Source organism: Paenibacillus sp. USHLN196, from assembly GCF_037144955.1.
Taxonomy (GTDB): Bacteria; Bacillota; Bacilli; order Paenibacillales; family Paenibacillaceae; genus Paenibacillus; species Paenibacillus xylanexedens_C.
The window spans coordinates 1-51,626 of the sequence record NZ_JBBCYH010000028.1 but is presented as its reverse complement, the minus strand read 5'-3'; the positions used below and the strand labels follow the sequence as shown (position 1 = coordinate 51,626).

49 protein-coding genes, 1 tRNA gene, 1 other RNA gene and 1 riboswitch are annotated in these 51,626 nt (G+C 46.6%); of the genes, 38 read left to right on the top strand and 13 right to left on the bottom strand.

Annotated features, from left to right (window positions below; genetic code table 11):
• Positions 1-439 precede the first annotated feature (439 nt).
• The 11 genes from guaB (at position 440) to WFI24_RS33420 (ending at position 10,884) form a co-directional block, all read left to right on the top strand.
• The gene (guaB, locus tag WFI24_RS33470) at positions 440-1,897 is read left to right on the top strand and encodes an IMP dehydrogenase (RefSeq protein WP_062838151.1); all 1,458 of its coding nucleotides are present in this window, start codon (positions 440-442) and stop codon (positions 1,895-1,897) included.
• Positions 1,898-2,312: 415 nt separating this feature from the next.
• Positions 2,313-3,701, top strand: coding sequence for a D-alanyl-D-alanine carboxypeptidase family protein (locus WFI24_RS33465; RefSeq protein ID WP_336766085.1), 1,389 nt, complete (start codon positions 2,313-2,315; stop codon positions 3,699-3,701).
• Between the two features lie 343 nt (positions 3,702-4,044).
• On the top strand, positions 4,045-4,635 hold the full coding sequence (pdxT, locus tag WFI24_RS33460) for a pyridoxal 5'-phosphate synthase glutaminase subunit PdxT (RefSeq protein ID WP_145326587.1): 591 nt from the start codon (positions 4,045-4,047) through the stop codon (positions 4,633-4,635).
• Positions 4,636-4,906: 271 nt separating this feature from the next.
• Entirely contained in the window at positions 4,907-6,190 is a 1,284-nt protein-coding gene (serS, locus tag WFI24_RS33455) for a serine--tRNA ligase (RefSeq protein ID WP_336766083.1), read from the top strand.
• A 195-nt stretch (positions 6,191-6,385) separates the two neighbouring features.
• Positions 6,386-6,474: transfer RNA gene (locus WFI24_RS33450), tRNA-Ser, on the top strand.
• Between the two features lie 191 nt (positions 6,475-6,665).
• A complete protein-coding gene (locus tag WFI24_RS33445; RefSeq protein WP_036607297.1) occupies positions 6,666-7,004 on the top strand; it encodes a hypothetical protein in 339 nt (112 codons plus the stop codon).
• Between the two features lie 29 nt (positions 7,005-7,033).
• Entirely contained in the window at positions 7,034-7,210 is a 177-nt protein-coding gene (locus tag WFI24_RS33440) for a hypothetical protein (protein ID WP_336766082.1), read from the top strand.
• Between the two features lie 22 nt (positions 7,211-7,232).
• Complete coding sequence (locus WFI24_RS33435; RefSeq protein WP_145326589.1) at positions 7,233-7,385, top strand: small acid-soluble spore protein P; 153 nt, start codon at positions 7,233-7,235, stop codon at positions 7,383-7,385.
• Positions 7,386-7,620: 235 nt separating this feature from the next.
• Complete coding sequence (locus tag WFI24_RS33430) at positions 7,621-8,715, top strand: hypothetical protein (protein ID WP_336766081.1); 1,095 nt, start codon at positions 7,621-7,623, stop codon at positions 8,713-8,715.
• Between the two features lie 160 nt (positions 8,716-8,875).
• Positions 8,876-9,748, top strand: coding sequence for an AraC family transcriptional regulator (locus WFI24_RS33425; RefSeq protein ID WP_336766080.1), 873 nt, complete (start codon positions 8,876-8,878; stop codon positions 9,746-9,748).
• Between the two features lie 98 nt (positions 9,749-9,846).
• Complete coding sequence (locus WFI24_RS33420) at positions 9,847-10,884, top strand: ABC transporter substrate-binding protein (protein ID WP_336766078.1); 1,038 nt, start codon at positions 9,847-9,849, stop codon at positions 10,882-10,884.
• Between the two features lie 124 nt (positions 10,885-11,008).
• Here the strand turns inward: WFI24_RS33420 and WFI24_RS33415 are convergent, their stop codons facing one another.
• Both WFI24_RS33415 and tadA read right to left on the bottom strand, forming a co-directional pair.
• Entirely contained in the window at positions 11,009-11,578 is a 570-nt protein-coding gene (locus WFI24_RS33415; RefSeq protein WP_336766077.1) for a GNAT family N-acetyltransferase, read from the bottom strand.
• 49 nt (positions 11,579-11,627) lie between these two features.
• Complete coding sequence (gene tadA, locus WFI24_RS33410; RefSeq protein ID WP_145326593.1) at positions 11,628-12,128, bottom strand: tRNA adenosine(34) deaminase TadA; 501 nt, start codon at positions 12,126-12,128, stop codon at positions 11,628-11,630.
• 331 nt (positions 12,129-12,459) lie between these two features.
• On the opposite strand from tadA, the gene WFI24_RS33405 reads away from it, so the two are divergent.
• Complete coding sequence (locus WFI24_RS33405) at positions 12,460-14,799, top strand: PAS domain S-box protein (RefSeq protein WP_336766076.1); 2,340 nt, start codon at positions 12,460-12,462, stop codon at positions 14,797-14,799.
• 18 nt (positions 14,800-14,817) lie between these two features.
• Entirely contained in the window at positions 14,818-15,519 is a 702-nt protein-coding gene (gene rluF, locus WFI24_RS33400) for a 23S rRNA pseudouridine(2604) synthase RluF (RefSeq protein ID WP_278297436.1), read from the top strand.
• Between the two features lie 214 nt (positions 15,520-15,733).
• On the opposite strand, the gene motB is transcribed toward rluF, so the two are convergent.
• Complete coding sequence (gene motB / locus WFI24_RS33395) at positions 15,734-16,552, bottom strand: flagellar motor protein MotB (RefSeq protein ID WP_336766075.1); 819 nt, start codon at positions 16,550-16,552, stop codon at positions 15,734-15,736.
• Positions 16,539-17,339, bottom strand: coding sequence for a flagellar motor stator protein MotA (gene motA, locus WFI24_RS33390; protein ID WP_336766086.1), 801 nt, complete (start codon positions 17,337-17,339; stop codon positions 16,539-16,541). Before motA ends, motB begins: the two co-directional genes overlap by 14 nt.
• Before the next feature lie 234 nt (positions 17,340-17,573).
• Here motA and WFI24_RS33385 point away from each other — a divergent pair, with 234 nt between their 5' ends.
• From WFI24_RS33385 to rbsK, 3 genes are all read left to right on the top strand, one after another.
• Entirely contained in the window at positions 17,574-17,867 is a 294-nt protein-coding gene (locus WFI24_RS33385; RefSeq protein ID WP_145326597.1) for a hypothetical protein, read from the top strand.
• A 218-nt stretch (positions 17,868-18,085) separates the two neighbouring features.
• Positions 18,086-18,382, top strand: a complete 297-nt coding sequence (locus WFI24_RS33380) for a 4a-hydroxytetrahydrobiopterin dehydratase (RefSeq protein WP_062838136.1) — start codon at positions 18,086-18,088, stop codon at positions 18,380-18,382.
• Positions 18,383-18,425: 43 nt separating this feature from the next.
• Positions 18,426-19,409: a ribokinase gene (rbsK, locus tag WFI24_RS33375; RefSeq protein ID WP_310343171.1), complete on the top strand. Its 984-nt coding sequence runs from the start codon at positions 18,426-18,428 to the stop codon at positions 19,407-19,409.
• A gap of 73 nt (positions 19,410-19,482) precedes the next feature.
• On the opposite strand, the gene WFI24_RS33370 is transcribed toward rbsK, so the two are convergent.
• The 5 genes from WFI24_RS33370 to WFI24_RS33350 all read right to left on the bottom strand — a co-directional run bounded on the left by WFI24_RS33370 (position 19,483) and on the right by WFI24_RS33350 (position 24,550).
• Positions 19,483-19,839, bottom strand: coding sequence for a c-type cytochrome (locus WFI24_RS33370; protein ID WP_336766074.1), 357 nt, complete (start codon positions 19,837-19,839; stop codon positions 19,483-19,485).
• A gap of 150 nt (positions 19,840-19,989) precedes the next feature.
• Positions 19,990-20,484 (bottom strand): GNAT family N-acetyltransferase, encoded by a 495-nt coding sequence (locus tag WFI24_RS33365; RefSeq protein ID WP_336766073.1) that lies wholly within the window; start codon positions 20,482-20,484, stop codon positions 19,990-19,992.
• 355 nt (positions 20,485-20,839) lie between these two features.
• Complete coding sequence (locus WFI24_RS33360; RefSeq protein WP_145326601.1) at positions 20,840-21,310, bottom strand: C40 family peptidase; 471 nt, start codon at positions 21,308-21,310, stop codon at positions 20,840-20,842.
• Positions 21,311-21,313: 3 nt separating this feature from the next.
• Positions 21,314-21,451, bottom strand: a riboswitch (cyclic di-AMP (ydaO/yuaA leader).
• A 254-nt stretch (positions 21,452-21,705) separates the two neighbouring features.
• Positions 21,706-22,548, bottom strand: a complete 843-nt coding sequence (locus WFI24_RS33355; RefSeq protein WP_336766072.1) for a hypothetical protein — start codon at positions 22,546-22,548, stop codon at positions 21,706-21,708.
• Positions 22,549-22,558: 10 nt separating this feature from the next.
• Positions 22,559-24,550: a M1 family metallopeptidase gene (locus WFI24_RS33350; RefSeq protein ID WP_336766071.1), complete on the bottom strand. Its 1,992-nt coding sequence runs from the start codon at positions 24,548-24,550 to the stop codon at positions 22,559-22,561.
• 101 nt (positions 24,551-24,651) lie between these two features.
• Here WFI24_RS33350 and WFI24_RS33345 point away from each other — a divergent pair, with 101 nt between their 5' ends.
• Complete coding sequence (locus tag WFI24_RS33345) at positions 24,652-25,155, top strand: YwhD family protein (protein WP_336766070.1); 504 nt, start codon at positions 24,652-24,654, stop codon at positions 25,153-25,155.
• A gap of 199 nt (positions 25,156-25,354) precedes the next feature.
• On the opposite strand, the gene WFI24_RS33340 is transcribed toward WFI24_RS33345, so the two are convergent.
• Positions 25,355-27,433: a transglycosylase domain-containing protein gene (locus WFI24_RS33340; RefSeq protein ID WP_336766069.1), complete on the bottom strand. Its 2,079-nt coding sequence runs from the start codon at positions 27,431-27,433 to the stop codon at positions 25,355-25,357.
• 414 nt (positions 27,434-27,847) lie between these two features.
• Between WFI24_RS33340 and speE the strand changes: the two genes are divergently transcribed.
• Complete coding sequence (gene speE / locus WFI24_RS33335) at positions 27,848-28,675, top strand: polyamine aminopropyltransferase (RefSeq protein WP_336766068.1); 828 nt, start codon at positions 27,848-27,850, stop codon at positions 28,673-28,675.
• A 14-nt stretch (positions 28,676-28,689) separates the two neighbouring features.
• A complete protein-coding gene (gene speB, locus WFI24_RS33330) occupies positions 28,690-29,559 on the top strand; it encodes an agmatinase (RefSeq protein WP_336766067.1) in 870 nt (289 codons plus the stop codon).
• Positions 29,560-29,988: 429 nt separating this feature from the next.
• Here speB and WFI24_RS33325 read toward each other — a convergent pair whose 3' ends face one another.
• Positions 29,989-30,120, bottom strand: a complete 132-nt coding sequence (locus WFI24_RS33325) for a hypothetical protein (protein ID WP_307221547.1) — start codon at positions 30,118-30,120, stop codon at positions 29,989-29,991.
• Positions 30,121-30,512: 392 nt separating this feature from the next.
• Here WFI24_RS33325 and WFI24_RS33320 point away from each other — a divergent pair, with 392 nt between their 5' ends.
• The 5 genes from WFI24_RS33320 to argS all read left to right on the top strand — a co-directional run bounded on the left by WFI24_RS33320 (position 30,513) and on the right by argS (position 36,037).
• Positions 30,513-31,694, top strand: coding sequence for a WD40/YVTN/BNR-like repeat-containing protein (locus tag WFI24_RS33320; RefSeq protein ID WP_336766066.1), 1,182 nt, complete (start codon positions 30,513-30,515; stop codon positions 31,692-31,694).
• Positions 31,695-31,918: 224 nt separating this feature from the next.
• Positions 31,919-33,400: an alpha-N-arabinofuranosidase gene (locus WFI24_RS33315; RefSeq protein WP_336766065.1), complete on the top strand. Its 1,482-nt coding sequence runs from the start codon at positions 31,919-31,921 to the stop codon at positions 33,398-33,400.
• Between the two features lie 3 nt (positions 33,401-33,403).
• Positions 33,404-33,670: a DUF6171 family protein gene (locus WFI24_RS33310; protein WP_336766064.1), complete on the top strand. Its 267-nt coding sequence runs from the start codon at positions 33,404-33,406 to the stop codon at positions 33,668-33,670.
• Between the two features lie 265 nt (positions 33,671-33,935).
• Entirely contained in the window at positions 33,936-34,361 is a 426-nt protein-coding gene (locus WFI24_RS33305; protein ID WP_017691299.1) for a DUF1934 domain-containing protein, read from the top strand.
• Positions 34,358-36,037 carry an arginine--tRNA ligase gene (argS, locus tag WFI24_RS33300; RefSeq protein ID WP_336766063.1) on the top strand — a complete coding sequence of 560 codons (1,680 nt, stop codon included), beginning with the start codon at positions 34,358-34,360 and terminating at the stop codon, positions 36,035-36,037. Before WFI24_RS33305 ends, argS begins: the two co-directional genes overlap by 4 nt.
• Before the next feature lie 98 nt (positions 36,038-36,135).
• Here the strand turns inward: argS and WFI24_RS33295 are convergent, their stop codons facing one another.
• Both WFI24_RS33295 and WFI24_RS33290 read right to left on the bottom strand, forming a co-directional pair.
• Positions 36,136-36,324, bottom strand: a complete 189-nt coding sequence (locus WFI24_RS33295) for a hypothetical protein (protein WP_336766062.1) — start codon at positions 36,322-36,324, stop codon at positions 36,136-36,138.
• On the bottom strand, positions 36,321-37,475 hold the full coding sequence (locus tag WFI24_RS33290) for a S8 family peptidase (RefSeq protein WP_145326610.1): 1,155 nt from the start codon (positions 37,473-37,475) through the stop codon (positions 36,321-36,323). Before WFI24_RS33290 ends, WFI24_RS33295 begins: the two co-directional genes overlap by 4 nt.
• Positions 37,476-37,937: 462 nt before the next feature.
• Between WFI24_RS33290 and rpoE the strand changes: the two genes are divergently transcribed.
• The 14 genes from rpoE to WFI24_RS33220 all read left to right on the top strand — a co-directional run bounded on the left by rpoE (position 37,938) and on the right by WFI24_RS33220 (position 51,246).
• Positions 37,938-38,507, top strand: coding sequence for a DNA-directed RNA polymerase subunit delta (rpoE, locus tag WFI24_RS33285; protein WP_124118867.1), 570 nt, complete (start codon positions 37,938-37,940; stop codon positions 38,505-38,507).
• Between the two features lie 454 nt (positions 38,508-38,961).
• A complete protein-coding gene (locus WFI24_RS33280; protein ID WP_145326611.1) occupies positions 38,962-40,566 on the top strand; it encodes a CTP synthase in 1,605 nt (534 codons plus the stop codon).
• Positions 40,567-40,793: 227 nt separating this feature from the next.
• Positions 40,794-41,180, top strand: coding sequence for a response regulator (locus tag WFI24_RS33275; RefSeq protein WP_145326612.1), 387 nt, complete (start codon positions 40,794-40,796; stop codon positions 41,178-41,180).
• A 259-nt stretch (positions 41,181-41,439) separates the two neighbouring features.
• Positions 41,440-42,294, top strand: coding sequence for a class II fructose-1,6-bisphosphate aldolase (gene fba, locus WFI24_RS33270; protein ID WP_076334179.1), 855 nt, complete (start codon positions 41,440-41,442; stop codon positions 42,292-42,294).
• Between the two features lie 147 nt (positions 42,295-42,441).
• Entirely contained in the window at positions 42,442-43,695 is a 1,254-nt protein-coding gene (locus WFI24_RS33265; protein ID WP_036607261.1) for a UDP-N-acetylglucosamine 1-carboxyvinyltransferase, read from the top strand.
• A gap of 469 nt (positions 43,696-44,164) precedes the next feature.
• Positions 44,165-45,490 (top strand): transcription termination factor Rho, encoded by a 1,326-nt coding sequence (rho, locus tag WFI24_RS33260; RefSeq protein ID WP_036607258.1) that lies wholly within the window; start codon positions 44,165-44,167, stop codon positions 45,488-45,490.
• Between the two features lie 97 nt (positions 45,491-45,587).
• Entirely contained in the window at positions 45,588-46,862 is a 1,275-nt protein-coding gene (locus WFI24_RS33255) for a radical SAM protein (protein ID WP_145326614.1), read from the top strand.
• Positions 46,863-46,964: 102 nt separating this feature from the next.
• Complete coding sequence (gene rpmE, locus WFI24_RS33250; protein ID WP_036607255.1) at positions 46,965-47,162, top strand: 50S ribosomal protein L31; 198 nt, start codon at positions 46,965-46,967, stop codon at positions 47,160-47,162.
• A 147-nt stretch (positions 47,163-47,309) separates the two neighbouring features.
• Positions 47,310-47,577, top strand: an RNA gene (gene ffs, locus WFI24_RS33245) — signal recognition particle sRNA large type.
• 174 nt (positions 47,578-47,751) lie between these two features.
• Positions 47,752-49,497, top strand: coding sequence for a DNA polymerase III subunit gamma/tau (gene dnaX / locus WFI24_RS33240; RefSeq protein WP_336766061.1), 1,746 nt, complete (start codon positions 47,752-47,754; stop codon positions 49,495-49,497).
• 41 nt (positions 49,498-49,538) lie between these two features.
• Positions 49,539-49,850, top strand: a complete 312-nt coding sequence (locus WFI24_RS33235; RefSeq protein ID WP_036607248.1) for a YbaB/EbfC family nucleoid-associated protein — start codon at positions 49,539-49,541, stop codon at positions 49,848-49,850.
• A gap of 34 nt (positions 49,851-49,884) precedes the next feature.
• On the top strand, positions 49,885-50,484 hold the full coding sequence (gene recR, locus WFI24_RS33230) for a recombination mediator RecR (RefSeq protein ID WP_036607246.1): 600 nt from the start codon (positions 49,885-49,887) through the stop codon (positions 50,482-50,484).
• Positions 50,485-50,666: 182 nt separating this feature from the next.
• Positions 50,667-50,942 (top strand): YaaL family protein, encoded by a 276-nt coding sequence (locus WFI24_RS33225; RefSeq protein ID WP_260871236.1) that lies wholly within the window; start codon positions 50,667-50,669, stop codon positions 50,940-50,942.
• 34 nt (positions 50,943-50,976) lie between these two features.
• Positions 50,977-51,246, top strand: coding sequence for a pro-sigmaK processing inhibitor BofA family protein (locus tag WFI24_RS33220; RefSeq protein WP_315939840.1), 270 nt, complete (start codon positions 50,977-50,979; stop codon positions 51,244-51,246).
• Positions 51,247-51,626: the final 380 nt, after the last annotated feature.

Here is a 51,626-nt window from a genome sequence, read left to right as displayed (position 1 = left end):
CGACCGTTAAGCCCTCTAGCGCCGATGGTACTTGGACCGCAGGGTCCTGGGAGAGTAGGACGCCGCCAAGCAAAGAACCACTGCCGATGTTATTCGGTGGTGGTTTTTATTATATAGTTGTAATATGCAGTATGGGATTAAAATACAGATTGAATTTGGTGATTTATCAGCACAATAGTATGTATAAAGGTAACGTTATTCGATACGAATTGACGTTTTTTTGTCGTAATAACTAGACTTGTCCGCTCTGGAAAAACAGTTGTGTTCATCAGGCAATACACCTGATATAACCAAGTACTTTTCCTTGACAGTCTAAATATCGCTTTGCTAAGATGGCAATAATAAATTTTTCAGAAAACGTATTTTCGGCGTGAAATACAGCCTGGAATCTTCGGGTTTTGGACCGTAAAGCTGAGCAAACATAAGGAGGAACACTTGCGTGTGGGAAGATAAATTTGGTAAGGAAGGCCTCACCTTTGATGATGTATTGCTAGTGCCACGGAAATCCGAGACACTGCCTAAAGAAGTAGATGTATCTATTCGTTTGAGCGATAGTGTAAAGTTAAACATTCCTTTGATCAGTGCAGGTATGGATACGGTAACTGAAGCGACACTGGCTATTGCCATTGCGCGTGAAGGCGGTATCGGTATTATCCATAAAAATATGTCGGTTGAACAACAGGCAGAAGAAGTGGATCGAGTTAAACGTTCGGAGAGTGGTGTAATTACAAACCCGTTCTCACTGACAGCAGATCACCTGGTATCTGATGCAGAAGCAGTAATGGCGAAATATCGGATCTCCGGTGTTCCTATTATTGAAGGAGATCAGAAGCTGGTTGGTATTTTGACCAACCGTGATTTGCGTTTTATCCATGATTATGGCATCAAAATTAGCGAAGTCATGACTCGTGAGAATCTGGTTACAGCTCCTGTAGGTACTACACTGCAAGAAGCTGAAGGTATCCTTCAGAAGCACAAGATTGAAAAACTTCCATTAGTTGATGAGACGAACACATTGAAAGGTCTTATCACCATTAAAGATATTGAAAAAGCCATTCAATTCCCTCATGCAGCCAAAGATGCTCAAGGCCGTTTGTTGGTTGGTGCAGCGATTGGTATCTCCAAAGATACATTCGAACGTGCAGATGCTTTGGTACAAGCTGGTGTCGACTTGATTACGGTAGACTCGGCTCACGGACACCACATCAACATCATTGAAGCTGTACGTCAGCTTCGTGAACGTTTCCCTAGCCTGACCATCGTTGCAGGTAACGTCGCTACTGGCGCCGCAACTCGTGACCTGATCGAAGCAGGTGCTTCAGTGGTCAAAGTGGGTATTGGCCCAGGGTCGATATGTACAACACGTGTTATCGCTGGTATCGGTGTACCTCAAGTAACTGCAGTATACGATTGCGCAACAGTGGCACGTGAATATGGAGTTCCGATTATCGCGGATGGCGGAATTAAATATTCTGGTGAAATCACGAAGGCGCTGGCTGCAGGAGCACACGCAGTTATGCTGGGAAGTTTGTTTGCCGGCACAGCGGAAAGCCCGGGGGAAACTGAGATCTTCCAAGGACGTAGCTACAAAGTATATCGCGGCATGGGTTCAATGGCTGCAATGAAACAAGGTAGTAAAGATCGTTACTTCCAAGATGATGACAAGAAACTGGTTCCGGAAGGAATCGAAGGTCGTGTCGCTTACAAAGGACCATTGTCCGATACGATCCACCAACTGATTGGTGGTCTGCGTTCGGGTATGGGATACTGTGGTACAAGCAACTTGGAGCAGCTTCGTAACGATACGGGCTTTATCCGAATTACAGGTGCGGGACTGCGCGAAAGTCATCCCCATGATGTGCAGATTACCAAAGAAGCACCTAACTACTCGTTGTAATCGGAAGAGAGTTAATCATTTCCAGGACAGGCTCGGTGATTTTCACCGGGTCTGTCTTTTTTTGCAGATACCCCTGTGATAGAATAGAACAAGCGGTGACGATCCAGGGATGGATTAAGGCGTTGCGGCGGCTATTTGACGTGAATCTATGAATATGGTTTTGAAAAGCAAACGGAATGCCAGAAAAGACTGGCAGCTAAACAGAAGCGCGGACGTCCTTTTACATAAGCATTCGCAAAATGCGGACTAAGTGACATTTAATAACGAACTTTAGGAGCAATAATATTGCTTGTTCGATATAGCGGATATACCACACATCTCATACATCTTTGCACAGGCTAGGGAATAAGAAAATTGCAGCTTAAGCTGCACTGAAGCATTTAACCATGCTTTGGATCGAAGGGAGTATTCATCATTGAAAGCCAAACACTTGAATAAAAAGAAACGCCAAATGCTCAAAAAGAGCGTAGCCTCGGTTATGCTAATTAACATGCTATGCATGTCTGCAGTAATGCCGGTTATGGCTGCTGCGGATAACTCCAGTCAGGTTCTGACTGCTGCAGCGACAACAACGAAGACGGAGAAAGCCGTGCAAGTTCCTGGAGTAGACTCACTGGGGCTTGAAGTTAGATCAGCGGTGCTTATGGAAGCCTCAACGGGACAGATCCTACTAAATGTCGATGCGGATAAAGCAATGCCGCCTGCCAGTATGACCAAGATGATGACAGAGTACATTGTCGCAGAACAGGTCAAACAAGGAAAATTCGGTTGGGACGATATTGTAACTGTTAAAAAGAATGCTGCACAAAGTGTCGGATCACGTATCTTCCTGGCGGAAGGAGACCAGCATACGGTTAGGGATCTTTATATTGCTATGGCTGTTGGCTCTGCCAATGACGCTACGGTTGCTTTGGCTGAACATGTTGCAGGTTCGGAAGAAGCTTTCGTGAAAATGATGAATGATGAAGCGAAGCGTATGGGGATGAAGGATACCTTCTTCATTAACTCTTCGGGTCTGGATCGTGCAGATATGCCTGCCGACTTCCGCCCGGCGGAAGACAAGGAAACAGTGATGTCTGCACTGGATGCAGCGATTCTGTGCCGATATATCATTATGGATCACCCGGACTACAAAGAATTCACAACCATTCAATCCTACAAGTTCCGTCCTAATGATAAAGCTCCAATCATCAATTACAACTGGATGCTGGAAGCGAATAAAAATATAACCAATTTCAAAAGCTATGCCTATGAAGGTCTCGACGGAATGAAAACAGGCCATACAACGAATGCGGGCAATAACTTCACGGGTACGGCGGAGCGTAATGATATGCGTCTGATCAGTGTTGTTATGGGCACTGATTCGGAATCTGCACGTTTCAGAGAAACCAAAAAGGTACTGGACTTTGGATTTAACAACTTTGAAGTGAAACAAGCTGTCGCAGGCAAGAACAAAGTAACGGGCTGGGAAGCTGTACCTTTGAAAAAAGGGAAAGAAACGACCGTTCCTGTCGTAACAGATAATGCAGTAAGTTTCGTTGTTCCCAAAGGTACTCAAAAACTGGATGTGACGTTCAAAGCCAACGTAACTGAGGCGGACAAGCTGGTAGCGCCAATCAAGGCAGGTACAAAGGTTGGTACGGTAACGTACACGTATAAAGCAGATGGAATTGAGCCTCAGGAAAAAACAGTGAACTTGATCACTGCTGAAGAGGCTGATAAAGGCGGATGGTTCCGTCTGTTCTTCCGTGCTGTAAAGGATTTCTTCGTGGATCTCTTTGACGGAATCAAAAACCTGTTTTAACCAATAGCGTATTTCTCGTATAAGAGCATGATCATGTTTTTTAATATTGATGTGGTCAAATCACTGACAAAATGCAAGTTATTCCAACCGGATGGATTGTATATTTACAATTTTTCCGGTAAAATATCAAGTTAGAATTCTACGTATGATGATGTAAATAAGTCCATTGTTTTTTACCTGGGAGAGCGGGTTAACCGTTATATTCAAGGCAATGAACGACATATGCATTACGGGCCGAAGTGTCTAAGAATCTTGGAGCAGCGATGAAAGGCATTGAGATTTACAAACTTGCACCTTCTGAGCGTATGCAAGATCCGGCTGGTAAGAGAAGGGGAATGTTCATATGAAGATCGGCGTATTAGCACTTCAGGGAGCTGTCACAGAGCATATTCGGAGTATTGAACGTGCCGGAGCAGAAGGTGTGGCAATCAAACAGGTTCAGCAATTAGAGGACTTGGACGGTCTTATCCTTCCTGGCGGGGAAAGCACCACGATCGGTAAACTGATGCGCAAGTACGGGTTTATGGATGCCATTCGAGCGTTCGCTGCTGAGGGCAAACCGGTATTTGGTACCTGTGCTGGTTTGATCGTTATGGCCAAACACATTGCAGGGCAAGAAGAGGCTCATTTGGAGCTAATGGATATGACTGTATCCCGAAATGCATTTGGACGGCAGAGAGAAAGCTTTGAGACAGACTTACCAGTCAAAGGTATTGAGGAAACGGTAAGGGCTGTGTTTATCCGTGCACCCTTAATTGAGAGTGTTGGAGACCAGGTAGAGGTTCTCTCCACTTACAAAGATGAGATTGTTACTGCACGCCAGGGACATTTGCTGGCTTGCTCCTATCATCCGGAGTTGACGGATGACTATCGTCTGCATGCTTATTTTGTAGACATGGCCAAATCCTACAGACCCTCGGTAGACCCTAAATAAAGCATGATGTACAACCTATGATCTCCCGGTCATCGGATCACTTCCCCAGAAGCCTTGTAGGGCCGCTGGTTGGCAGTTGCATCTGACGGATGCCTGATGTTGCTTGTATCTGCTTCAAAGCGGGAATCGCAGCGGAGGGTGACACCTGGACCATAGGTTGTTTTTTTGGTTACAGGGTCCGATAAGTATATAGTAAGGTATACACAGTAGAGTTATGAGATTGGATTAAACATAAAGCTTCACTTCGTGGGGTTATTTAGGAGGTTATATCGTGCTTGATGTGAAAATATTGCGGAATGAGTATGCACGTGTAGAAGAAGCATTGACTAACCGTGGCAAATCGCTGGATCTTGTCGCTGGATTTACGGAAATGGATGCCAAGCGTCGGGAGTTGCTTCAAGAGAGTGAAACCCTGAAGAGTCGCCGGAATACGGTATCTGGTGAAGTCGCTAGATTGAAGAAGAACCGTGAGGATGCAGACGAACTGATTGTGGAGATGCGTGAAGTCTCTGACCGAATCAAAGCCATGGATGAAGAAGTTCGTGAACTGGAATTGAAGATCAATGATCTCACGATGGCCATTCCGAACATTCCTAACGAAAGTGTACCTATTGGAGCTTCTGAAGCGGATAATGTTGAGATTCGTCGCTGGGAAGAGCCCAAGTCATTTACTTTTGCACCAAAAGCACACTGGGAAATTGCACAGGATCTCGATATCCTTGATTTTGAAGCAGCTGCCAAAGTAACAGGTTCCCGTTTTACCTTTTATAAAGGTCTGGGTGCACGTCTGGAACGTGCATTGATCAATTTCATGATGGATCTGCACAGCGATCAGCATGGGTATGAGGAGATCTTGCCTCCATATATCGTCAATCGGGACAGCCTGTTCGGAACAGGTCAACTGCCTAAGTTCGAAGAAGATCTGTTCAAGTTGAAAGATACTGAATATTATCTGATTCCTACCGCTGAAGTTCCGGTAACGAACTACCATCGCGAAGAGATTCTGAATATAGATCAATTGCCTAAGCACTTTGTGGCTTACAGCTCTTGTTTCCGTTCTGAAGCTGGTTCGGCTGGACGGGATACACGTGGGTTGATTCGTCAGCATCAATTCAACAAAGTAGAGTTGCTGAAGCTTTCTACTCCAGAGACATCGTATGAAGAGCTGGAGCAAATGACACAAAATGCGGAGCGCGTGCTTCAATTACTGGGCTTGCCATACCGTGTTCTAACCCTTTGCACTGCAGATATGGGCTTCACTTCAGCTAAAACGTATGATATTGAAGTGTGGTTGCCTGAGAGCGACACCTATCGTGAAATTTCTTCCTGCTCCAACTGTGAGGACTTCCAGGCACGTCGTGCCAATATCCGTTTCCGCAGAGAGCCAAAAGCTAAACCGGAATTTGTTCATACATTGAACGGTTCGGGGTTGGCCGTTGGTCGTACTGTAGCAGCAATCCTGGAGAACTATCAACAGGAAGATGGCACGGTTGTCATTCCGGAAGCATTGCGTCCTTATATGGGCGGCATCAGTGTGATTGCACGTCGTTCTTAAGAGTGAGTTAACGTTCCACATCTCAAAAAGAATACCAATCCTGTCCGTCATTTCTGAATGGCGGATAGGAAGGTATTGTATATCTAAATCCGCGATCTGAAATAAATTTTAAATAGCGATATAAAAAAGGTTGCATCTACACATCTAATTGTGGTATGATACTTTTCGTGGCAAGTTTATAAAAGTTAATTTCCTGGAGAGGTACCGAAGCGGTCATAACGGGGCGGTCTTGAAAACCGTTAGGGGGCAACTCCACGTGGGTTCGAATCCCACCCTCTCCGCCATACTACACTTATAATAAGGATTCGAGCGATATCGCTCGGGTCCTTTTTTGCGTTCTATGTACGTATAAAGCCCTGAATCTGCAAGTTGGTCGCCGTTGTATAGGTTGCCCAGTGTAACGGCATATTTCAATCACGCTGTTATGTATAAAAACATCTTCATCGCCGCACTTTATAGGAGTGGAGGTGGTAAGATGAACCGCGAGTTAAACATCGATCAGACAGAGCTTGTAGGGGCTTGGCAAGAACGTTTGCCTCAAGTCCTGAATGTTGGAGACCAGGCTCAGGTAATGGCCGATGAAGCCGATCAGCAGGCTATTCGGATACACATTGCTACAGCAGGGCACGAAATGTACTCTTTTGATTTCAAATGTGCATATGTCGATTCCCGTGAAGTCAGCGTACAGCTGATTGATGTGGAACGTGATGGACGAACGACAGATGAGCGTACAGAACCGATTCAGGAACTGGCTCACGATTATACACGGCACATTCATGAATGCGCCCAGTCGTTACAATCCCAGACGAGATAATAGCCTGAAATCTGAAGGAGTGAACTAAATTGACTAAAGCCAAAACGGGAGTAGACAAAAACCTGCAAAATGTAATTGATGATCTGGAGCAGCCAGCCGTAAACAGTCATCATGCTCAGCAGATTCAGCAAGATATTAATGATCGCCGTCATCAGGATGCACTGAATCATGATAAAACGGAAGATAGGGACCCATCCCATTCCTAAACAATGATGAGGGGGCAATAATATGAGCAAACCGAAAACAATTCCCGTACCGGAAGCGCAAGCATCCGAACAGCATCATCATTCATCCAAACGCTCTTCCATGCAGGAGCCCTTATCTGGTTCCAAAAAAGTTAAAAATCAAAACCACGTGGATCATTTGAATCCTCAAGGTTAATAGAAGAAACAGATTTACAGCAAAAGTCCCTTGTTACCTAACAGGGGTCTTTTGCGTATTCATACATATATAAAGACATGCACATGGTTTTTCCCAAAGCTTACATAGGTCTTTGTAGCCATTTTAAAGAGGAAAGATCACATTTTTCCCAAATTAGGTTTCGGTATCGGGTGATATGGTATATCATTGAGATTGAATTACTTTTTTTGGGGTTATCACGAGAGGAGAGAAAAAAATGACTAAACGTATGGGGGCGCTTCTTCTTACATTGCTGTTGACCGTATCTATGGCATTGACAGCATGTAGCAGCAAGCAGGAACCAAAAGAGGCATTGAAGACGGCTGCGGCCAATGCTTCCAAATTGACTTCGTATGAAATGAGTTCCAACTTTACAATTAATGAATTGAGCTATAAACCTGGGGATGCGTCACAAACTGATCCTACTATGACTCAGTTTATGAGCATGCTGAAGGATGCTCAATTGAATGTAACGGGTGTATACCAAAGTGAGCCAATGCAGACAGAGATGACTGTTGGCATCGAGCTTAAAGGCGACATGGGTATGACCTTTAACATTCCAATGGTGATGACAGCAGAGAAACTCTATGTGAAAGTGCCGAACATTCCATTCTTCCCGATTCCTGAGAATGTTGTTAACAAGTTCTTGGAGTTGGATCTGAAGGAATTGGCTGAGCAAGAGGGCACAGAGTGGAACCCGGATGCTATGGACGCAGCCAAAACGCAAAAGCTGAGCAACGAAGTAATGGACGCAGTGCTGGGCGAGTACGATCAAGCTAAATTCTTCAAAAACCTAGACACCAAAGATGCACAACTTCCTGAAGGTGTAGATGCGAAGCAGGTTGTACAATTCTCGGTGAATAATGACAATGTTAAAGAAGCGGTTACTGTACTGGTAACGAAAGCTATGCCTAAATTATTGGATATTCTGTCCAAAGAGGAATATCGTGAATTGCTGCAAATGGATCAGGCTGATATCGACAAAGCTAAAGAAGATCTGAAAATCACTGAGGCAGATCAGGCTGAAATGGCTAAAGACTTGGATAAATTGAAAGATGTTCTGACAATTAACCAATTCAACATCGATTTCGCATTGGACAAAAACGACTTCCCGGTATATCAAAAGATGGTTGCTGATGTGCTGATCAAGCCGGAAGATACGAAAGACGAAGTGAAATTGGCATTTACCGGTTCCAATACGTATACCAAGATTAACGAAAAAGCAGCATTCAAAATCAACATCCCTACGGGCGATGACGTAATTACCATGCAAGAGTTCGAAGAATTGATGAACGCTTCGTACGGTTACTAATATCGTCGAGTCCAACCAAAACCGTCTGTTATTCAAGTGAAGGATATCTCCTTCCGCTTGGATACAGGCGGTTTTTTTTTGAATAAAAATATAGTCTATACAATGAATCGGACGGAGGATAAACTATTTATAAATGAAAGGGGATTAGGGGGAGTACTCAATGATAACACCGGATGAAGAGCAGCTTGCTTATGAATTCATTGAGCATCCTGTTCATGTATGTGGGATTTATCGTACTGTATTGCGTGCAGACATGATTTACGATGGGCACCGGGAGAAACGAACAGAAAAAAGTGCTTTGCTGCTGGTGTTACAAGGACAGGCAGAGTTTCATTTTACGAATACGGATGGTACGAAATATCTTTATCATATGCAACCAGGCAAGGCCTTTATCGGGGGTAAGAATATGCACCTGGAGATCCATGTCGGGGACAGGAACTTTGAGTATGTATTAGTTCATTACTTGCCGGCAATGCAAAAGGAAAAGGGGCTTCACTCGTTTCATACGGATCAAGTCTATGAGCTGCGGATGAGCTTGAATGATTCAGAGTCTGGAGTTCAAGGGGAATTGATGCTGGCTCTCCTTAACGTTGCTTCCAATCCAGGGTATATGAACCAACTGGAGAAGCAGACCCTATTTTATCAACTGCTCATCTCGGTATTCCGTGGAGCGAGAAATGAAAGGAATACATCGAGTGTTAAATGGGTAGATTCAGCTCAGGAATTCATTCATCATCAGTATGCTGAACCACTGACGCTTGAAGGTGTTGCTGCTCAATTCGATATGAAACCGAAATACTTTTCACATTTGTTTCAAAAATACACGGGGATGGGTCCGATGCGTTATCTGATGCAGTATCGGCTGAATCGCGCACAGGAGTTGCTGGAGATCGGAAGTTACACCGTGAAAGAGGTATCTGCAAAGGTAGGTTATGCGGACCCCTACTACTTCAGTCGGGTGTATAAATTGCATAAGGGCTGTGCCCCGTCTGAAGTGAGAAAGATTATGGGACCTGGAAAGAATCCATCCTGAATCGGACAGTGTCCATTGTACAGGCGGATATCACTGATATAATTGATAATGATAATTGTTATCACAAATTCGCTGAAGTAATTGGAGGATCTCTAGAGATGCATAGAACAAGATATAAGGGTTGGGTCATGCTTGTTGCAGTATTGAGTTTAGTTTTACTATTGGCTGCCTGCTCGTCGGGTGAAAAAAAGTCAGAGCAAACGACAAGTCAGACGGAGCAAAGTGCTACCGATACAGTCGAGAGTTCCGGCTCATCATCTGAATCCGCAGATGGGTCATCTGATAACTATCCACGTACGGTACAGACTGCTCGGGGAGACATGGAAATCAAACAACAACCCAAAAAGATAGCTTTGGCGCATTGGGGATTGAGTGATGATCTGCTCGTATTTGATCTGGATTCCGTGGCTATCACGCTTCCTTTTACAGAAGATCAATCGTTGTTGAAAAGTGACTTGTACAAACCGTATGTTGAAAACAAAAACACGATTGATATCGTGGGTGAGAATACACAAGTGAATCTGGAAGCATTACTTGCTTATGAACCGGATTTGATTATTGCTGGCAATGAGACGAACAAGGACATTCTGGAGCAACTCGATCAGATCGCACCAACTGTTGTACTGGATGAGACCAAGCAGGATGTATTCAAAGGATGGCGTAAAGTCATTACAGATCTGGGGCAGATTTTGGGACAGGAAGAAACGGCTATACAGTATATTAATGATTTTGATCAAAAACTTGCAGATGGTAAAAGCGAGCTTCAATCCATCGAAGGAACGGTTGCATTCATGCAGGTTCGTGAGAAACAGGCCTATCTTCAGGGTGCCGACTATATCTCGGAATATTATGAAGGTCTCGGACTAACACCTCCGTCCACAGAGGCTGGAGAGCTTACACTGGAAGGGATTGCGAAGCTCGACCCGGATTATCTATTTTTGGGGTACTTCAATATGGAAGATCTATCTCTGTCTGCTGTAACGGATGAATGGGAGAAAAGCGCTGTCTGGAAAGGACTCAAGGCAGTGAAGAATGGGCATGTTTATAAGATAAATGGACAGGTTGCCTTTGGTTTTGGGCCGGTTAGTAAGTCTTACGGTGTAGAGCAAATAACGAATAGTTTGAAAGCCCAATAAAAAAGTGCCATACAAATAAAACCGCACTCTTCCCTAAATACTAGGGTAGTGCGGTTTTGTATATTTGATCTGTATATTGTTGAATTGGAAATACAGACGGTTGTGAGGATAAGTTTCTTCTCAATTAATTCGCAAGTTCATCCAAATCTTCAGCAAGTACAGCGTAGATCTGATGATCCTGATATTTGCCGTTGATCTTGAGATATTTGCGAGCAGTACCTTCGAATTGGAATCCGTTCTTCTCTAGAACTCGCTGCGACCCCTTGTTGGAGGGTAATACCGCAGCCTGAATCCGATTTAACTTCAGTGCACGGAAGCCATAAGCTACGGCCAGTTTAACCGCTGCTGTCATTCGTCCACCGCCCTGATAATCCGGATGGATAAAGTAACCCATGTCAGCATAATTGGCAACGCCCAGTACCACATTATTGAGACTTACTTGTCCAATGAGCAGGCTGTCTTTAATGGTATAGATTCCAAATTGATATCCTGTACCTTCTTCTGCTGCCTTGACCCGATCCTGAATCCGCCGAGTCTGAGCATCCAGTGTATAGAAATCATCCTCTCGCACAGGTTCTACAGCTTGATATGGGATGCGTGTGATCTGAATGAGGTCCAGATAGGATTGTGTATCCTGGGGTGTGAGCAACCGAAGGCTTATGCCATTGGCTGTATCATAGAGCGTTAGTGCCATTGCAACACACTTCCTTTCCAAATTGGGATGTCGTATTTGATAATTACTGTCATTTTTTGCGCAACCGTCTGAAAAATTGAGTCAGCATCGTGGAGCATTCAGGCTGAAGAATATCCGGGACAACCTCGGTACGATGGTTAAAACGAGGCTCCTGTAGCAGATTCATCAGTGTACCTGCGCAGCCTGCCTTGGGATCAGCTGTACCATAGATTACGCGGGGAACTCTGGATTGTACAATTGCACCTGCACACATTGGACAGGGTTCCAGAGTGACGTATAGCGCACAATCCAGTAAACGCCAAGCTCCAATCGTCTCACTTGCTTGGCGGATAGCTACCATCTCCGCGTGGGCGGTTGAATCAAGCGTAGTTTCACGCAGATTATATCCTCGACCAATGATTTGGTTATTTTGTACGATTACAGCTCCAATCGGAACTTCCCCAAGAGCTTCGGCTTTGTAAGCCTCGGCAATGGCCTCTCGCATCCAATGCTCATGCTGAGCTTCCTCGGATAAATGTGAAAGGTCGGGCTGGAGAGAATGGTCAGTCATTACAATATAACTCCTTCCAAAAGCGTTTATTCAGCGAACAAGTATTCGGGTTGTTAACATGTTGTGCATAGAATTGTGGATAACCGTACAGTTGCTCACATAGTTATAAACAAACTATCCACAAGCCTGTGGATTTGTGGATAAATATAGTGATTAATTTCATTGTAGAGTCCAAAAAGGCAAAAAACAACGAATTTCGAGCATTTCAGCCAATCGGTAACTTTTGGACGGAGGTCAATTATACTTTTCAAATAGGCATACAAGCGTTATGATGGGTATAGGTTTTGCCATATATCGCCAGAGGGTACAAGCCGAGAGGTGAACAAAAAAGTTGTCTATTAAAACGAAATTATCCATGATTATGTCGTGCTCAGTGCTCGTGATTTTAGTGTTGAATATCGCACTGAGTTATTATACTACAGAAGAGAATCTGCGGCAGGACAGTGAAAACAAGATGGTTCTCACTGCGAAGCAGATTGCAATTGCTGTCGAACAGAATCAATACAGTTCGGATTATGTAAAACGACAGATTGGAAACAATCTGTGGCTTGCTGCCGTAATGGCAGCGCAAGAATTGGACCCGGATATTAATAATATCACAAATGAAGAACTTGTTCGCATGAGCCAAAAGGTCGGCGTCTCGCATATTTCGTTGATGGAGCAAACGGATGATGACATTGTGGTTAGTCGCTCTTCAGATCCGAGAGAGATCGGACTATCCACCAAATCCATGACCTATTGGTATCAGGCCTTTAAGCAGTTGTTTGAAAAACAACAGGTGACGATTCCCCAAGGGCAGAAGTTGGATCATTTCTGGTCAGATGGATTCGAGTATTCTACATCCAGTCCTTCGGATATTGATATCTGGGGTTACTACCATGATGGAAAGAGAAACTACATAATCAATCCCTTCTATAATAATACGGAAGTTGATGACTATGTGAAAATCTCTAGTCCGGATGAGATTTTGAATAAAATCCGTGAGGTCAATCCCTCCATTCTGGAGATTACAGGCATCAATCCGTTAACTTTCGGCAGCCCGAACATGGGGGATGACGGAAGAGATTCGAACTTTAGCAAGTTGAATAACAGACCGATTCGTTTCGGCACATACCAGTATGGTTCTACGGATGAGGACCATCGTGCTGTAGTGCGTGCCATTCGGACAGGGCAAAATGTGTCTTTTGTCAGTGAAACGCACGAACAGAAGGTACTGAAGAGTTTTATTCCCATTTTCACACCCAATCAATCCTCGTATGTCATCAGTATTGTCATGGACTATAAGCAAATATCCTCCATGGTATCGGAGCAGCTGGTGAGCCATGCCTCTATATCTCTGGTTTTACTGGAGATCGTGATCTTTGGTAGCTATTTGCTCGCAGGCTATATTACACGCCCGATCCAATCCATACTGGGCAAAGTGAATGAAGTAGCGGATGGACACTTTGATTTTCGTCTGAAAGTCCGGAGGAAGGATGAACTTGGCCAACTGGCCAACCGTATTAATGCCATGATTCGCAATCTGGGCCATTATACGAGCCGCCTGAAACAGATGTATGAAGAGAATCGGGCGGTTAAAGAGCATCTGGAGTCCATCATCAATCAGACGGCTGATGCCATCCACATTACGGATCTTGAAGGGAAAGTGCTACGGGTTAACCGGGCATTTGAACAATTATATGGTTTTCGAAGTCGTGAGGTGGAAGGTCGTAACCTGAAGATCATCCCGCCAGAAGCAGAAGAAGAAATGAAACGTCAGCATGCCCAACTGGTTGAGGGGATGTCCATTACGTCCAACGAAACCACCTGGATGAAGAAAGATGGAACCCGGGTAGAGGTCAGTGTCAGTACGGCTCCGGTACGAGACGAGGCTGGAGAGATTACCGCGCTTATTAGTGTCTCCAGGGACATTACAAGTCGTAACAGGATGGAAGAGCTGCTCAGACGCTCTGAGAAACTAACAACGGTGGGCCAGCTTGCAGCGGGTGTGGCACATGAGATTCGTAATCCACTGACCACACTGCGCGGGTTCCTGCAGCTCCAGCAAGAGAGCAATAAGTTGAATCATCGTCATCTGGATCTGATGTTATCGGAGCTGGATCGCATCAACCTTATTGTCGGTGAGTTTCTGATTCTGGCGAAACCGCAGGCAGTTCATTTTCAGAATCGGGATGTTCGGTTTATTCTCGGTGATGTCATCTCGTTACTGGATAGTCAGGCGCATCTGCATGGTGTAGAATTTGTACTGCGTGCCTCATCCGATTCGGCTATGGTACACTGTGAAGAGAACCAGTTGAAGCAGGTGTTTATCAATTTGCTGAAAAATGGCATGGAGGCCATGCCAAATGGAGGAAGCATCCATATTAAGCTCAAGCATGACGAACAGTTGAACCGCGTCAGAATTGAGATCAAGGATGAAGGGATTGGTATCCCGGAAGAGATGATGCCCAAACTTGGGGAGCCTTTCTTTACGAACAAAGAGTCTGGAACAGGGCTTGGCCTTATGGTCAGTCAACGCATTATTCAATCACATAAGGGCATGATGGATATTAAAAGCGTCATGAACAAGGGAACAACGGTTATTATTGAACTGCCTGCATCCGAGCAACAACCGGAAGTTATTGAGGTAGATCAGGTAACGGATGAATCACTTACAGATGAAGAGAAATAGATGAGGTGAGATTACCTTTTGCGTATTAATAAATTTATTAGTGAAACAGGTTACTGCTCCCGGCGTGAAGCAGACAAGTTGGTGGATAGCGGTCAGGTAACGATTAATGGAGTTAAGGCTGAACTGGGCAGTCAGGCAGAAGAAGGCGACGATGTACGAATCAATGGCAAGCCGATTAAGGAAAAGAGAAAACACGTATACATTGCCCTGAATAAACCGATTGGGATCACAAGCACAACCGAGCAGCATATTCAGGGAAATATCGTTGATTTTGTCGGGCACGATGAACGCATCTTTCCAATTGGGCGTCTGGATAAGGACTCAGAAGGTTTGATCCTGATGACCAATGACGGAGATATCGTTAACCGGATTCTTAGAGCAGAAGGACGCCATGAGAAAGAGTATATCGTCACTGTTGATCGAACTGTAACCCCGAGTTTCCTTAGAGGTATGAGCACTGGGGTGAAGATCCTGGGTGAGATGACCCTGCCTTGTACCGTGACCCGGATGACGGATCGAGTATTCCGTATCATCCTGACTGAAGGAAAGAACCGTCAGATCCGGCGCATGTGTAGTGCCTTTGGCTACGAGGTCCGTAAGTTGAAGCGTATTCGGATCATGAACATTCATCTTGGAGAAATGGCGACAGGTTCATGGAGAGAGCTTACCGCCGCAGAAAAAGCGGAACTGGGCGGTCTGCTGGACTATTCACTGGAATAGTCGATTCGCCTTTGACTACTTTAACCGATCAAAGCTCTGCTTTCCGTAAGGGAGAGCAGGGCCTTTTGGTGCAGGGTCAATAAAGACAGGTAGATCATCCGAAATAATGTGAAAATATATAGAGATAAACCAAGCCTCATCCATATATAAACCAAAAAGACCGTTCTCCTTGTACCTGGAGAACGGTCTTTGGTTAATGAATCGCTGTAGGCTTCTAGTTTCCTTCACCAACGGTTTTTACATTCGTATTGTTACTTTGATACTTCCGAATGATAGAGACCTCTACCCGGCGATTCTGTGCCCGTCCGGTATTGGTGTCATTGCTGGCAATCGGGTGATACTCTCCATAACCACTTGGTGTGAATTTGGAAGGGTCCAATTGCGTGTTCAGCAACAGGATTTTCAAGAAGTTGAGCGCACGGTCTGCGCTTAGATCCCAGTTATCCTTATATTGGTTGTTCGAAATGGGAATATTATCAGTATGGCCGGATACCACCACTTCATATTCAGGGAACTCCTGCAGCATGCTTGAAATTGCTTTGGCCAGGGATCGTGATTCAGGCTTCACATCTGCTCGGCCTGAGGAGAACAGGGCGTTATCACTGATGGTGATCTTCAATTCAGATTGATTCAGCTTGGTGTTCAGCTGGTCGGAAAGCCCGTTCTTCGAGATATACTGGTCAAGCCGTTTCTTGAGCTTCTCCAGATTCTCTTGCTCTTTCTGAGCCATCTGAGCATCGGTGATCTGATTTGGTGATTTTTTCGTAATCTCCTCAGGCTGTTCTTTCTTCTTACCAAGATCAGCACCCGGAGTTTCAGGATTCATGGAGCTATAATCAAGGACACCTGATCCACCATTCAATGCGCTGCTTAGTGCGGAAGCCATTTGCTCAAACTTACCCGCATCAATGGAACTCATGCCGAACAACACAATAAACAGAGCGAGCAACAAGGTCATCAAGTCGGAATAAGGGAGCAACCAACTCTCGTCTGCATGCTCTTCATGTGGCTCATGCTTCTTAGCCTTTTTCACCTGATGAACCCTCCTTCTCTTCCAGTTGTTTACGTTCGGAAGGTGTCAGGAATACAGATAATTTCTGATTGATAGCAATGGTGGAAACACCGGATTGAATCGAGAGCAGACCCTCGACCATCATGAGCTTGATTTCCATCTCTTGCTTGGACATCCGCTTCAACTTGTTGGACATTGGATGCCACAGTACATAACCTGTGAAGATACCCAAGAGGGTAGCGATGAATGCTGCTGCGATCGCTTGAGAGAGCTTATCCATATCGCTAAGGTCCGCAAGGGCTGCGATCAAACCAACTACGGCTCCAAGAACGCCAAGTGTTGGAGCATACATACCTGCTTGGGAGAAGATCAGTGCACCACTGCGGTGACGTTCCTCTGTAGTGTGAATATTTTCCATTAGAACATCGCTGACGAAATCTTGATCGTTCCCGTCGATAATCATTCGCATGCCGCTGCGAAGGAAATGATCGTCGATTTCTTCAACTTTTGATTCTAGCGCAAGCAAACCTTCACGACGGGTAGTGGAAGCCCAGTCCATAAATGTGCCGATTAGGGATACGCGATCGATCAATTTTTGCTGTTTGAACAAAATTCCGAAGAGCTTCGGAATTCTCTTGATTTCTGACATAGGGAATGCCATAAAAATACTTGCTGCGGTACCAACAAATATAATCATGTAGGCTGCTGGGTTGTTGACCAGATTAATTACGGGAGCATGCTTCAACATCATACCGATTACAAGTGAAGCGAGTCCCAAAACAAGTCCAATAATTGTTGAAATGTTCATCATACACCTCATCCATGAGATAAAATTGAATCCTTTCAAGCGGCTAAATTCGGGCTTCCGGACGAACGTAGAGCCGCAATTCGTTTAATGCTTGGCACTCTTTTGGATTGCCAAAACAGTTAAAACGATCATGTATAGTATTTATCGACCAATAGGCCTTTTTTTTTAAGGGCTATTTTCAGGTATAATAAGATCAAATCCGCTCCTTAGGGGCCGAATAGGAGTGAAAAGCCAATGGGCGTAAAGCATGGACGGGATTATGAAGGAATTTTGACAGATTTGACAACGGCACTCGGACGCATACCGGATCGGTACGTTTTCTTTGAAATGGACTCGGAAGAGTGGGAGAGACTAGGCGCGCCTGAGCAACTTGAAGTGGATGAGGCGTTGGCGGAAGATCTGTTCTATGCACTGGGTGAAGAGTCTGTCATCCCGGTTGGAAGTGGAGTCGTCATCCATGATAAGGATCAGCACCGCATTCATATTTTGATCGGGGAAGAAGAGTTAACGTTTGTACCTTTAATTTAGTGTGTGCACATATCCTCAAAGCCTTACGGTTATTGGATCTATGCCATTCAGTTAATTGGATTTTGAAGCTTGTCCGTGGTAAGATGTTAGTCGTGAAATGGGCCAACTGCATGGCAGTTAGCCTGGCCTTTGAGGTTGCTGTAGATCGCACCGAAGGTGTCGGTGGTTATACGGACATTCGTCTGTAAGGTACCATCTTATGGGGAGGAAGATAACGCATGGTTTTTTCGCAAGAGGAAGTCGAAGCTCATCTGGGGAGGCTGGAAGGCTGGGAACTGGAAGAGGGACGGTGGATTGTACGTAAATTCGTTTTTTCCAACTACATGAAAGGGATTGCATTTGTGGATGAGGTCGCTGCGATCTCGGAAGCATTCAATCATCATCCTTTTATTACGATTGACTATACAACGGTTACGCTGCGTCTTACGTCATGGGATGCGGGCGGTATTACATCTGTAGATATTAAGGAAGCAGGACAGTATAACGAAGCTTATGACAAAATGAGGTCGGAATAACGAGTTCGGTTATTATCGCACGGCGGAAGTGAGTGAACCATACATGTCAGACTATAATCAGAAACAACCTCTTATTGCTGTCGTAGGCAGTCTCAATATGGATCTCGTGGTGAAGACAGACACGATTCCGGAAGAGGGAGAGACGGTGAGCGGGGAGGAACTGCATTATCTCGCTGGTGGCAAAGGGGCGAACCAGGCTGTTGCCGCTGCACGTCTGGGTGGACAAACCACGATGATTGGTGCGGTGGGGTCGGACGGTTTTGGCGAACGTCTACTGCACAGTCTGACGGAAAGTGGTGCAGATGCCTCGCAGGTTCGCATATTGGAAGACACGGTTACAGGGACGGCGTCCATTTGGCTTTCTAGGGGAGACAACCGGATTATTGTTATTCCTGGCGCGAATGGACAAGTTGTGCCTGCGATGCTGGAAGAGGCGGATACGGTAAAAAGCCTGACTGCAGCCGCAGCGGTGCTGCTGCAGCTGGAGATCCCGCTGCCTGCGGTCACCCGCGCCGCCCAACTGGCGGCTGAAGGCAGCGCACTGGTGGTGCTCAACCCGGCTCCCGCGGTGCCGGGTCTGCCCCAGGAGCTCCTGCGGTGCGTCGACGTTGTCACGCCGAACCGCAGTGAGCTTGCCGTGCTTACCGGCCGGGATCATCTCCGGCCGGAAGACCTGGATGCGGCGGTCGCAGAGCTCGCCGCATCCCTCGGGGCCGCTGTCGTCACGACGCTCGGCCCCGAGGGGGCAGTGTACGCGGCGGCGCCTGGTGGCCGCGTGCAAGCAGGGCGTGCCGGCGCGTGCCGTGCGCCCGGCTACGCCGTAAGCGCCGTCGATACGACCGGCGCTGGCGATTGCTTCAACGGCGCGCTGGCGGTAGCCCTCGCGCGCGGTGAGACCTTGGACGCGGCTGTAGGCTTCGCCATGGGCGCGGCCGCGTTATCCGTGACGAAGCTCGGCGCCCAGTCCGGGATGCCGTCCGCACGTGAAGTCGAGGCCTTTCTGGCTGAGCATGCCGCAGAGGCCTAATAACTGGTATAACAAAGAGGCTCTTATCCTCCCAAAGGGGATTAAGGGCCTCTTTGTTATGCGTATGCAGAGATTATTTCTTCTCTGACAGCCACATGGCGATATTGGCAATCTCTTCATCCTGCAGTTTGCCCTTAAAGGCAGGCATGCCACCTTTACCTTTGACAATCGTAGAATAGATCTTCTCCAGATCATCCTGGCTACCGATGTTTGCCAGAGCAGGACCTACGCCACCCTGAAGCTGATCACCGTGACAGGAAATACAGTTGGCTTTTACCAGTGCCTCAGCCTGTCCTGCATCCATCGTTACTTCCGGCATGGTTGGTTTCGCTTCTTCAGCCACTTCCTCTTTCCCTGGAAGCGTAAACATTAAAACAATAGCTAAAGCGCATGCTGCAAAAAATACCCCGCTCATGATCCATTTGTGCATCCCTTATGTCCCCTCCAGAATGAAAGATCATCTAACCTGAAACTATCCATATCATTATAACGGAACCTGTAGTTACATCATAGCATTTTGTGGTAATTTTTTGAACTAATCACATAACAAGGGGCAGATTTGGTTATTTTGCAATGGATTCTAATCACGAGGCCCTTTATAGACCATGCAGTGAAAAGGCTTTAAGCCGCTTGGGGTCTGTCGTTCGTATGTATCCTGGGTGACAAATCCACTCTTCAGATAGACTTGAATGGCACGGGCATTCCAAGTCAGCACTTCCAGGTCAATCTCATTCGTCGGGTTCCGGCGAATGGCTTCCTGTACAATGGCGGTGACGAAAGCTTTCCCTTGACCCTGACCGCACAGCTCTGGATGCATGCCGAGGCCAATCCGGGTTACGTCTTGAAGGGGGAAGTATTGAACAAATCCACATATGCGTTCGTTCTGATCTAGAACAATCGCATATTGTTCCTGCCGCAGCTGTGCATCCCCAAATTCCACTTCCAGTCCTTTCATCTGCTCCCAGGGGAGCCAGCTGTAAATATTGTAAGGCGGCTCGTATTGCCAACTGCAGATAAGCTCCGCATGTTCTTCTTGCATGGGTACAACATGAAACGTCACAGGGGCTTCATTCATACATCTGCACGCTCCTCTCATTCATTACCAAACCCTCAGTCCACTCTACAAAAGAGCAGTTCTTTTAGCAAGTCTGTAACTTTGGGAAAAAAATGAAACAAAAGTTCCAGTAATTTCGTTTATATTATAACGGGGTGGGTAAAAACATCATAAGGGCACGGACAAACGAACGTAAAGTTAAGCTGTTGATGTCGCAGGATATGCCTCGTGTGTTACTTGCAACGTGAACAGGGAATGAAGCACAAAAAAACCGCCGGATACATTCCTGCGGAGAATGTACCGGGCGGTTCTGTTATGCTTCTTATTTTGTTCCAGTATGGTTAATGGTTACAGCATCATGTTGCTCAGCTTGTCCCTAGTCAAGGGCCAGTGATTCATATGCGTCCGTGCTCATAATCCGTTTAGCGCCAACATAACGATTGGCCCAGTAGTTTTCACTCAATGCACTGATCGTAACACCTTTGGAAGAAGAGGAGTGTGCGAACTTTCCATCCCCCACAAAGATTCCTACATGGGATACGCCTTTACCTGTTGTATTAAAGAATACCAGATCGCCAGCTCTCATCTCCATGCGGGATACGGAATCGCCCATTTCGAATTGGGAACTGGATTGGCGTGCCAAATCAATACCCAATTTGTCAAATACATACCGTGTGAAACCGGAGCAGTCAAAGCCGTTAAGCGTTGTTCCTCCGCTTTTGTATGTAGTTCCCATTGCTGAATCAATTACTGTATCCATTTTTGAATCTGCGAATGCGCTGCCTGCACCAAGCGATAATGCGAATGTGAGGCTAAGTACAGCTGCGGTTAATTTCTTTTTGAACAAGAGATATACCCCTTCCAATGCCTGCGAGGTTAGCTTAAGGATTCGGTTGAAGGTCCCCTATGATCCCTCTGTAGCAAGATCAATTCACCCATAACTGGTTCCCCCGCTTCCCAGGTGCCAGGAATTTGGCTATGCTAGTTATGCACCTGCGAAATCAAGAAATGACGATTTAATTTTAAGTAGTTACAAATATGAATGTAAAGATTACAAAGTTGTTACTAAAAACTCACTGCGATTATTGTAACAGAGGAGTATTGATTTGGCAACGTTTAGCAACAAATTTAGCAAAAAAAACCTCGACCTTTGACGGGGAAAGGTTGAGGTTCGCCTATTTGTAAGTACATATTAGGCCATGAGTTTAACATGCGATGGTAACAATTTTTAAACTACCTGCTCTAACCTTTGGATGTTTTGGACTGCCATAAGCGAAAATGAGCGCATATTTTCCACAGGTTCATTAGACATCTGGCAAGAGGATATGTCTGTTGTAGTATAAGTCCAGTGAGTCCTGTTAGTAACCATGAGGCTGAGGTGAATGCCCCGAAGATAAGCAGATGAATACCGCCCAGTAGCAGTGCAATGCCAATCACGGTGATGAGATGACGTAGTGCAATCCAGAGCGCTTTGAGTGTGCCGTGAATGCCACCTTCTCCTTCCGGTGCAGAAATACCGAACTGCATGTAGAGCAGGATGTGATGGATAATCCAGCCATATATGATCCAGGCAGCTACATAAGGTATGGCGGGCAAGAGTAATTGAAGGGAATGAAATCCGTCCATTAGAATGGAGTACAGCTTCGGCACGAGCCAGTAGGCGGGCAGAAGTATCAATAATGTACGTATGGTGTGGAGCAACAGCATCGGTTTCCACAGATTTTTGATTCCGCGGACGAATGGAATGCGCTCTTCTGTACTATTATAGTGCTGAAGCGAGTAGAGCAGTCCTGCCTGAATGAGGGGGCTGATCAACATGCGAACCAACAGCATAGCCCCCAGGATCCACAGATAACGATGAACCTCCGGATGGGTGGACAGGTTAAGTTGGCTTTCCATTTTGAATAAAAGCGTACTTAACTCTCCGGCATCAGGGTCAGGATAGCGCAGGAGTAGTGGGACGACCGCCGATTGAACCATTCGATAAAGGAAATATCCCCATATGAGCTGATAGAGAAATAAGAGTGCTGCAATGAACATATGCTGACGGACGAGAAACCAACCTTCACGTATTTTTGCTTTCACCGTTTCCACCTCACCATGACAGACCTCCGAATATGGCTTCTATTAGTTTGGTTACACTCATGCTCCAACGGGACTTCGCCCGCTCATCCAGTCCGGATTTCAGGAAATTGTTCATGTGGCGGTTCTCCAGCACGATCGTGTATAGGGGATCGGTCATGGCCCAGGAAACAGGGGATGTGTGAGTCAATTTATAGGTGATGCGATCTTCTTTGCCCTTCCATTGCTTGGTGAGGATATGCCCGTCTTCAAAAGCAATGCGAACAGGAACAGCGTTATAATCACTCCCTTTTTTCACGATCGTCACGGATGACTCGTACAATGTTTGGCCGTCTTTTTGCACAGGTGTGACACGAATATCCTCTACAGCAAAATCAGCCATGCCGTTACCATAGATGTATTGATCAAAATAATCAGACCAGGAAGTGCGGGTTACTTGCTCTACAACTTTCTGAAAATCAGCTGATGTGGGGTGTTTGAAACGGTACTTCTTCACATAGGTAGAGAGAATACGTTCCATCGTTTTCGCCCCGACTTGATGTTCTATACCGAGCAATACAAGCTTGCCACGTGTGTAGACATTGGCGGCATACTCATTCTGAGAATCGAACTTCCAGGATTCCTGTGTTAATGATGAAGGAGACGTAATTAGGCCCGATTGTACCGGCAGGTTCGGGATCAGTCCATATTCCTGCTCCATCAATTTGTCTTCCGCATAAGAGGTGAACCCTTCATCCAGCCAAGCTTCTTCGAATTCATTGCTGGCAACCATGCCGTAGAAGTATTGATGGCCAATCTCGTGAACTACGGTACGTTCCAGGTCATAGCCTGGCGTGGTATCATCCGCGCCAAAGGCTGTGATTAGCGTGGGATATTCCATCCCTCCGGCACCGTTCCCCGTTTTGGGTGGAACAACGATGGATAAGGTCGCGTAAGGATATGGACCAAACCATTTGCTATAATTGGCTAGTGCGGCCTTCGCGGCATGGAAATATCGTTCTTTCAGATCCTGATGAGCAGGGTCCAGGTACAGCTTGATTCGTACACCAGGAACATTGGGTGCAGAGAAGGGTTCCTCGGCATAGACAAAATCGGGTGAGGCTGCCCAGGCGAAATCATGCACATCATCGGCATAGAATTGATAGACTTTCTCTCCATTCTTCACCACAGCTTGCTGCGTTGGAAATCCCGTAGCAGCCACTTTGTATGTTTCAGGCACCCGAATACGCACACTATATATACCGAAGTCGGCGTAAAACTCCGAATTGCCGTGGTATTGGTGCAGATTCCATCCTTCCGTTGTTCGTCCACGCCTGCCCACAGGTTCATAGGCACTTAATTTGGGAAACCATTGACCGGCCATGACAAAATCATCAGCGGTTCCCATCCGTGCAAAAATCTTCGGCAGATTTACTTCGAACCGGGTGTGGAGTGTGATGCTTTCCCCGCCTTTGACGGGTCTAGGCAAGCGTACTTTAATGAGGGTGGTATCCTTGATGTTACCGTCATCTGGCTGCACATACTGCATCCGGTGCAGCAGAGAGAGCCCGTCCTCCGTTTTCATTTCGGTAATGTTCATGGAGCCATAGCCATTGGTAGGCATGACATCACCCCGAAGCTTTCCGCCGGATTCCTTCATAAAGGTGGTATCAGCAGAAGAGAAGGCGTTGGGATACATATGAAAATATAGTTCACTGACGGTTTTTTTACCTGGATGTGTCCAGGTGATCGTCTGAGTCCCTTTCAATACGTTCCCTTCGGCCAGTTTCACATCCATGTGATACTCCACAACACGGTTGCTGTACACTTCGGCGGTAGGGGTCTGTACACTTTCTGGAGGTGCTGGGGTTGGGGCTATTGCCTTGGGCTTGCCCGATTCGGGGGCGAGTACTGGCAATTCGGAATGAGTTGAGCGATTATAACCCAGAGTGAGCCATATCCCTCCTGCAAGTACACACAGGGCCAGGGATGCGGTGAGCCAGCTCTTGGCGCGTCGTGGAATCATCGTTAAATACCTCCCGTTGACAAGCATCTACAGCATGTATATGTTTGCAATGGGCCAATTATTAGTTAAAATATTTGTATCAACCCTTGGAGGCTATAAACATGGACCAAAACGAGCAAAACGGCAAAAAACAGATTGCCTTGAATATCGTTAGTGCAAAAAGCAAGCATAAAGGCTTCGGTGCAGGCTCCATTGATCTGAATAACCTTTCCCCGGTCATTATTGATCATGGCGAAGCCAAGATCGATATCGGTGCGATGCATGCGAAGAGCAAAGTGGAACGCAATATCAAGTTCTCTACCAATCGTGAAGATGTGCCCAACGGACGCCAAGTATGGCTGGTTTGGGTAGCTGTCGATCGCACGGAGGAAGGCCAACTGTATGGTGGAGCAACGGCTTGTGAGATGTGGATTGATACAGAAGCAAGACGTGGGTGGAAACTGCTGGCGGAACATGTGAATCGCATGGACTATGCCTTGAAACGTCGCTTCATGTTGGATGAGCTTGGACCCGAAGCTCGAGCTGCACTCAAGACGCTGCTGATCTCACACAACGAAGAATGGTGGAATGCTTCTCCGGATGAATTGAAGGAAGCACTTGCCTAAGGCAGATCATTCAATACAGTATAAAAGCAAAAAAAGCAAAAGGCCCCTTGACCGGAAAGTTCGGTTCGGGGCCTTTTGCGTGTGTGTTAACAGTATTCATCAATCTGAATAATTATGAATTTTTATCCGAAGTGAATTTCCAAATGCCCAATATGATCAGGGTGTGGGGATGACGTAATTAAGTCATCCCGTGTTTGCATCATTCAACCCACCAACGTTTGAAGTCACTCCACCAGGAATGCTTCTCTTCCTGTATGCCTTGTTGATTCTCAACCTGACGGGCTTTCTGGTCCTTCCCTGGATCGGAATCATCCGTCGTGCCATGACATACTTCTGTCGGTTCAGTACCACCAATAAAGACTTCTAGTCGCTTCTCTTCACAACCGTTGCCTGCCAGCTTGCCAGATTCCGGGTCAATATAGACACTTACAACATGATCAGGCACGCTGAAAATTTTGGGTGGTACGCTAGCAAGTGCCTGCTCTGTGAAATGGGCAAAGATCGGTGCCGCTCGGCGACCATCCGAAGTCGAGATAGCTTTACCCTGGTCATACCCGACCCATACAGCGGTGGAGAGCTCGGGTGTGAACCCAACCAGCCAGGCATCCGTATTGGTCGTCCCTGTCTTTCCGGCTACCGGACGTTTGATTGTGGCAGACACCCGGTTACCCGTTCCCCCATTTTCGAAGACACTTTCCATTAAACGAGTCAGGACATAGGCTGCTGCAGGTTCCACCACAGTCTCAGCCTTGGTCTGTGGGGATTCATAGAGTACACGCCCTGCGGCATCTGTCACTTGCAGAATGGCGACAGGTGGCGTCCGTTGTCCACCCGCAGCGATGACGGAGAAGGCAGACGCCATCTCCAGCGGACTGACAGGTGAGGTCCCCAGAGCAAGGGAAGGCACAGCACTCAGGTTGCTTGTAATGCCGAGGTTTTTCGCCATGCTCACAACCTGCTCAGGACCAATCTGCATGATGGTGTTTACCGCATAGATATTGTCTGAAGCAGCGATCGCCTGTCTAAGATCGATCTCCCCCAGATACTTGTCTCCAAAGTTGCCAGGTTTATAGGTTTTGCGGTCATTGTCATAATGAAAGAGCGTAGGTTCACTGTTAAACATGGATGCACTGGTGAGCTGCTTGGATTCCAAGGCTGCAAGATACATAATGGGTTTAAACGCCGAACCTGGCTGGCGTGTGGTCGCCAGTACATGGTTAATCTGATTGGTGCGGTAGTTTTTGCCGCCCACCATGGCTTTGATGTAACCCGTGCGAGGGTCGATGGACACGAGAGCCGTCTCCAGCTCGCTTTTGGCATCCATACCTTTTGCTACAGCATCTTCAGCCGCTTTTTGTACACGTAGATCCAGTGTGGTGTAGATATTCAATCCCCCATGATCCAGCATTGCTTCACTGATTCCCAGCTCTTTGATGGCCAGACTTCGAATATAGTCACGGAAATAAGGAGCGCTTTCCACCGTTTTACGTTCACTTTCCGGCTTGAACGAGAGCATTTTCTCATAGGCTTTATCCGCCTCGGATTGGGTGATCTTGCCGATATCCGCCATGGCATTCAGCACAATCTTCTGTCGGTCTTTGGCATTCTTCATATGGTTATAGGGTGAATAGTATGTGGGCCCTTTCGGGATTCCTGCCAGCATGGCACTCTCTGCGAGATCCAGCTGTTTGGCTGATTTGCCAAAATACATTCGCGAAGCCGCTTCGATTCCGTAAGCTCCGTGCCCATAATAGATTTCGTTCAGATACATCTGCAAAATTTCATCCTTGCTATATTTCATCTCCAATTGCGCCGTGTACATGGCTTCCTTTGCTTTGCGAGTCCATGTTTTCTCATGAGACAGATACAGGTTACGCGCCAACTGTTGGGTCAATGTACTCGCACCCTGTGACATCTCCATATGTTCGAGGTTAACGAGCACAGCTCGTCCCATCCCTTGAACGTCGAACCCGTAGTGATTATAAAATTTGCGGTCCTCTACAGCTAAAGTCGCATTGACCAGATCTGGAGCGATATCCTCCAGTTGAACGGGTACAGAGTCTTTGCCACCTGCGGAGAAGGTAGCGATGACTTCACCCTGACTGTCCAACAATCTGGAATTCCGGTCAGAGTCTGCAAGGGGCAGGCTGGTTGCATATAGATATACCAATCCGGCAGCAGTAGCGAGTATGGCGAGCACGGCGAGCAGAGACAGGTTTTTAAACAATTTCCGTACACGGAACCCGCGTTTGCGGGTCTTTTGGTTTGGCTTGGTCATGGAACGGGCTCCTCTCTTTTCTTCCAGTATGGGACTTGATTGGCAGGGATATTCAATCGGGTGCATAAGCGAACAAAATGTAGCATTTTCGCCGGAAAAACCGTTTTGCAGTATAAACGTCAATCGCGTATAATGCAAAAGGGTAATGAAAAGGTAAGATTCGGCACAAGATACTAAAGCGCGTAAGGACGAACAGACGAATGGTCATTGATTCATTGATTAGTCAGACGCTCTGCACGCTCTGGTCAATTTAATCTATATAATGAAGTGAACCGCGGACCTTTCCCGCAGGCCAGCAAATCATAACGCGATATGGCGCCGAACGCTGGACGTGCTTGGGCGAACCGATTATAGTGCACAGCACTTGGGTCGGGTATGGCTGATCATTAACTTTACGGAAAGAAGGTAGAGATTATGGAATTGTGGTTTACGGAGAAACAGACCCCGGTATTCGGGATCACCGCGAAGATTAAACAGACCTATGTTACAGAGAAAACCAATTTTCAAGATTTGGCCATGGTAGAGACCGAGGAATTCGGTAACATGTTGCTTCTTGATGGCATGGTGATGACTACCGTAAAAGACGAGTTCGTATATCACGAAATGGCGGCACACCCTGCGCTAAACACTCACCCGAATCCGAAAAAAGTTCTGGTTGTCGGTGGCGGTGATGGCGGAGTCATTCGTGAAGTCATTAAGCATGCTGCTGTAGAAAAAGCAGTTCTCGTCGAAATTGACGGTAAAGTTATTGAATATTCCAAAAAATATTTGCCTGAAATCGCCGGCAAGTTGGACGAGCCTAATGTTGAAGTGCTCGTGAACGACGGCTACATGCATATTATTGAACATAAAAATGAATACGATGTGATCATCGTAGACTCCACTGAGCCTGTTGGTCCGGCTGCTCCATTGTTTGAGCGCGGTTTCTACCAAGGCATTTACGAAGCACTCAAAGAAGACGGAATCTTCGTTGCCCAAACGGACAACCCGTGGTTCAAGGCGGATCTGATCCAGAAGGTGAACAAAGACGTCAAAGAAATCTTCCCGATCGTACATGTGTACGGCTGTAATATTCCAACCTATCCAAGTGGTTTGTGGACATTCACCATGGGTAGCAAGAAACATGACCCGCTTGAAGTGGATGAGACTCAAATTCCGGAGATGGATACCAAGTATTACTCTCCGCGTCTGCACAAAGCAGCATTTGTACTTCCTAAATTCGTGGAAGATTTAACGAAATAAAGGGGAAATCATTAATGAAACTGGATCAAGCTTATTCAGGAAACGTATTTATTTGCAGCTCTGAGGATTATGAGAACTCCAAAGCAGTTATCTATGGTATGCCGATGGATTATACCGTCAGCTTCCGTCCGGGTTCCCGTTTCGGCCCATCTCATATCCGTCAAGCATCGGTTGGACTTGAAGAGTACAGCCCGTACCTCGACAAAAGCATTGTAGACATGACGTACTTTGATGCTGGAGACTTGCTCCTGCCTTTCGGTAACGCGGGACGCAGCCTAGAAGTGATTCATGAATACATCGGCAGTCTGCTGGCTGACGACAAATTCCCAATTGGATTGGGTGGCGAGCACTTGGTTACTTGGCCAGTCATCCAACAGATGTACAAGAAATACCCGGATCTTATCCTGATTCATATTGATGCACACGCAGACCTTCGTGAAAACTATGAAGGCGAGCCATTGTCCCACTCCACGCCAGTACGTAAAGCAGCGGAGTTAATGGGTGGCAAAAACATCTATCAGTTCGGTATCCGTTCTGGCTCCCGTGAAGAGTTCCAGTATGGTCGTGAGAACATCAACTTCTATCCGTTTGAAGTGGCAGCTCCGATGAAGGAAGCCCTTCCGAAGATGGGCAACCGTCCGGTATATGTGACCATCGACATCGATGTGCTTGATCCGTCTGCAGCACCAGGAACAGGTACAGCAGAAGCGGGCGGCATTACGTCCAAAGAACTGCTTGAAGCCATCCACATGATTGCAGGATCTGGTGTCAATGTAGTCGGTTGTGATCTGGTTGAGGTAGCACCAATCTACGATCCAACACAACAGACACAGATTGTGGCTGCGAAGATGATCCGTGAAATGCTGCTTGGATTCGTGAAATAATTACAGAATGATCGATAAACTTAATGCTCTCTGTCTGCGCGGTTTCAAATCTGCGCAGACAGAGAGCATTTTTATTGCTAACGTTTATCTGCGTGTCCTCAACTATTTCAGCTTAAGGAACGGACTGGATAATATATCCGAAACTATTCTCACAAGAGGAATAATTAAATTAAATTAAGTTAACTTAACTTAACTTAATTTAACTTCTGTCCAGAGCTATGTTATACTGACTACAACAGTATTTAGTAGTATATGAATTGATATATTACACTCGTGAAGTATATGGAGACCGGGTTCGACCATATACTAAAAAGAGCCTTTACCGCGCCAACGGTAAAGACTCTTAGGACCCGAAAGGCTGTGGATTGCCACGGCGCGCATGAACTAAATAATGCTATTCAAGCGAAACCCACCGTCAGGCTTCCGACCTTATGAGGTGGGTTTTCGCTTGCTACGGAACTTTTTGCGTAACCAACGGTAAAGCTTTCGCCCACTCAGTACAATACTGAGGATCGCAGCAATCCATCGGATCACATCAAGCAACGCCACAAGTTTGATCATCGACGTCACCCCCTCTCGGGAAGCTGCGCCGTGATCAGAAAACATCCACCGTTATTCAAACGTCCATAACATTAATTATAGCACGTATGTTCCTATGTCTCTACCATTTATTGCTTGTGTTAGTATAGGCTCACACATGCAGATATCCTGCCTTAACATGACTCTATCTTAATATTGATGTCTTTTTTAAGTATCAGTTTTGTTATCATTGGTATCCAGACATTTCCGATTTAACCTAGAGTACACAACGTTTAGTGATGAATCACCCTTGCCTGCATGATACCAATCGTGGGTAAAGGTGGTTTTTTTCTTGCGAAATTGTCATCGGGCTTCACTGGATTGTTACGTTAACAAGATCGGAATTGGGTAAAACCATAGAAGGAGGTGTTACGATGACAACCAAGAGAACGATGGCATGGAAACGGATTGGTGCAATCGCATTATCGTTAACGCTGGCTTGGGGGATGGGACCAGTACATACGCTATCAGGCGCTAACGCTTCATCCTCGCAGGCATGTGGAAAGGGAGATCAAGGACTAGCTGCTACATTGAAAAAAGGCAGTGGTGTAGAAGAGCAACACCTGCAATTTACCGATATTGATTTTCTTAATGATACGACTGGACGAGCTGGGGGTGAAGGATTCCTGATCGGTACCTCGAATGCAGGATGTACGTGGCAGTCCATATATACAGGACAGTGGCAATTCACACAGGTCGATTTTCCGAATAATGTGAACGGATATGCGCTGGCACAAGTGAAGAATTCATCTGCAACCTATCTGATCCGTACCCATGACGGGGGATCTCACTGGACGCGGCTCGATACGCCGGGCATTCAATTCAAACGCATCGATTTCCGCAATAAAGATGTAGGTTATGGCTACACCTATAATGGTGCATATCAGACGAAGGATGGCGGGGTGACCTGGAGTAAAATCAACACACCTGCCAATACGCGAGCAGCTGCTTTCGCGACAGAGAAACAAGGGTATGCTGTCGTGGTTGTACCCGGATCAGGATATCATTTGAAGCATACGAGTGATTGTGGCAAGAACTGGATAACCTCTCTTCGCGTTGTCTCAGACACATGGAACGGAGCGGATCTGTATGCACATGGCCAGCAAGTGTGGGCCCTTCTGTATGGTGATGCAGGCATGTCCCAACAATCTTACTCCCTCTATGCGAGCGGTAATCAAGGCAAGAACTGGACACAAGTATTTGCACAATCCACAGCAGGAGGAGGCCCTGCACCTGGAACGAACAGTATAGGTAAAGGTACCGGGCCTGCCAATCCTGGTGGTCACCCTGGCAACATGGCGCTGATTGGTAATCAGACGGCTTATCTGTCCGCAGGTTCACCCGCAGCTGGTAAAGTGGGGATTGGACGTTCATATGATAAAGGTTCCACGTGGAAAAACGTCGACCTAAAAGACCCGGGATATAGTTCCCGCATCTCTTTCCCTTCCGCCAATACCGGTTGGCTTGTTGTAACGAGTGATAACTCCCCGGCAATCTATCAGACTACAGATGGTGGAACCACGTGGACACAAAAAATGTTGTTGCCCTCAGAGTAGGGTTAAGCGGTCTATTATTCTGAAATAACAACCAGACAAATCCAAATTAGAAATGTATAAAATTCAATTTGGCATGTCTCTGCATGAGTTTGTATAACAAACAAGCCCCTTCCTGATCAACTACACAGGAAGGGGCTTGTTTGCGTGGGAATAATAACGGTTGAAACCTGCTCCAAAACAAGTTATTGTAAGCGATAAAAATACATTTATTGGAGGTTGAAATTATGGTTGAGGTTATTCTAAAGGCTGATTCAGATCAAGGATTAATAAATCGCAATATATATGGTCACTTTTCCGAACACTTGGGACGTTGTATATATGAGGGCTTGTGGGTAGGAGAAGATTCACCTATTCCGAATACGGATGGGATTCGAAATGATGTATTGACTGCCTTGCAGAAGCTTAATATTCCAGTGCTTCGCTGGCCAGGTGGTTGTTTTGCCGATGAATATCACTGGAAAGATGGCGTGGGCCCGAAGAGTGAGCGTGCTCGTATGATCAATACGCATTGGGGCGGTGTGGAAGAAAATAATCACTTTGGTACACATGAATTCTTGAGACTGTGTGAGCTGCTCGGTACGAAGCCGTATATCAGCGGTAACTTGGGTAGTGGTACGGTCCAGGAGATGCAGGAGTGGGTGGAGTATATCACGTTTGACGGCGAATCCCCGATGGCGAACTGGCGGAAGAGTAACGGCAGGGAAGAGCCTTGGAAACTGAAGTATTTTGGTGTGGGGAATGAGAACTGGGGATGCGGTGGAAATATGCGCCCTGAATATTATGCGGATGAATATCGCCGGTATGCTACATACGTACGTAACTATTCCGGGAACGAGATCTATAAGATCGCTTGTGGACCCAACGAAGGCAACTATGAATGGATGGAAGTGCTGATGCGGGAGGCTGCTCGCTTTATGGACGGAATCAGTCTTCATTATTACACCATCCCTACAGGAGAGTGGAATGATAAAGGTGCAGCCACAGGATTCGGAGAGGCTGAGTGGTTCACCACCTTGAAGAAGACGCTATATATGGATGAATTGCTGGTGAAGCACTCCGAGATTATGGACAAATATGATCCAGAGGGCAGAGTCGGCATTATTGTGGACGAATGGGGCACGTGGTATAACGTTGAGCCGGGAACCAATCCAGGGTTCCTGTATCAACAGAATACGATGCGGGATGCTGTGCTTGCAGGCGTTAATCTGAATATTTTCAATCAACACAATAAACGGGTACATATGGCAAATCTTGCGCAGATCGTCAATGTGCTTCAATCGCTTGTGCTCACGGAAGGGGACAAAATGCTCCTGACCCCTACGTATCATGTATTTGATATGTATCAGGTGCATATGGATGCGCAGCGACTGGACTTGAATTATGAAAGCCCAGGATACACATTTGGGGAAGAGACCATTCCACAGCTCAGCTTATCAGCCTCCCGTAACAAGGATGGGGTCATCCATGTGACGGCTTGTAATCTAAGCCACACGGATGAGTTGGAAGTCGTATGCCAGCTGGAAGCAGCTCAAGCGGCTAAAGTATCTGGGCAGATTCTGCATCATGCTGATTTTGGTGCATTCAATACCTTTGAACAACCAAGTCACGTTCAGCCTGTAGCATGGGATGGAATCACACTGGAGAATAACACACTGCGTTTTGTCCTTCCACCCGCATCGGTTGGGGTGCTCGCTGTAGAGGGTTAATGCATGAAAAGGCAGGAACCTTGCAAGGGGTGCAATGAACAATATGATGTGAAGGTTAGCGACGCCAAAATGGCCAGACTTGTGGAGATTGCCTCACGTTCTCGTCCGACGGTGCAGGATGAGGAATATGAGCGTCGACTATCCATCTGCTCTACTTGTCCGGGATTGCAATATGGTACAACCTGCAGGCATTGTGGTTGTCTCGTACAGGTGCGTGCGAAGCTGAGTGAATCGACATGTCCTTTTCCTTATGAATCGCAATGGGCCTGATCTAATGAAAGAATCTCATTATAATGAAGCAAAAGGGAGTTGCACTTTACAGGTGTGACTCTTCTTTTTTGGCTTCATGAGGAAAAAACTCTGAATTTGGATTTGAATTGAGCGAGGGAACTGGATATAGTTATACAGTAGAGTGTAGGATAGCGAGCTATCCGGGAATATGAGCGCGTATAGCGACACAACAATACGGGGAGGGCTGTTCTCACCGGCCGTGCCTGATTTTGCGTCGCCTCGAATATAATGGAGGTTAACATTCATGTCGAACATGCGACCGGTACACATCCGGCTGCACAGCCGTTATGAAGGTGAAGATGTGCTGCAGGAAATGCAGGGTGAAGCCGTGTTAAAAGGGTCTGTTCTTTATGTTCGTTATGAAGAACCGCAGGTTGGACCTGAGGGGGGGACAACCCGTACAACATTGAAGCTGGGCGGACAATCCATCAAAATTATACGTCACGGTGAGGTGGAATCGGAGCAGACTTTTGAATTGAATCGGAAGCTTCCTGGTTTCTATCGATCACCATACATGTCGTTTGCCCTGTCCACGCATACACAGAAGCTGGAACTTTCCATTCAGGGATTGAGCGCACGCGCAGCGTGGAGCTACGACTTTTACCGCTTTGATGAAGAATCCGGACATTTCGCGATTAGTTTGCATATACAGGAGGAACCAATTTCATGACACGTAATCCACTAGATACGATTAACGAACGGGTAAGCACGGCCATCGGCAACGCCATTGTGACGGCCGGAATTGTTACGCAGGACGAATTGCCAGCCATCACATTGGAAGTGCCACGTGAGAAGACACACGGGGACTTGGCGACCAATGCTGCTATGCAGCTGACCAAGATTGCCAAGCGCAATCCGCGTCAGATTGCTGAAGAGATCATTGCCAATCTGAATCTGTCTGAAGCAGGAATTGAGAAAGCTGAGATTGCTGGTCCAGGATTCATTAACTTCAAATTGGACAAGAGTTACCTTTACCCGGTACTTGCGCTTGTGCAGGAGCAGGGCGAAGATTACGGAAGAATTAGCATCGGAGAAGGACGCAAAGTCGAGATGGAATTCGTCAGTGCCAACCCGACAGGCAGTTTGCACCTGGGCCATGCCCGTGGAGCAGCTGTAGGTGATGCACTATGTAACATCCTTGACTACGCAGGATATGATGTAACCCGTGAATACTACATTAATGATGCAGGTAATCAGGTGTTTAATCTGGCGCGTTCCATTGAAGCTCGTTATCTGCAAGAGCTGGGTCAGGATGCTGAGATGCCTGAAGACGGTTATCACGGTGAAGATATTAAAGGATTTGCCAAGCAGCTTGTTGCTGAAAAGGGTGAAGAATTGTTGTCCATGCATCCTGGTGACCGTGCGGCTTATTTCCGTGACTTTGGCCTGGAGAAGGAACTGGACAAGATCAAGCGTGACTTGAATCGCTTCCGTGTTAATTTTGACATCTGGTTTAGCGAAACTTCCCTGTATGACAACGGAGAAGTGCTGCGAGTGCTTGATGAATTGCGTGACCGCAATGAGATCTATGAGCAAGATGGAGCAACTTGGCTGAAAACGATGCAGTACGGTGACGACAAAGAACGTGTATTGATCAAGAACGATGGCACGTACACATATCTGACGCCGGACATTGCTTATCACCGTGACAAATATGCCCGTGGATACGACACGATGATCAACATCTGGGGTGCGGATCACCACGGATATATTCCACGGATGAAGGCCGCTATGCAAGCACTGGGCAATGACCCTGAGAAACTGGTGGTTTTGATTGCACAGATGGTGAGCTTGTTCCAGAACGGTGAAAAAGTGAAGATGTCCAAGCGGACAGGTAAAGCTGTAACGATGGAAGACCTGATGGATGAAGTCGGCATTGATGCCATCCGTTACTTCTTCACAATGCGCAGCATGGACTCCCATCTGGATTTTGACATGGACCTTGCTATTTCGACATCCAATGAGAATCCGGTATTCTACGTACAATATGCGCATGCACGTGTATGCAGCGTATATCGTCAAGCTGAAGAACAAGGCATTGAGCTGCTGCCACTGGCACAGATTGACCTGTCCAAGCTGACAACAGAGCACGAGTATGACCTTCTCCGCAAAATGGGAGAGCTGCCTGAAGAAATCTCGGCAGCGGCAACAGGATATGCGCCTCACCGCATCATCCGTTACGTATACGAGCTGGCATCCCTGTTCCACAGCTACTACCGTGCAGAACGCGTTATTACGGAAGACGCGCAGCAAACTCAGGCGCGTCTGGCGCTGATCGGTGCTGTGCGTACCGTTATCGCAACAGCGCTTCGTCTGGTAGGCGTAACCGCACCAGACAAAATGTAAACTCAGGCTCGCGGCACATCGCCGCCCTGCCTAAGGAAAAAAGTCTCCATGCCCACGTTGCGTAATCAACGTGGTACATGGAGACTTTTTTTGTGTACTCATGGCTGAGGAAACCGGCCTGCCCCGAGTACACAAGTCTGCCCTGCTCTGCCATTGCAGCGGTCGCAACCTGGAGTTTCAGCCGCTACGCAATATCCGCTCGCGCGTGTGCTGTCTGGGCCGAGCCACTGCGTTTCGCCACCAAGCTTCAAGCGAGTCCTGCTGACCGCTGGGCAGATCAGGATCACTCCCCGCCCTCCTGCATTAGCCGCAGGGCGTCAATCTCCCCACCGCGTACCTTGCTTTTTGCGGTGGTGGTCTTGCGGGCGCGCAGCGGGATCGTAGCACGTTTGACGAGTGTCTTGATTTCGCTGGGGGATAGTCCAGGATGTTTCGCCAGCAGCAAAGCGATTGCACCGCTCACATGGGATGTCGCCATGGATGTGCCGCTCATCTCGTGATGCTTGCCTTGTACCCAGGAGGAGACGATCTTATCGCCAGGCGCATAGACATCCACGTATGCGCCCCGATTGCTGAAGGACGCAATACGTCTGTTTTTGTCGGTTGCCCCAACAGATATGGTCTGCGGATACCTTGCCGGATAATCAATACTGCGGCGTTTGCCGTCATTTCCTGACGAAGCAACAATGACGATGCCGGCATGATATGCACGATTGACCACGTCAAGAAGCGCCTTGCTCCGTGTTTTCATGCCAAAGCTCATATTGATGATATCGACCTTGTTGCGTACACACCAGTCGATGCCAAGCACAATGTCGGATACATAAGCTGATCCGTTGTGGTCAAATGCTTTCACCGGATAGATCAGGGAGCGTGGAGCTACACCAATCATGCCTGCGGTGCTGTTGGCTGCAGCGATAGTCCCTGCAATGTGGGTACCGTGTCCGTTATCATCATGGGGAAGCAGGCTGCGGTTTAACAGGTTGATTCCGCGTGCCAGGGAATAACGAAGATCGGGGTGGTGATAATCAGCACCCGTATCAATCACACCGATTTTAATTCGGTGTCCTGTAGACACAGACCATACTTTGGGTGCCCGGATTTGTTTCACTCCCCAAGGTATGCCTTGGGCATTGCTCGGTTTACTGTGAAGTGCAGTGGCGTGAAGTGAGATGGGTACGTCTGCTTCAATCGTAATTTCATCCCCATAACGGTACAGATCCTCTGGGCGTTGTACCGGAGCAATAATGGAACGAGCCAGTCGCGAGGAGCGGACAGCTTCAAGGTCAGTGAATTCATTCCGCATTCGAGACAATTCTACGAGACAGGCCTCATACTGCTGCGGTTTGGCAAATCGGATCAAATATCGCCCTCCCTGTTCTGGTTCAGGGCGTCGCATTCCGTCAATCAATTGATGCAATAAACCAGTATAGTCCATAATGGGCAGCCCCCTTCGGGATGAACATGCTGAGGTATTCTATGAATGCGCTCATCCCGCCGCATGGGGAACTTGCCCTTTTTTTACAAAAACACATACTCTTCGTGTCAAAACGGGCGCAGGGACATATGATGGATGGAGAGCTAGAGGGCTCTTGCGGGGAACCTGGTGAGGAGCAATCCTTCAAGGGTATACAGTCAGAAGGCGGAGGGGACTCCGTCTTTTTTATTATGGAGTTGTCGCTTTGGCAAAAGAAGTTATTCCTATGAGTTCGATGTCACTTCATGTTTAATATATGGACATATTGTTGCTGCTCTCCGTATTTGCGTCACATCCGTACATAAAAACTTGCTTTTTAACGCTAAATAGGTTTTACTTAGGTTTGTTAATGGATATGTTATACGTAACAGTCCAGTTCGTAGGGGTTAAAAAGTGAATTTTGTGTGAGAGGAAGTGTCTGCAGTGAGTACCTCGCTCAATTTGAAAATTGATAAAGAAAAGGTAAAAGAGATCCCTTTGGTGGACCTTGCCTTTATGGTGCTGAAAGCGGCTAATACGCCGTATTACTATCGTGACTTGATGAATGAGGTAGCGAAGCAGCGCGGAATGACTGATGAAGAAATCAACGAGTTTATCGCCCAGCTATATACCGAGATTAATATCGATGGCCGTTTTGCTTGTGTCGGTACGAGTCTGTGGGGCTTGAAGCGCTGGTATCCGGTAGCCGGAACAGAAGATTCCATGACGGGTGCGAAGCGTCCGCGTATCATCAACGATGAAGACGATGATCTGGAAGATGAAGACTTCGGTGAAGAAGAAGACAGCTATAACAGCGACGAAGACTTCGACAGCACGGATAAAGACGAAGAAGAAGACGAAGAAGATGAAGACGAAGACGACATCTTTGATGAAGAAGACAGCGAAGAAGAAGTGCTGGTCGAAGATGACGATCTGGAAGATGAAGACCTCGAAGAAGACGAAGAAGAGTCCGAAAACGAGGATGAATTTGACGACGATTCTGATAATCGGTAGTCATTTTTGACGTCTATAATTTACCCGTTTCCCCGGAATAGTCAGCCTTGACAGCAGACGGGGTAACGGGTAAACTATTGCATGGGCTTATGAATGAGCGACAATATATTTATGTTTTTTATAGAAGGTGCCCCGTCCTGCGGGAGTACTTTTTTTTGTATTTTTAGAGGCATAATTTTGCAAAATGTTTTCAATTCCGCATGCTCCCGGCCAACATTTCATGGCCCGTTTTTGTATATCAAAAACACGAAATGGAATGAAGGCTACCGGAATGTTTGCACCATTTTTTGCTGTAAAACAACGTTTATTTAAACCGTCTTCGCAGAAAGAGCAGTTCGGCAGATGCAGGGAATTTCTGCCATTGCTCTTTTTAACGATGATTACCTGGGAAACAGGTTACGATAACACCATATATCGCCTGAATTTCTGTACTTATATTAGGAGGGTAATAACAGTGACAAAGTATATTTTCGTGACGGGCGGAGTTGTGTCCTCCCTAGGCAAAGGGATTACGGCTGCTTCGCTGGGCAGATTGCTGAAAAACAGAGGGCTTAAGGTAACGATTCAGAAATTTGATCCATACATCAACATCGACCCAGGGACAATGAGCCCTTATCAGCATGGCGAGGTTTTTGTAACGGATGATGGCGCGGAAACGGATCTGGACCTTGGCCACTATGAACGTTTTATTGATATCAATCTCTCCAAAAACAGCAACGTCACGACTGGTAAAGTATACTCTTCCGTCATCAGCAAAGAGCGACGCGGGGAATATCTGGGCGGAACGGTACAAGTTATCCCACACATTACGAACGAGATCAAAGAGCGTGTATTCCGCGCTGGACGTGAAGCGGGTTCGGATGTTGTTATTACGGAAATTGGCGGAACAGTGGGCGACATCGAGAGTTTGCCTTTCCTGGAAGCCATTCGTCAAATCAAGAGTGATGTAGGTCGCGACAATGTGATGTACATCCACGTAACTCTTATTCCTTACATCAAAGCAGCAGGTGAAGTGAAAACAAAACCAACGCAGCATAGTGTTAAGGAACTGCGCAGCATCGGTATTCAACCGAATGTCATTGTCTGCCGTACGGAGTATGAATTGTCTAACGACATGAAAGCCAAAATCGCTCTCTTCTGCGACATTGATGAGAATGCTGTAGTGGAATGTCGCGATGCAGACACGTTGTATCAAGTACCTCTGAACCTGCGTGAAGAAGGTTTGGATGAGATCGTGGTAAACCACTTGAAACTGACTACTCCTGCACCGGATATGAGCGAGTGGGAAGGACTGGTTGACCGGATCAACAAGCTGGAGCATACGGTTGAGATTGCTATTGTTGGTAAATATGTAGCGTTGCATGATGCATACCTTAGTGTCGTTGAATCCTTGTCTCATGCAGGATTTGCATCCAATGCAGATGTGAAGATTCGCTGGATTCATTCCGAAGATATCACCGATGAGAACGTAGGCGACCTCTTGCATGGCGTTGGCGGCATCTTGGTTCCTGGTGGATTTGGAGACCGGGGTATCGAAGGTAAAGTATCCGCAATCCGTTATGCCCGTGAGAAACAAATTCCGTTCTTCGGTATTTGCCTGGGCATGCAGGTTTCCGTTATTGAGTATGCACGTTCCATCGTTGGCTTGAATGGTGCGAACAGCTCCGAGATTAATCCGGCTACGGAATTCCCGGTAATCGATCTGTTGCCTGAGCAAAAAGATATCGAAAATCTGGGTGGTACGATGCGTCTGGGTCTGTATCCTTGTAAGCTTCAGGAAGGTTCTTTGGCAATGGCTTGTTATGATGACGAGCTGGTGTATGAGAGACACCGTCACCGGTATGAGTTCAACAATGAATATCGTGAAGCGATCGAAAAGGCAGGACTGGTTATCTCGGGTACATCCCCGGATGGACGTCTGGTTGAGATTGTGGAACTTCCAGGTCACCCATGGTTCTTGGCGGTACAATTCCATCCGGAATTCACTTCCCGTCCGAACCGTCCGCAACCATTGTTCCGTGAGTTCGTGAAAGCGTCTCTGGAGAATGCACAGAAATAATACAGGGTAGTAGTGTTAACGTAATAGATATTGGGATGTTCCAGGCAACCACAGCGGATGCCGGAACATCCCTTTTTTTGCGTGAAAAGCAGTTCGAAATGCTTTTTGTCATTTTATGAAGGTAGCAGGATTTTAATGGAAGAGGTAGAATACTTATCATGACGACTATGGGATAGTTATCCAGATTCGAAGGTGTACATGCTTTCCTAATTCTAGGAGGTTACAGAGTGGAAGATAAAAAAGTTCTAATTGTTGATGATCAGAATGGTATTCGAATCCTGTTAATGGAAGTATTCAGCAGTGAAGGATATAACACGTTTCAAGCACCCAACGGCAAGATTGCCCTGGAAATTGTGAACAATGACAAGCCTGATCTGGTACTGCTCGATATGAAGATTCCTGGGATGGACGGCCTGGAAATCCTGAAGCATATTAAAGAAATTGATCCAGATATCAAGGTCATCATGATGACCGCTTATGGCGAACTGGACATGATTAAGGAAGCCACGGATCTCGGAGCACTCATGCATTTCACAAAACCATTTGATATCGATGAGATGCGAGTGGCTGTGAATATGCAGCTTCGCAATGGTGCTGCCAATAAATGCAGCTGAATCCTGTAGATACAGGATTTTTTTGCGTGTGAAGAACATAGAAGATGCGTGGTGGAAAATGGGGTATTTCACTCCCTCATCCGGGGAATATTGGAAATGGGGAAGTCATAAAGCAGTGTCTATGAAAACTGTGCTGCAAAGCACAGCATTTTTGCAAATGCTTGTTTAGTATTTGACATGGGATGTGGTATAATAAGCCCGTATGTGATTTCGGCTAAAAACCATAGACACAACCCAAACCCCTAGGAGGATTGAAACCATGCCATTAGTATCTATGACAGACATGTTGAACAAAGCACTTGAAGGAAAATATGCAGTTGGTCAATACAACATCAATAACCTTGAGTGGACTCAAGCGATTCTTGGTGCTGCTGAAGAAGAGAAATCCCCAGTAATTCTGGGTGTATCCGAAGGCGCAGCACGTCACATTGGTGGCTTCTACACTGTAGTTAAAATGGTAGAAGGACTCATTCACGACATGAAAATCACTGTTCCAGTTGCAATTCACCTGGACCACGGTTCAAGCTTCGACAAGTGTAAAGAAGCGATCGATGCTGGATTCACATCCGTTATGATCGACGGTTCCCACCACTCTATCGATGAGAACATCGAAATGACTAAAAAAGTTGTTGAATATGCACACGCTAAAGGCGTTTCTGTAGAAGCTGAAGTAGGTACTGTAGGCGGACAAGAAGACGACGTTATCGGCGGTATCATGTATGCTGACCTGAACGAGTGTATCCGTATCGTTAAAGAAACAGGTATCGACACATTGGCACCTGCTCTTGGTTCCGTACACGGTCCTTACCATGGCGAGCCTAACCTGGGCTTCAAAGAAATGGAAGAAGTTCGTGACGCGGTACAAGTTCCACTCGTATTGCACGGTGGTACAGGTATTCCTAAACACGACATCGACAAAGCCATTTCCCTGGGTACATCCAAAATCAACGTAAACACAGAGAACCAAATTGCTTTCTCAAAAGTAGTTCGTGAAGTGCTTGCAGCTAAACCGGATGCTTACGATCCACGTACATTCATCGTACCAGGCCGTGATGCAATCAAAGAAACAGTTAAAGGTAAAATCCGCGAGTTTGGTTCCAACAACAAAGCGTAATTTATCTTTACCAGTTCCATACTGTGAAATGGAAGAACACCGCCTAGCCGGTGTCTTTCCATTTTCACACCTTATTTCTACATCGGAAGCCAACAGCACGTATTGCCGTTCATCGGCTGCAAAACACGTAGGGGGACATTAAGCTTTATGGAAAAATTGATGATTAGTGGCGGACGTCCGTTACAGGGAACTGTAACCATAAGCGGCGCCAAGAACAGCGCCATTGCGCTTATTCCTGCAGCATTGCTTGCCGAGTCAGAAGTCGTGTTGGACAACCTTCCACTTTTGAGTGATGTGGCGGTTTATGCAGAAATTTTGGAGGAACTCGGAGCACATGTAACTTGGGAAGGCAGTCAGATGAAGATTGATCCTTCTGACATCAAATCCATTCCTATGCCGAATGGTCCCGTGAAGAAGCTTCGTGCTTCGTATTATATGATGGGTGCATTATTAGGGCGTTTCAAAGAAGCGACCATAGGTTTACCAGGGGGCTGTAATTTCGAGCCTCGTCCAATTGATCAACATATCAAAGGGTTTGAAGCGCTTGGCGCAACCGTAACAAACGAACACGGCTCCATTCATTTGCATGCCAAAGAGCTGCGCGGAGCAAAAATCTATCTTGATGTAAGCAGTGTCGGTGCAACCATTAATATCATGCTGGCGGCTACTCGTGCCAAAGGCTCTACAATTATCGAAAACGCGGCTAAAGAGCCTGAGATTATAGATGTAGCAACACTTCTGAATTCCATGGGTGCCAGCATCAAGGGTGCAGGTACCGAAACGATCCGTATTGAAGGGGTTTCGGAGCTTAAAGGCTGCCGTCATTCCATCATTCCGGACCGTATCCAAGCGGGTACGTATATGATCGCTGCAGCGGCAACGCGCGGTGATGTTCTGATTGACAATGTGATTCCCAAACATCTGGAAGCTTTAACAGCAAAGCTGCTGGAGATGGGTGTTGGCATTGAGGAATTGGATGAAAGTATACGTGTCATTGGAAAACCAAGCTATAACCACGTTGACGTGAAGGCACTTGTATATCCTGGTTTTCCAACCGATTTACAGTCACCAATGACCAGTGTTTTAACACAGGCAACCGGTGTTAGTGTCCTGAGCGACTTTGTATACAGTAATCGGTTCAAGCATGTGCCAGAGCTGGTGCGGATGGGCGCTAAGATTCGGGTAGAAGGACGGTCAGCGATTATTGAAGGCAGTGCATTGAACGCGGCCAAAGTAAAAGCATCCGATCTTCGAGCTGGAGCAGCACTGGTGATCGCAGGTCTTACGGTCAGTGAAGGTGTGACTGAAGTAACAGGGGTCGAATATATCGATCGTGGTTACGATCACCTGGTGACCAATCTTCGTCTGCTTGGTGCAGATGTATGGCGGGAAACCGATTAATTGATAAGCATCATGTATGATTCTGTCATGCGCATGTTTATTTTAGCTGGATTGCATATCCTTTCAGTAATTGGGTAAACCTGTTTTAATAGAGTTCTCAGTCTCTCCGGCATAAGACGAAATGTTTCTGTTTCCTTTACCGGAGGGTCTTTTTTTGAATCAAACTTCATATGGCTGTAAGAACATCATTTTTCTTTCCCCACCCCCCGGTTTTGTTTGAACCTGCGCTCCATAGCCGGTCTACCTGGATCGATCGCCTCATTGAATCGTGTTCACTCATTAGCGGATTATGCCGAATATGGCCATCCCACCCGGAAACTTACACTCAAAGACAAGTATTTGCATTATAACGGTTACATTCCGTACAATGGACAGAAGAGATTGTGGCAGACGCTGCGCTCTATAGCCGGAACATCTAGCGAAACTATCCATTTCACACGGACTTATTAATTGAATAGGTGGTTATTATATGGATCTACAAATTTCCGATTTGGAAGAAATGAAACTAACGGACCTCTACAAGCTGGCCAAAAAATATCAGATTCCTTACTATGGTACGTTAAAAAAGAAAGAATTAATCTTTGCTATATTGCGTGCACAAGCCGAACAAAGCGGTCTGATGTTCATGCAAGGCGTACTCGAAATTTTACCTGAAGGTTACGGATTTCTTCGGCCGATCAACTACTTGCCAAGCACGGAAGACATCTACATCTCAGCTTCTCAGATTCGCAAGTTTGACCTAAGAACAGGTGACCTCGTATCAGGTAAGTGTAGGACGCCTAAGGAAAACGAGAGATACTTCGGTTTGTTGCAAGTCAACGCTGTAAATGGTGAGAATCCATCGGCGGCTGCAGAGCGACTTCACTTCCCGGCACTAACCCCACTGTATCCGCAGAAAAAACTGGTTCTCGAAACATCCCCCAACCATTTGTCCACACGCATTATGGATGTGCTCGCCCCAGTAGGATTGGGACAGCGCGGATTGATCGTAGCACCTCCCAAAGCGGGTAAAACGCTTCTCCTCAAAGAAATTGCCAACAGCATCTCAACTAACAATCCAGAAATTGAACTGTTTGTCCTGTTGATTGATGAACGTCCAGAGGAAGTAACGGATATGTCACGTTCGGTAAAAGGGGAAGTTGTGGCTTCGACATTTGATGAACTGCCTGAGAATCATATCAAGGTGGCGGAATTGGTGCTTGAACGTGCGCTTCGTTTGGTTGAGGCTAAAAAGGATGTCGTTATCCTGCTGGATAGCATTACACGTCTTGCCCGTGCATATAACCTGGTTATTCCACCATCTGGTCGTACGCTTAGTGGTGGTATTGACCCAGCTGCATTCCATCGTCCGAAACGTTTCTTCGGTTCAGCACGGAATGTGGAAGAAGGCGGAAGTTTGACCATCCTGGCAACGGCATTAATTGATACCGGTTCACGTATGGATGACGTCATTTATGAAGAGTTTAAGGGTACGGGTAATATGGAGTTGCATCTGGACCGTCGTCTGGCTGAACGTCGTATATTCCCGGCAATCGACATTCGTCGTTCTGGTACGCGTCGTGAAGAAGTGTTGCTCAGCAAGGAAGAGCTGGATACAATTTGGGCGATTCGCAAGAATATGAATGATTCCCATGACTTTGTCGAAGGTTTCCTGAAGAAACTTCGCAACAGCAAGACAAATGCAGAGTTTTTGGCGGCATTTGATTCAGCTGGTAATAGTCCAACAAGCAATTCGGGGACAACAACAACCCGTCGCTCACCAAGACAGACAGCTACGTCAGGTACATCGACATAAGTGTCGCTCGACCCATAACATGCGTTTAGCAGCGTTGCTGTGAATTTTACAATACACTCGTCGTTAGGTTTAACCCATTAGATGTGAGGAGAACATCATGTATTTAGTATACGCAGATGAAAAAGGTAATGTATTTGATCACCCATCCTTGTACGGGCTTGCCCGTAGCGGAGATATGATCGTTGAAATTATGGAGGATGAACTGATCCCTTTGCCGGAGGGTGCAACTTTGGTTGGACTCCCAAGTACTCGGCCCATTGGTATGGACCCGGATACAGGTGAGATGTTGCCGATGCCAACGGACACACAGGCTGTAGGTGCGTTGCTTCCACAGGGTTTCACTCGTTTGTGTCTCCCTGGTTATGTGAAGACGGATAAAGAGTATAAATTGCCGTTATTCGGCTATTCCGCAGTAGTTTGGAAAGATGGCGGTTTCTATGTCACGGCTGCGAAGTCGGATAGTCCTGACCAATGGAATCCGCTGAACTGTGATCGGGATGATGTGCGTTCCGGAGTTAAACGGTTGACGGAGCAATATCCCGAGAACCGTCTTTATACCCATCTGTCCAATTGTGCGCTCGGATATGAATGTCTAACTTCGTCGAACACGTTCCTGAATCGTTGGGAAGGCGGAGTGCCGGTATCCTATTCCTGTAATGCGGGGTGTTTCGGATGTATCTCCGAGCAACCGGATGATAGTGGTTTTGTTTCCCCGCAGACACGTATGAACTTCCGCCCGCGGGTGGATGAGATTGTCCAAGTCATGATGGAGCACCTGAAGACACCGGAATCCATCATTAGCTTTGGACAAGGTTGTGAAGGGGAGCCTTCCACGCAGGCCAAGCTGATTATCGAAGCCATTCGTGAAGTGCGTTCCGTCACGGATATGGGGTATATCAACATTAATACCAATGCGGGTCTGAATGATCATATTAGAGGAATTGTTGACGCTGGATTGGATCTGATGCGCGTAAGTACAATTAGTGCACTGGATGACCACTATAACGCCTACTATAAGCCGCGTGGCTATACCTTGGCCAATGTCGAGAAGTCGATGAAATACGCAGCGCAGCAGGGGGTATACACCTCCATTAACTATTTGATCTTCCCAGGTGTAACAGATCGTGAGGAAGAGATTGAAGCAATGATTGAGTTTGCACGAAGAACGGATCTGCGTTTGATTCAGATGCGCAATCTCAATATTGATCCGGAGAGCTATCTGGAGTTAATTCCTCCGGCTCAAGGTGATATCTTGGGCATGAAGCAGATGATTGAAATCTTTGAAGACGAGTTGCCTGATGTGGTGATTGGATCGTATACTCACGTACCACCAGCTGGAATGGCACGTCCAAAACGGTTGATTACCTCTTAACAATAATGGATTGCAACAGGCATTAGGCCGTGTTATAATCTCAGAGTTGTGCCATTTACTCTGGGTCCGCTTGAGGCTCAGGGCGGAAAGAGGTGAAAGGTAATGAAAGAAGCAATTCATCCTAATTACACGATTGGTCAAGTATCTTGCGCTTGCGGGAATACTTTTGAGACAGGTTCGGTTAAAGACGGACTTCGTGTAGAGATTTGCTCCGCGTGCCACCCGTTCTTCACAGGTAAACAGAAGTTTATCGATGCTGGCGGCCGTGTTGATCGTTTCAAGAAGAAATACGGAATCTAATAGGACAATTCTTGGAGTTGTCTGCTAATTGCATCCAACCCACCCCTGCTGATCTGGCAGGGGTTTTTATATGTTTTATGCAAACATAGTTGCTGCTGCGTTCCTTCTGGTTGCAATTTGGATAACCTTACGTTATACTATTTCTTACCGTGCTAGATGGGGAGGTAGCGGTGCCCTGTAACTCGCAATCCGCTATAGCGAGGTTGAATTCCTGCTAGAGGTTTTGTCGATGTGAGGTTTGGTCCCTGAACGTGGTGTTGACGGTTGGGTCCTCCGCAATGAGTACTCATGAACCTGGTCAGGTCCGGAAGGAAGCAGCCATAAGTGAGATCACTCTTGTGCCGGAGGGTCGCCTAGCCCGAGCTATTGTTCAGGGGTGCCACTTGGATCGCAAATATCGATAGCAGGTGCACGGCTTACCATTTAAATGTAGAGACCTTTGCAGTTGTATGTATGCAGAGGTCTTTTTGATATGTCTTAAAAAACCACGCATGAATGAGTCAGATAAAGTTTGGATTCACCCTGGAATATAGTATAATAGGGGAACGACAAAGGACTCGAATGCGAAGTGGAAGGAAGGTAACGCATCATGGAGCATATCGCGTTATACCGGGCTTGGCGTCCCCAGTCGTTTCAAGATATGGTGGGACAACAGCATATTATTCAGACCTTGCAGAACGCGATTCGTGAACAGCGGACTTCCCATGCCTACTTATTTAGCGGGCCCAGAGGAACGGGAAAGACGAGTGCCGCCAAGATTTTGGCCAAAGCTGTGAACTGCGAACGTGGGCCTGCGCCTGAACCTTGTAACGAGTGTGAAGCTTGCCGTAGGATTACGACTGGCGCTGTGATGGATGTGCAGGAGATTGATGCTGCATCCAATCGGGGCGTTGAGGAGATCCGTGATCTTCGGGAAAAGGTTAAATATGCGCCAACCGAAGTCCGGCAGAAAGTCTATATTATTGATGAAGTGCACATGCTGACGACGGAGGCATTCAATGCTTTGCTCAAAACATTGGAGGAGCCACCGCCACATGTGATGTTTATTTTGGCAACAACGGAACCGCACCGCCTTCCGGCTACCATTATATCGCGCTGTCAGCGATTTGATTTTCGCCGGGTTTCCCTGGAAGAGCAGACAGCAAGACTTACACTGATCTGTGAACAGGAAGGCATGGAAGCTGACCAGGACGCCCTCCAATACATTGCCCGTTTATCGGATGGTGGAATGAGGGATGCACTTAGTGTGCTGGATCAGATCTCTTCATTTACGGATGGACGAGTAACGTACCAGCAGGTTATGGACATGACGGGTGGAATTGCTTCAGAGCAATTTGCCAAACTGGCTGCTTCACTGCTCAAAGGTGATGTTGGTCATATTTTGCAGATGATTGAAGGCTTCATGCATGAAGGGAAAAGTGCAGACAAGTGCATGGAGAATTTACTGTATTATTTCCGTGATTTGCTTATGATTAAGATGGTGCCTGATGCAGACAAACTGACGGACCGGGTACTTAATCCGGAAGCTTTCCGTGATATGGCGGAGTCATTCACCAAGGAACAACTGTTCCACATGATCGACACCCTTAATCGGTACCAGAGTGAAATGAAATATGCCGTACAGCCACAGACATTATTTGAAGTCGCATTGCTTAAATTGTGTAGTATTCCAGCACAAGGAGAGGCTTCTGTTCAGGTGGGGGCTTCATCTCATGCAGCACCTGCTGATGGGGGAGAGATCAACCGCTTGAAGCAGCAGCTTGCTGAGCTGGAGAAGAAATTGGATCGTGCACTTAAGAGCGGGTTGTCTGGTGGAGATGGTGCATCAAGTGCTCCATCGCGTCCGGCAACAAGAGCCCCTGTATCCAGAGGGAACTCGCCTGCGAAGCTTCCTGCACAGTTGGATCAATATGTTGCGCGCAAGGGAGCCCCTGAGTTCGCAGAGATCAGCAAAAAATGGAGTCAGATCCTGCAACGAGTGAAGGAAGAGAGAGTTACCGTTCACGCTTGGTTTGTGGATGGTGATCCAGTATCATTGCTTGAAGACAACGTTCTGGTTGCTTTCAAAAACAATATTCACCGTGAAACGACGGAGAAGCAGGCTAACCGCGAAGTCATTGAGCGGGTGTTGTCCGAACAACTTGGGCGCCCGGCACGATTGGTGACGATGATGCTCAAAGATTGGACCGGAGCTATGGAAGGAGCTTCTGAAGCGCCAAAGGAGGACTTTAAGCTTGAACCTGAGCATGAAGACGGCGGTTCAGGCAACCAACAACCTTGGATTGATGAAGCCATCCAGCTCTTTGGTGAGGACCTTGTAGTGATCAAAGAATAATGCGTATAGCGCGATAACTATAACAAAGGAGATGAACAATTATGAACAACATGAACCAAATGATGAAACAAGTGAAGAAGATGCAGGAGCAAATGCTGAAAGCACAAGAGGAACTGGCGGACAAAACAGTCCAAGGTACTTCGGGCGGCGGCGTTGTAACGGCTGAAGTTAACGGGCACAAGAAATTGCTTGCTATCACGATCAAACCTGAAGCGGTAGATCCGGAAGATGTTGAAATGTTGCAGGATCTTGTTATGACAGCAGTTAATGATGCAATGGCCAAAGCTGATGAGATTGCCAACAAGGATATGGGCAAGTTCACAGGCGGCATGAATATTCCGGGACTATTTTAATTTAAATTGATCCTGTCAAAGGAGACATAATCGATTGTATTATCCCGAACCAATAGCCAAGCTGATTGATGCCTTTACCCGTTTGCCAGGTGTAGGCCCCAAGACAGCAGCGCGTTTAGCTTTTCATGTGCTTAACATGAAGGAAGATGACGTTATCGATTTTGCCAAAGCACTCGTGAGTGTGAAGCGCAATCTTCATTACTGCTCAGTGTGTTGTAATATCACCGATACGGATCCGTGTCGCATCTGTCAGGATAAGTCCAGGGATGTCTCTGTCATCTGTGTAGTTCAGGATTCGAAAGATCTGGTTGCCATGGAGCGCACCAAGGAATTCGATGGATACTATCATGTGTTACAGGGTGCGATTTCGCCTATGGAGGGAATTGGCCCGGACGATATTCGTTTGAAGGAACTTCTGGTTCGATTAAGTGATGAACGGATAAAAGAGATCATTCTGGCGACAAACCCCAATATTGAGGGTGAGGCTACAGCGATGTACATCTCCCGCTTGGTGCGTCCGTTTGAGATCAGTGTGACTCGAATCGCCCATGGATTGCCTGTAGGAGGCGATCTGGAGTATGCCGATGAGGTGACTCTTTCGAAAGCCTTGGAAGGGCGCAGGGAAATGCGTTAGTGTATTTGTTTTAAACACAGCATACTCCCGAGAGACTTTGTGTGCTAAATATGATTCTTTTAACCAAGAGAGCCTTAGGGCTCTCTTTTTTTTGTGAGGAAAATGAAATGTCCAAGTTCTAAGTTTGTCCTTTCCCTGATAAGTATGAGAATATGCTGCACTGATCAGGAGGGGGAGAGTTTATGTTTAAGTGGCGAAATATACGGAACTCGATGGAGAAGCGCAACAGAATGTTGAAGGAACTTGAGGCGGATCAAATCTATGCAGATATTCAGTTGGCAAAACAGGAATGGGAGCGGGCAATGAGACAGTTCGAAGATGCGCAGGGGCAGGATGAGATTGATTATGCCATTTATGTGTTGGAGGCAGCCGAGCGGAAGTACCAGATTCATTTGAAGAGAGCGAAGCGAGCCCGGGCGAATGATGATGTTACATCACAGCGAGGGGTTAGTATGTAGAGTCAGGTTTACATTAAACACGGAGGTGCACCATATGAAGAGTATTATATTGGGGAGTGTATTGGTTGTATCGTTACTGGGACTTATTGTTGTATTGTTCAGAAAGCGAATAGGGTTATCGTTTTTCACGTCTTTTGGAATTCATCTGGTGCTGGCTGCAGTAGGGATTTACATCGTGAATTATTCCGGTTGGATTACAGGTACCTACATCCCGCTGAACCCTGCAACGATAGGGACTGTAACTGTTTTGGGATTGCCGGGTGTTGGGCTGTTATTGGGGTTGAAAATTTCTTTGTTCGGATAGTTGACTTCGGGATTATTTATATGGTACATTATATCTCGTTGCTTTGCTTGCTTGGTTACATGCTTTTGATGAAATGAAGAAGTTCATAACGAGCTTCGAAAAAGAATTTCAAAAAAACACTTGACCAAAACAAACGAAGTATGATATATTATAAAAGTCGCCGCTGAGAGAAAATGGTGACGAAAAAACAAGTTTGATCTTTGAAAACTGAACAACGAGTGAGTAAACATTCTGCTTGCAGAATGAAACGCGAAAGTTTGAAACAAGCCTTGGCTTGAATCGACTGGAGCACAAATGAGATTTTTAATCTCGTCAGATTCAAAATGAGCTTATCGCTCTTTTCAATACTTTATTGGAGAGTTTGATCCTGGCTCAGGACG

Bases quoted from the DNA above. Each gene is read 5' to 3' on its own strand.
- fba (WP_076334179.1), top strand. From the start codon at position 41,440: ATGCCATTAGTATCTATGACAGACATGTTGAACAAAGCACTTGAAGGA.
- rbsK (WP_310343171.1), top strand. From the start codon at position 18,426: ATGTCAGACTATAATCAGAAACAACCTCTTATTGCTGTCGTAGGCAGT.
- WFI24_RS33380 (WP_062838136.1), top strand. From the start codon at position 18,086: ATGGTTTTTTCGCAAGAGGAAGTCGAAGCTCATCTGGGGAGGCTGGAA.
- WFI24_RS33385 (WP_145326597.1), top strand. From the start codon at position 17,574: ATGGGCGTAAAGCATGGACGGGATTATGAAGGAATTTTGACAGATTTG.
- WFI24_RS33370 (WP_336766074.1), bottom strand. From the start codon at position 19,839: ATGCACAAATGGATCATGAGCGGGGTATTTTTTGCAGCATGCGCTTTA.
- WFI24_RS33290 (WP_145326610.1), bottom strand. From the start codon at position 37,475: ATGGACTATACTGGTTTATTGCATCAATTGATTGACGGAATGCGACGC.
- rho (WP_036607258.1), top strand. From the start codon at position 44,165: ATGGATCTACAAATTTCCGATTTGGAAGAAATGAAACTAACGGACCTC.
- WFI24_RS33365 (WP_336766073.1), bottom strand. From the start codon at position 20,484: ATGAATGAAGCCCCTGTGACGTTTCATGTTGTACCCATGCAAGAAGAA.
- WFI24_RS33265 (WP_036607261.1), top strand. From the start codon at position 42,442: ATGGAAAAATTGATGATTAGTGGCGGACGTCCGTTACAGGGAACTGTA.
- argS (WP_336766063.1), top strand. From the start codon at position 34,358: ATGACACGTAATCCACTAGATACGATTAACGAACGGGTAAGCACGGCC.
- WFI24_RS33305 (WP_017691299.1), top strand. From the start codon at position 33,936: ATGTCGAACATGCGACCGGTACACATCCGGCTGCACAGCCGTTATGAA.
- WFI24_RS33235 (WP_036607248.1), top strand. From the start codon at position 49,539: ATGAACAACATGAACCAAATGATGAAACAAGTGAAGAAGATGCAGGAG.
- WFI24_RS33315 (WP_336766065.1), top strand. From the start codon at position 31,919: ATGGTTGAGGTTATTCTAAAGGCTGATTCAGATCAAGGATTAATAAAT.
- WFI24_RS33310 (WP_336766064.1), top strand. From the start codon at position 33,404: ATGAAAAGGCAGGAACCTTGCAAGGGGTGCAATGAACAATATGATGTG.
- pdxT (WP_145326587.1), top strand. From the start codon at position 4,045: ATGAAGATCGGCGTATTAGCACTTCAGGGAGCTGTCACAGAGCATATT.
- motA (WP_336766086.1), bottom strand. From the start codon at position 17,339: ATGAACATTTCAACAATTATTGGACTTGTTTTGGGACTCGCTTCACTT.
- WFI24_RS33255 (WP_145326614.1), top strand. From the start codon at position 45,588: ATGTATTTAGTATACGCAGATGAAAAAGGTAATGTATTTGATCACCCA.
- WFI24_RS33220 (WP_315939840.1), top strand. From the start codon at position 50,977: ATGAAGAGTATTATATTGGGGAGTGTATTGGTTGTATCGTTACTGGGA.
- WFI24_RS33430 (WP_336766081.1), top strand. From the start codon at position 7,621: ATGACTAAACGTATGGGGGCGCTTCTTCTTACATTGCTGTTGACCGTA.
- speB (WP_336766067.1), top strand. From the start codon at position 28,690: ATGAAACTGGATCAAGCTTATTCAGGAAACGTATTTATTTGCAGCTCT.
- WFI24_RS33425 (WP_336766080.1), top strand. From the start codon at position 8,876: ATGATAACACCGGATGAAGAGCAGCTTGCTTATGAATTCATTGAGCAT.
- WFI24_RS33340 (WP_336766069.1), bottom strand. From the start codon at position 27,433: ATGACCAAGCCAAACCAAAAGACCCGCAAACGCGGGTTCCGTGTACGG.
- WFI24_RS33420 (WP_336766078.1), top strand. From the start codon at position 9,847: ATGCATAGAACAAGATATAAGGGTTGGGTCATGCTTGTTGCAGTATTG.
- WFI24_RS33345 (WP_336766070.1), top strand. From the start codon at position 24,652: ATGGACCAAAACGAGCAAAACGGCAAAAAACAGATTGCCTTGAATATC.
- WFI24_RS33435 (WP_145326589.1), top strand. From the start codon at position 7,233: ATGAGCAAACCGAAAACAATTCCCGTACCGGAAGCGCAAGCATCCGAA.
- dnaX (WP_336766061.1), top strand. From the start codon at position 47,752: ATGGAGCATATCGCGTTATACCGGGCTTGGCGTCCCCAGTCGTTTCAA.
- WFI24_RS33225 (WP_260871236.1), top strand. From the start codon at position 50,667: ATGTTTAAGTGGCGAAATATACGGAACTCGATGGAGAAGCGCAACAGA.
- rpmE (WP_036607255.1), top strand. From the start codon at position 46,965: ATGAAAGAAGCAATTCATCCTAATTACACGATTGGTCAAGTATCTTGC.
- WFI24_RS33325 (WP_307221547.1), bottom strand. From the start codon at position 30,120: ATGATCAAACTTGTGGCGTTGCTTGATGTGATCCGATGGATTGCTGCG.
- WFI24_RS33320 (WP_336766066.1), top strand. From the start codon at position 30,513: ATGACAACCAAGAGAACGATGGCATGGAAACGGATTGGTGCAATCGCA.
- WFI24_RS33350 (WP_336766071.1), bottom strand. From the start codon at position 24,550: ATGATTCCACGACGCGCCAAGAGCTGGCTCACCGCATCCCTGGCCCTG.
- WFI24_RS33445 (WP_036607297.1), top strand. From the start codon at position 6,666: ATGAACCGCGAGTTAAACATCGATCAGACAGAGCTTGTAGGGGCTTGG.
- tadA (WP_145326593.1), bottom strand. From the start codon at position 12,128: ATGACTGACCATTCTCTCCAGCCCGACCTTTCACATTTATCCGAGGAA.
- speE (WP_336766068.1), top strand. From the start codon at position 27,848: ATGGAATTGTGGTTTACGGAGAAACAGACCCCGGTATTCGGGATCACC.
- WFI24_RS33415 (WP_336766077.1), bottom strand. From the start codon at position 11,578: ATGGCACTAACGCTCTATGATACAGCCAATGGCATAAGCCTTCGGTTG.